48 protein-coding genes (2 of these 48 running past the window's edge) are annotated in these 57671 nt (G+C 62.3%); 30 read left to right on the top strand and 18 right to left on the bottom strand.

Annotated elements, in window-relative coordinates:
* From C7A17_RS04220 to C7A17_RS04200, 5 genes are all read left to right on the top strand, one after another.
* A protein-coding gene (locus C7A17_RS04220) for a flotillin family protein (RefSeq protein WP_199796389.1) crosses the window boundary here: on the top strand, positions 1-114 show its 3' end. Its footprint begins 1935 nt before the window's first position; only the last 114 of its 2049 coding nucleotides appear in the window; the start codon falls outside the window, past its left edge; it ends in the stop codon at positions 112-114.
* Positions 115-327: 213 nt separating this feature from the next.
* Complete coding sequence (locus C7A17_RS04215; RefSeq protein WP_106736839.1) at positions 328-5565, top strand: DNA repair ATPase; 5238 nt, start codon at positions 328-330, stop codon at positions 5563-5565.
* Complete coding sequence (locus C7A17_RS04210) at positions 5562-6110, top strand: rhomboid family intramembrane serine protease (protein ID WP_106736838.1); 549 nt, start codon at positions 5562-5564, stop codon at positions 6108-6110. The genes C7A17_RS04215 and C7A17_RS04210 overlap by 4 nt, the downstream gene beginning before the upstream one ends.
* A gap of 15 nt (positions 6111-6125) precedes the next feature.
* Entirely contained in the window at positions 6126-6812 is a 687-nt protein-coding gene (locus C7A17_RS04205; RefSeq protein WP_106736837.1) for a phospholipase D-like domain-containing protein, read from the top strand.
* On the top strand, positions 6812-9523 hold the full coding sequence (locus tag C7A17_RS04200; RefSeq protein ID WP_106736836.1) for a DEAD/DEAH box helicase: 2712 nt from the start codon (positions 6812-6814) through the stop codon (positions 9521-9523). The genes C7A17_RS04205 and C7A17_RS04200 overlap by 1 nt, the downstream gene beginning before the upstream one ends.
* On the opposite strand, the gene C7A17_RS04195 is transcribed toward C7A17_RS04200, so the two are convergent.
* Positions 9520-11274 (bottom strand): hypothetical protein, encoded by a 1755-nt coding sequence (locus C7A17_RS04195; protein WP_106736835.1) that lies wholly within the window; start codon positions 11272-11274, stop codon positions 9520-9522. The genes C7A17_RS04200 and C7A17_RS04195 overlap by 4 nt on opposite strands.
* 191 nt (positions 11275-11465) lie before the next feature.
* Here C7A17_RS04195 and C7A17_RS04190 point away from each other — a divergent pair, with 191 nt between their 5' ends.
* Both C7A17_RS04190 and recJ read left to right on the top strand, forming a co-directional pair.
* The gene (locus C7A17_RS04190; RefSeq protein ID WP_106736834.1) at positions 11466-12005 is read left to right on the top strand and encodes a YaeQ family protein; all 540 of its coding nucleotides are present in this window, start codon (positions 11466-11468) and stop codon (positions 12003-12005) included.
* A gap of 72 nt (positions 12006-12077) precedes the next feature.
* A complete protein-coding gene (gene recJ, locus C7A17_RS04185; RefSeq protein WP_106736833.1) occupies positions 12078-13787 on the top strand; it encodes a single-stranded-DNA-specific exonuclease RecJ in 1710 nt (569 codons plus the stop codon).
* Here the strand turns inward: recJ and dapA are convergent.
* From dapA to C7A17_RS04150, 8 genes are all read right to left on the bottom strand, one after another.
* On the bottom strand, positions 13784-14650 hold the full coding sequence (dapA, locus tag C7A17_RS04180; protein ID WP_106736832.1) for a 4-hydroxy-tetrahydrodipicolinate synthase: 867 nt from the start codon (positions 14648-14650) through the stop codon (positions 13784-13786). The two genes, recJ and dapA, sit on opposite strands and share 4 nt — an antisense overlap.
* A 119-nt stretch (positions 14651-14769) precedes the next feature.
* Positions 14770-14937 carry a hypothetical protein gene (locus C7A17_RS26715; protein WP_158704640.1) on the bottom strand — a complete coding sequence of 56 codons (168 nt, stop codon included), beginning with the start codon at positions 14935-14937 and terminating at the stop codon, positions 14770-14772.
* Positions 14938-14969: 32 nt separating this feature from the next.
* Entirely contained in the window at positions 14970-16394 is a 1425-nt protein-coding gene (locus C7A17_RS04175) for a gamma-aminobutyraldehyde dehydrogenase (RefSeq protein ID WP_106736831.1), read from the bottom strand.
* A gap of 81 nt (positions 16395-16475) precedes the next feature.
* The gene (locus tag C7A17_RS04170; protein ID WP_106736830.1) at positions 16476-16976 is read right to left on the bottom strand and encodes a DUF3156 family protein; all 501 of its coding nucleotides are present in this window, start codon (positions 16974-16976) and stop codon (positions 16476-16478) included.
* Between the two features lies 1 nt (position 16977).
* Positions 16978-18399 carry an APC family permease gene (locus C7A17_RS04165; protein WP_106736829.1) on the bottom strand — a complete coding sequence of 474 codons (1422 nt, stop codon included), beginning with the start codon at positions 18397-18399 and terminating at the stop codon, positions 16978-16980.
* 14 nt (positions 18400-18413) lie between these two features.
* Positions 18414-19565 carry an iron-containing alcohol dehydrogenase gene (locus C7A17_RS04160; protein WP_106736828.1) on the bottom strand — a complete coding sequence of 384 codons (1152 nt, stop codon included), beginning with the start codon at positions 19563-19565 and terminating at the stop codon, positions 18414-18416.
* Positions 19566-19683: 118 nt separating this feature from the next.
* A complete protein-coding gene (locus C7A17_RS04155; RefSeq protein ID WP_106736827.1) occupies positions 19684-21138 on the bottom strand; it encodes a gamma-aminobutyraldehyde dehydrogenase in 1455 nt (484 codons plus the stop codon).
* A 134-nt stretch (positions 21139-21272) separates the two neighbouring features.
* Positions 21273-22184 (bottom strand): LysR family transcriptional regulator, encoded by a 912-nt coding sequence (locus C7A17_RS04150; RefSeq protein ID WP_106736826.1) that lies wholly within the window; start codon positions 22182-22184, stop codon positions 21273-21275.
* 186 nt (positions 22185-22370) lie between these two features.
* On the opposite strand from C7A17_RS04150, the gene C7A17_RS04145 reads away from it, so the two are divergent.
* Positions 22371-23105 (top strand): tellurite resistance TerB family protein, encoded by a 735-nt coding sequence (locus C7A17_RS04145; RefSeq protein ID WP_106736825.1) that lies wholly within the window; start codon positions 22371-22373, stop codon positions 23103-23105.
* 15 nt (positions 23106-23120) lie between these two features.
* On the opposite strand, the gene C7A17_RS04140 is transcribed toward C7A17_RS04145, so the two are convergent.
* Entirely contained in the window at positions 23121-24893 is a 1773-nt protein-coding gene (locus C7A17_RS04140) for a SulP family inorganic anion transporter (RefSeq protein ID WP_106736824.1), read from the bottom strand.
* A gap of 178 nt (positions 24894-25071) precedes the next feature.
* On the opposite strand from C7A17_RS04140, the gene C7A17_RS04135 reads away from it, so the two are divergent.
* A complete protein-coding gene (locus C7A17_RS04135; protein ID WP_394337063.1) occupies positions 25072-26724 on the top strand; it encodes a GMC family oxidoreductase in 1653 nt (550 codons plus the stop codon).
* Here the strand turns inward: C7A17_RS04135 and C7A17_RS04130 are convergent.
* Entirely contained in the window at positions 26717-28363 is a 1647-nt protein-coding gene (locus tag C7A17_RS04130) for a sensor domain-containing diguanylate cyclase (protein ID WP_106736823.1), read from the bottom strand. The two genes, C7A17_RS04135 and C7A17_RS04130, sit on opposite strands and share 8 nt — an antisense overlap.
* Before the next feature lie 163 nt (positions 28364-28526).
* Here C7A17_RS04130 and prfB point away from each other — a divergent pair.
* The 8 genes from prfB to C7A17_RS04090 all read left to right on the top strand — a co-directional run bounded on the left by prfB (position 28527) and on the right by C7A17_RS04090 (position 36033).
* Positions 28527-29622, top strand: a protein-coding gene (gene prfB, locus C7A17_RS04125) for a peptide chain release factor 2 (protein WP_106736822.1) whose coding sequence is annotated in 2 segments (ribosomal slippage) — positions 28527-28598 and positions 28600-29622 — 1095 coding nt in all. Because the reading frame shifts where the segments join, the coding sequence is not laid out codon by codon here.
* 119 nt (positions 29623-29741) lie between these two features.
* Positions 29742-31244, top strand: a complete 1503-nt coding sequence (gene lysS / locus C7A17_RS04120) for a lysine--tRNA ligase (RefSeq protein ID WP_106736821.1) — start codon at positions 29742-29744, stop codon at positions 31242-31244.
* A gap of 142 nt (positions 31245-31386) precedes the next feature.
* Positions 31387-32100, top strand: a complete 714-nt coding sequence (locus C7A17_RS04115; RefSeq protein WP_106736820.1) for a TetR/AcrR family transcriptional regulator — start codon at positions 31387-31389, stop codon at positions 32098-32100.
* A 37-nt stretch (positions 32101-32137) separates the two neighbouring features.
* On the top strand, positions 32138-32689 hold the full coding sequence (locus tag C7A17_RS04110; RefSeq protein ID WP_106736819.1) for a hypothetical protein: 552 nt from the start codon (positions 32138-32140) through the stop codon (positions 32687-32689).
* An 8-nt stretch (positions 32690-32697) separates the two neighbouring features.
* Positions 32698-33987, top strand: coding sequence for a flavohemoglobin expression-modulating QEGLA motif protein (locus C7A17_RS04105; protein ID WP_106736818.1), 1290 nt, complete (start codon positions 32698-32700; stop codon positions 33985-33987).
* 96 nt (positions 33988-34083) lie between these two features.
* A complete protein-coding gene (locus C7A17_RS04100; protein ID WP_106736817.1) occupies positions 34084-34830 on the top strand; it encodes a TIGR00266 family protein in 747 nt (248 codons plus the stop codon).
* Positions 34820-35713, top strand: coding sequence for an alpha/beta hydrolase (locus C7A17_RS04095; protein WP_234035883.1), 894 nt, complete (start codon positions 34820-34822; stop codon positions 35711-35713). The genes C7A17_RS04100 and C7A17_RS04095 overlap by 11 nt, the downstream gene beginning before the upstream one ends.
* A complete protein-coding gene (locus C7A17_RS04090; protein ID WP_106736815.1) occupies positions 35710-36033 on the top strand; it encodes a hypothetical protein in 324 nt (107 codons plus the stop codon). The genes C7A17_RS04095 and C7A17_RS04090 overlap by 4 nt, the downstream gene beginning before the upstream one ends.
* A gap of 75 nt (positions 36034-36108) precedes the next feature.
* Here the strand turns inward: C7A17_RS04090 and C7A17_RS04085 are convergent, their stop codons facing one another.
* Together C7A17_RS04085 and C7A17_RS04080 are read right to left on the bottom strand one after the other, a co-directional pair.
* Positions 36109-36894, bottom strand: coding sequence for a lipotoxin F family OmpA-related protein LptF (locus tag C7A17_RS04085; RefSeq protein ID WP_106736814.1), 786 nt, complete (start codon positions 36892-36894; stop codon positions 36109-36111).
* Between the two features lie 47 nt (positions 36895-36941).
* Entirely contained in the window at positions 36942-37355 is a 414-nt protein-coding gene (locus C7A17_RS04080) for a DUF4398 domain-containing protein (RefSeq protein WP_179622345.1), read from the bottom strand.
* A 463-nt stretch (positions 37356-37818) separates the two neighbouring features.
* Here C7A17_RS04080 and ppc point away from each other — a divergent pair, with 463 nt between their 5' ends.
* The 7 genes from ppc (at position 37819) to C7A17_RS04040 (ending at position 45295) form a co-directional block, all read left to right on the top strand.
* The gene (gene ppc, locus C7A17_RS04075; RefSeq protein ID WP_106736812.1) at positions 37819-40455 is read left to right on the top strand and encodes a phosphoenolpyruvate carboxylase; all 2637 of its coding nucleotides are present in this window, start codon (positions 37819-37821) and stop codon (positions 40453-40455) included.
* A gap of 223 nt (positions 40456-40678) precedes the next feature.
* Entirely contained in the window at positions 40679-41326 is a 648-nt protein-coding gene (gene adk, locus C7A17_RS04070; RefSeq protein ID WP_106736811.1) for an adenylate kinase, read from the top strand.
* 187 nt (positions 41327-41513) lie between these two features.
* Entirely contained in the window at positions 41514-42287 is a 774-nt protein-coding gene (locus C7A17_RS04065; protein WP_106736810.1) for a 5'-nucleotidase, lipoprotein e(P4) family, read from the top strand.
* Positions 42288-42402: 115 nt separating this feature from the next.
* Positions 42403-43086: a tRNA (adenosine(37)-N6)-threonylcarbamoyltransferase complex dimerization subunit type 1 TsaB gene (gene tsaB / locus C7A17_RS04060; RefSeq protein ID WP_106736809.1), complete on the top strand. Its 684-nt coding sequence runs from the start codon at positions 42403-42405 to the stop codon at positions 43084-43086.
* A gap of 113 nt (positions 43087-43199) precedes the next feature.
* Positions 43200-43544 carry a hypothetical protein gene (locus tag C7A17_RS04055; protein ID WP_106736808.1) on the top strand — a complete coding sequence of 115 codons (345 nt, stop codon included), beginning with the start codon at positions 43200-43202 and terminating at the stop codon, positions 43542-43544.
* A 167-nt stretch (positions 43545-43711) separates the two neighbouring features.
* Positions 43712-44581 carry a DUF72 domain-containing protein gene (locus C7A17_RS04045; protein ID WP_106736807.1) on the top strand — a complete coding sequence of 290 codons (870 nt, stop codon included), beginning with the start codon at positions 43712-43714 and terminating at the stop codon, positions 44579-44581.
* Between the two features lie 12 nt (positions 44582-44593).
* The gene (locus tag C7A17_RS04040) at positions 44594-45295 is read left to right on the top strand and encodes an extensin-like domain-containing protein (protein WP_106736806.1); all 702 of its coding nucleotides are present in this window, start codon (positions 44594-44596) and stop codon (positions 45293-45295) included.
* Positions 45296-45409: 114 nt separating this feature from the next.
* On the opposite strand, the gene C7A17_RS04035 is transcribed toward C7A17_RS04040, so the two are convergent.
* On the bottom strand, positions 45410-46177 hold the full coding sequence (locus tag C7A17_RS04035; protein ID WP_234035882.1) for a hypothetical protein: 768 nt from the start codon (positions 46175-46177) through the stop codon (positions 45410-45412).
* Between the two features lie 106 nt (positions 46178-46283).
* On the opposite strand from C7A17_RS04035, the gene C7A17_RS04030 reads away from it, so the two are divergent.
* On the top strand, positions 46284-47069 hold the full coding sequence (locus tag C7A17_RS04030; protein ID WP_106736804.1) for a class I SAM-dependent methyltransferase: 786 nt from the start codon (positions 46284-46286) through the stop codon (positions 47067-47069).
* An 11-nt stretch (positions 47070-47080) separates the two neighbouring features.
* Here C7A17_RS04030 and C7A17_RS04025 read toward each other — a convergent pair whose 3' ends face one another.
* The gene (locus C7A17_RS04025; RefSeq protein WP_106736803.1) at positions 47081-47716 is read right to left on the bottom strand and encodes a TetR/AcrR family transcriptional regulator; all 636 of its coding nucleotides are present in this window, start codon (positions 47714-47716) and stop codon (positions 47081-47083) included.
* 144 nt (positions 47717-47860) lie between these two features.
* On the opposite strand from C7A17_RS04025, the gene C7A17_RS04020 reads away from it, so the two are divergent.
* The 3 genes from C7A17_RS04020 (at position 47861) to C7A17_RS04010 (ending at position 53317) form a co-directional block, all read left to right on the top strand.
* Positions 47861-48964: an efflux RND transporter periplasmic adaptor subunit gene (locus tag C7A17_RS04020; protein WP_106736802.1), complete on the top strand. Its 1104-nt coding sequence runs from the start codon at positions 47861-47863 to the stop codon at positions 48962-48964.
* Between the two features lie 6 nt (positions 48965-48970).
* Positions 48971-52057: an efflux RND transporter permease subunit gene (locus C7A17_RS04015; protein ID WP_106736801.1), complete on the top strand. Its 3087-nt coding sequence runs from the start codon at positions 48971-48973 to the stop codon at positions 52055-52057.
* Between the two features lie 117 nt (positions 52058-52174).
* Positions 52175-53317: an IS481 family transposase gene (locus C7A17_RS04010; RefSeq protein ID WP_106742723.1), complete on the top strand. Its 1143-nt coding sequence runs from the start codon at positions 52175-52177 to the stop codon at positions 53315-53317.
* Between the two features lie 252 nt (positions 53318-53569).
* Here the strand turns inward: C7A17_RS04010 and bfr are convergent, their stop codons facing one another.
* The 3 genes from bfr to C7A17_RS03995 all read right to left on the bottom strand — a co-directional run bounded on the left by bfr (position 53570) and on the right by C7A17_RS03995 (position 56804).
* Complete coding sequence (bfr, locus tag C7A17_RS04005; protein ID WP_106736800.1) at positions 53570-54040, bottom strand: bacterioferritin; 471 nt, start codon at positions 54038-54040, stop codon at positions 53570-53572.
* A 269-nt stretch (positions 54041-54309) separates the two neighbouring features.
* Positions 54310-55839 carry a glycerol-3-phosphate dehydrogenase gene (gene glpD, locus C7A17_RS04000; RefSeq protein ID WP_106736799.1) on the bottom strand — a complete coding sequence of 510 codons (1530 nt, stop codon included), beginning with the start codon at positions 55837-55839 and terminating at the stop codon, positions 54310-54312.
* Between the two features lie 206 nt (positions 55840-56045).
* Positions 56046-56804, bottom strand: a complete 759-nt coding sequence (locus C7A17_RS03995) for a DeoR/GlpR family DNA-binding transcription regulator (RefSeq protein ID WP_106736798.1) — start codon at positions 56802-56804, stop codon at positions 56046-56048.
* Between the two features lie 98 nt (positions 56805-56902).
* On the opposite strand from C7A17_RS03995, the gene ybaK reads away from it, so the two are divergent.
* Both ybaK and glpK read left to right on the top strand, forming a co-directional pair.
* Positions 56903-57373, top strand: a complete 471-nt coding sequence (gene ybaK / locus C7A17_RS03990) for a Cys-tRNA(Pro) deacylase (RefSeq protein WP_106736797.1) — start codon at positions 56903-56905, stop codon at positions 57371-57373.
* An 82-nt stretch (positions 57374-57455) separates the two neighbouring features.
* On the top strand, positions 57456-57671 hold the 5' portion of the coding sequence (gene glpK / locus C7A17_RS03985; protein ID WP_106736796.1) for a glycerol kinase GlpK. The gene runs 1272 nt beyond the window's last position; the window shows 216 of its 1488 coding nt (coding positions 1-216); it begins with the start codon at positions 57456-57458; the stop codon falls past the right edge of the window.

The raw sequence follows: 57671 nt of genomic DNA, 5'->3' as shown, positions 1-57671 counted from the left end.
GGCGTGGTCGGCAAGAGCCCGGTGGTGCAGGACGTGATCTCCCGTCTGCTGGCTGGCAAGGCGGCACCGGCCGCGCCGGTGGTCGCACCGAGCGCCGGTTCGGAGCAGGCCTGAGCCACCTGCCTGTAGGGTGGGCTTCAGCCTAGCAAGTGGACAACGCACTTTTTGCCCACCACTGGCGACACGAGCGGTGGACAAAAAAAGAGCGTTGTCCACCCTACCGGCTGTGGGAGGGGCTTTAGCCGCGAACCTCCCACGCATTTTCCAGACCCCTTGCCCTGCTGATTGGGCGAGGGTGCTCGATGCCGAATATCCAGGAAGAACACGATGTCGGACGCACAAACACAGGACGTATTGGACAAGGCCGTCGCCGAGGGCGGCGCCTACGAGGTGCTGCACAAGCGCCTGCAGGAGCAGGGCCAGCGCCTGCGCGGGTTGACCGAAACGCTCAATGGCCAGCGCCTGGCTGAGTTCGGCAGTAGTCATATGGAAGCCATCGGCCGGGTACGTATCCGCACCGAGAACAACTGCATCGCTCGCGATATCGTTCAGGTCGGCGAGTGCCTGTTGTTCGGCTACAACGTGTTCATCGGCCTGAAGAAGGAAACCCACGTCGCCGACGTGTTCTCCCTCTACCGCCTGGTGGAGAACGCCGAGGGATACGAGGCCGAGCCAGTGCCGCTGGAGGGCAGCTTTCTGGCCCAGGCCAGCTTCGTCGCCGACTTCAACGAGCTGTACACCTACTACAAGAACACCCGTTTGCTGCAGTTGGCCATCCGTGACGGCAAGCTGCTGGCGAGTTTCCAGATCGGCGAGCGAATCACCGATATCCGCGTGTTCCGCTGGTCGATCTCCACCGACGGCAAGGATGTCCGCTACATCGACAACCGCGGCGAGCGCGATATCGCGTTGCCGGCGCCGTTCGATTTCGAGTGGCAGAAGACCACCCGCGAGATGGTGGTCATGGGCCGCCATCCGCACGTGAACATTCTCGACACCGTGTTCGTCGAGACCGTCGGCGGCGACCTGACGATCAAGGTCGAGAACAACACCCAGGACGGCCAGGGTATCTACCGCGAAGCAGTGGTGGACAAGACCCAGTCGCTGGACGACGCACAGATCGAATATGCCCGCCTGGGCAGCCTGATCCTGCTCAAGGTGCTGCCGTACCGCGAAGAACAGTGGCGCTATCTGGTATTCAACAGCCTGACCCGCCAGGTCGAGCGCATCGACGCCATCGGCCTGGCTTGCGTGCAGCTGCCGGAAGACCACGGCATCATCTTCCCCGGTGGCTACTACCTGCAGAACGGCGAGCACAAGACCTTCGAGCAATCGATGGTCGGCATGCGCTTCAAGCGCTCGGTGCGTTCACCCAACGGCGAAGACGTGCAGTACATCTTCTACCATCCGGAAGAAGGCCGCGCGGCGCTGTTCACCTACAACATGATCAACCGCCAGCTGCACAACCCGATCTTCGGCCACGGCTACGCGCGCCTGGAAGACGGGCGCATGGTGATCTTCTCTGCCGAGGGTAGCGAGCCGACCCGCATCCACCCGATGCAGATCTGGCAGACGCCGTTCGAGAGCGAGGACTACGCCGCCCGCCAGCCGGCGCGCAGCGGTTTCTTCGGGCGCATCGGCAACGCCGAGCTGGTGCGTGGCGTATCCGACCTGCTCAACCTCAGCCGCGAGATCGACAGCCGCGAAGTGTCGGTGGCGCGCTATACCCAGCTGTGCCAGAACACCCGCCGCCTATTTGACATCTACCACTGGCTGGGCGACGCCCAGTGCGCCGAGCTGGCACCGCTGCTGCGTGAAGTGGCCGCCACTTCCGAACTGGTGCTCGACGAGTTCGAGAAGGTGGAGAGCATTCGCCAGCAGTCCAGCCGGGCCATGGCCGAGGCCGAGTCGCGGCAGAAGAGCCTGCTCTCGGGCCTGCTGGTCGACAGTTGGGACGAGGTGCAGCACTTCGTCGAGGCGCTCAACGCCATCACCGCGCAGCGCGGCCAGTTGCTGAGCATACGCGACTACCGCTATATCGACGTGGCGCGCATCGACGCCATGGAGACCGAGCTGCTCGACGCGCAGGAGCGCGTGGCCACTGCCACCTCGGCTTTCCTGGCCAGCGATGCGGCGCTGCAACCCTACGTGCAGCGCCTGGGCGAGCTGGATGGCCTGGCGCAGAAGGCTGAGACCGTCACCCAGCTGAACGAGCCGCTGCTCGAGATGCAGGAGATGGCCGGCAACCTCGACATGCTGTCGAGTCTGATGGCCTCGCTGAAGATCGACGACGCCACCCAGCGCACGCGCATCGTCGAGTCGATTTCCGAGGTCTACGCCCGTCTCAACCAGGCCAAGGCGCGCGCCGAGCAGCGGCGCAAGGGCCTGGGTTCGGCCGAGACCGTGGCGCAGTTCGGCGCCCAGTTCAAACTCTTCGGCCAGGGCATCACCAACGCCCTGGCGCTGGCCCAGGATCCGGAGAAGTGCGACGAGCAGCTGTCGCGCCTGCTGGTACAACTGGAAGAACTGGAAAGCCAGTTCGGCGATCAGGAGCAGTTCCTCAGCGATATCCTCGGCAAGCGCGAGGAGCTGCTGGAAACCTTCGAGGCGCACAAGCAGAGCCTGCTCGACGAGCGTCAGCGCCGTGCCCAGGGTGTGCTCGACGCCGCCCAGCGCATCCTCGACAGTCTTGGCCGGCGTACCGCACGCCTGACCCAGATGGACGAGCTCAACGCCTTCTTCGCCGCCGACCCTTTGATCCTCAAGCTGCGCGAGATGGCCGAGCGCCTGCGCGAGCTCAAGGACAGCGTCAAGGCCGATGACGTGGAGGCGCGCCTGAAGGCCGCCCGCGACCAGGCTGTACGAGCGCTGCGCGACAAGAGCGAGCTGTTCGAGGAAGGCGGCAACGTCATCAAGCTCGGCCCGCGCCACCGCTTCAGCGTCAACACCCAGGAACTCGACCTGACCCTGATGCCGCGCGGCGATGCGCTGTATCTGCACCTGACCGGTACCGACTTTCTCGAGCCGCTGCGCGACGAGACCCTGGAGGGCTTGCGCGACTACTGGCAGGTTTCCCTGGAGTCCGAATCGCCATCGTTGTACCGCGCCGAATACCTCGCCGGGCTGGTGCTGGACGCCGCCTTGGGCGGGCGTGAAGGCCTCAGCCTGGATCTGCTCAAGACCCACCTGGCGCAGCCGGATGACCTGACCCGGCTGATTCGTGATTTTGCCGCGCCGCGCTACAAGGATGCCTACGAGAAAGGCATCCACGACCATGATGCTGCGCTGATCCTGATCCAGCTGCTGCCGCTGCGCGAAAGCGCCGGGCTGCTGCGTTATGCGCCGGCCGCTCGTGGCTTCGCCGCGCTGTTCTGGAACCGTTGGGGGCAGGATATCGAGGCTGAACTGTGGCCCGAGCGAGCACGTAGCAGCCTGCACTTGCGGCAGATGTTCGGCAGTGAAGACGGCGTGCTGCGCCTGCGAGAAGAGATCGATGCGGCGATGCAGCGTTTCCTCGCCCAGCACCCGCTGGCCGTGACCGCGGCGCAGCGCCAGGCGGCTGCAGCCTATCTGGTCGAAGAACTGGCGGCCAAGCCCATTGAGTTCACCTTTAGCAAGTACGCTCGGCAACTGCTCGACACCCTGCAGCAGCGCATGCAGACCAGCCATGTCTGGGACGACTACCGTGAGGCGCTGGACAACCTGCGCGGTCGCCCCGTGCAGCGTTGGTCGCTGTCGCAGACCTGGTTCGATGGTCTCTGTGCGCAGGACGAGGCGCTGGCCGAGCTGGTCGAATACATTCCCGAAGCCGTGGCCATCAGCCTGCTGGACGAGGAGTTCGCGCGACGTTTCACCGAGGTCGATCTGCGCTTTTCCGTCAGCGGACTGCTCGGCGACCATCCGCGTGTGCAGGATGGCACCCTGGTGCTGGCCATCGACGACTACTTCGCCCGCCTCGAGCAGCATCGTGGTCACTTCGTGCCGCAGCTGCAGCGCTACCAGGCACTGCGCCAGGAAGTGATCAACCGCGAGCGCGCGGCGCTGCGCCTGAGCGAGTTCAAGCCGCGGCCGCTGTCGTCGTTCGTGCGTAACAAGCTGATCAATGACGTGTATCTGGGCTTTATCGGCGACAACCTGGCCAAGCAGATGGGCACCGCCGGCGAGAACAAGCGCACTGACCTGATGGGCCTGCTGATGCTGATCTCGCCGCCCGGCTACGGCAAGACCACGTTGATGGAGTACGTGGCGCACCGCCTCGGTCTGATCTTCATGAAGATCAACGGCCCGGCATTGGGCCACGAGGTGCGTTCCATCGACCCGGCCCAGGCCCCGGACGCCACTTCGCGCCAGGAGCTGGAAAAGCTCAATCTGGCGCTGGAGATGGGCAACAACGTGATGCTGTATGTCGACGACATCCAGCACACCCATCCCGAGTTCCTGCAGAAGTTCATCTCGCTGTGCGACGGCACGCGGCGCATCGAAGGCGTGTGGAAGGGCAAGACCAAGACCTACGACATGCGCGGCAAGAAGTTCTGCGTGGTGATGAGCGGCAACCCGTACACCGAGTCCGGCGACGTGTTCAAGATTCCCGACATGCTCGCCAACCGCGCCGACATCTACAACCTCGGCGATACCCTGGGTGGCATGCAGGAAGCCTTCGCGCTGTCCTACATCGAGAACAGCCTGACCTCCAACCCGGTGCTGGCGCCGCTGGCCACTCGCGACATGGCCGACGTCTATCGTTTCGTCGCCAAGGCCGAGGGAAAGCCGTTCTCCGCCAACGAGCTGAGTCACACCTACAGCGCCGCCGAGATCAACGAGATCACTTCGACCCTGCAGCGCCTGATGCAGGTGCGCGACGTGGTCGGCCGGGTCAACCAGCAGTACATCGTCAGCGCTGCGCAGGCCGACACCTACCGCACCGAGCCGCCGTTCAAGCTGCAGGGCAGCTACCGCAACATGAACAAGATGGCTGAGAAGATCAGCTCGGTGATGAACGACTCCGAGTTGCTGCAACTGATCGCCGACCACTACCAGGGCGAGTCGCAGCTGCTCACCACCGGCGCCGAGGAGAACCTGCTCAAGCTCGCTGAGTTGCGCGGTAACCAGACGCCCGAGCAGATCGAGCGCTGGGCGCAGATCAAGCGCGACTTCATGCGCAACAAGGCCATGGGGGGCAGCGACAGTGATGTCGGTGGCCGCGTGGTGGCGCAACTGGTCGACCTGGTCGAAGGTGTACGCGGTCTGGGCGCCGGCAAGCCGGCCAGCGAGACGCCGAGCATTCCCTGGGAGCAACTGCTGGCTGGTCTGGACAATCTGGGCAAGCTGCGTCCGCAGGTTGAGGTGGTCGCGCCGCCGCAGCCGGGCACGCAGAAGTTGCTGGAGAACCTGGCCGACAGCTTGCAGAACAGCTTCCTGCCGCTGATCAAGGCGATGGACAAGAAGATCGATATCGATCTGCGCACCCACAACCGCATGCTGGAAATCTCCACCCAACTGCGTGACCTGGGGACGCTGCTCGGACAGGAGCAGCGTAGCGACATCGTGGATGACGAGGCGCCGTGAGGCGAGGTTGGCTGACCGAGCTTCGCCCGCTGTTGCTGATCAGCGGCGCGATGCTGCTGGTGCAAGTGGTCAATGGCGCCCTTGGCGGCGCCTTGAACGTCTGGGGCTTGCTGCCCCGGCATATCGAGGCGCTACCCGGCATTCTTCTCGCGCCCTGGCTGCATGGCAGCTGGGCGCATCTGCTCAGCAACCTCAGCGGGCTGCTGGTGCTCGGCAGCTTGGTGTTGCTGCGCTCGCGCCGTGACTTCTTCCGTTCCAGTGCCTTTATCATCCTGCTCAGCGGTGCGCTGGTCTGGCTATTCGGCCGTACCGGCTTGCATGTCGGCGCCAGTGGCTGGCTGTTCGGCTTCTGGGGGCTGCTGCTGGCACGGGCCTGGTTCGAGCGCAGCTTGCTCGATCTGCTGCTGGCCGTGTTGGTGTTCTTCCTCTACGGCGGCTGGTTTTTCGGTCTGCTGCCACGTGCTGGCGTGTCCTTCGAGTACCATCTGGCCGGTGCCTTCAGCGGCGTGCTCTACGCCGCATTGAGTCGCCGCCGCAATCAATGACGAAAGGGAATTTGCATGGATTTCAACCGACTCGACCAACACCTGCGCGAGAGCCTGGCCGACCTGCGCCTGAGTAACGAGGAACGTGACGAGCTGCGCGAGCTGGGTAATGACCTGAGCCCCGATCAGGTGCGCTACATGCGTAACCGCGCCTTCGCCCTGGTGCGTGAGCTGATCCAGAATCCCGAGGACGCGATGCCCGCCCTGAAGTGGCTGGAGCAGGTGATCAAGACCCTGGAAGTACGTTGCTCGCCGATTCGCGGCCATAGCAGCGCGCACTTCAGTCCTGGCGAGAGCTGCCGCCAGCGCATCCGCGACCTCTGCCGCCAGGCCAGGGAGTCGGTGGACGTCTGTGTCTACACCATCTCCGACAACCAGCTCAGCGACGAGCTGATTGCCGTGCACCGTCGCGGTATCGCCGTGCGCATCATCAGCGACAGCGAAAAGCGCTTCGATGCCGGCAGTGACATCCAGCACCTGGTCGAGCAGGGTGTTCCGCTGCGCATCGACAACAGCCCGTTCCACATGCACCACAAGTTCGCCCTGTTCGATGGCCGCCTGCTGCTCAGCGGCAGTTTCAACTGGACCCGCAGCGCCAGCACCAGCAACGAGGAAAACCTGCTGGTGACCGATGACCCGCATCTGGTGGCCGAGTACCGTCGCGAGTTCGACAAGCTCTGGGCGCGTTACGCAGGTAACTGATGAGCGACCAACACGCCCGCCAGCTGATCGGCTTCTACCGCAGTTGCTACCTGGCCGACAGCCGCGACCTGGATCTGGACAACCTGGGCAAGCTGCCTGCCCAGCGCTGGACCTGGCTCGACGGGCGTGAAGAACTGGCCAGCGGCAGCCTGTCGCTGCTGCCCCTGTCGGCGGATGTGGGCCGTACCCTGGCTGAGGCCCAGGCCCTGTATCAGCGCGAACTGCAACTGGTCTATGGCGTGCTGCCGGTGTGCGGTCGCCTGCAGCTGGAGCAGGGCGGCTCGCAGGCCATCTGCGGCCCGCTGTTCTACTACGAGGCCAGCCTGCAACCCACCGAGGATGGCAACGGCCATCTGCTCGGCATCGACGTGCAGCGTGCCCACGGCAACTGGCGTCTGCTGCGCCGCCTGTTCGACGACAGTCAGGGCGGCGAGATCGACGGCCTGCCGCTGCCGGTGGAGGCACTGGATATTGCCGGGCTCGGCGAGCTGCTGGCCTGGGTCGAGCGTCATACTTTGGTGCGGGAGGTAGCCGCTGCGGCCGGCTTTCCGGCGCTGGCCAGCGCCGACGAACTGGCCCAGGCTCAGCGCCGGCGCAGCCTGAGCCTGCTGCCCGGCGCCTTCGTTGCGCTGGTGCCGCGTGGCAGCGGCAGCCGTGGTATCGCCCACGAGCTGCAACTGCTGCACGAGGCGCCGCATCTATCTCCTGCGTTGTTGCAACTGCTCGGTGAGACGCCGCCGGTTCAGCTCGCCGGTTCAAGCAGCACGCCGCAACGCTTGCCGGCGCAGCTCAGCACTGCCCAGTGCCGGGCGTTGGACAATGCCGCGCGCTATCCCCTCAGCCAGATTTCCGGGCCGCCAGGCACCGGCAAGAGCTACAGCCTGGCGGCGCTGGCGCTGGATCGTTACCTGCAGGGCGAGAGCGTGCTGCTGGTCAGCCGCAGCGCCCAGGCGGTACGGGTTATCGCGCAGAAGCTGCGCGAGGACTTCGGCCTGCGTGACGGTGTGCTCGAAGGCGATGGTCAGAGCCTGCGTCAGGCCCTGCGCGAGCGCCTGGAACGCCTGCTGCAGGGCGAGTTCGAGAACGTTTCCGAGCAGGCCGAGGAGCGTCAGCGCAGCGAGTTGCAGGTGCTTACCCAGGCCGAACGACGGCTGTCGGCGGATTTTCGTGAGCGCTGCGAACAGGCGGTGCGCTGGAGTCGCCTGCTGTTGCGCGCCGAGCGCGGTAGCCTGGTGTTCTGGCGTCGCTGGCTGCAGGTGCCCTGGGTGCGCAAGCGCATTGGCAGCAGCGTGCGCCCCTGGGTGCTGCTCGATGAGCTGCGCGATTGTCAGCAACGCCGCCAGCGCCTCAGCCGCGAGCACCTCAACAGCCATCGGGCGTTGAACCTCAAGCGCCTGCTGCTCAGCGACCGGGCGCTGTTCGTGCGGTACAACCAGGCCATCCGCGCGCGCAACTCGCAGCGCCAGTTGGCCCTGTTCGAGGATATCGACCCGGCACGCCTGCTGGCTGCCTTCCCGATCTGGGTGGTGACGCTGGACGAGCTGCACCGCCTGCTGCCGCTGCGCCCCGAGCTGTTCGACGTGATGGTGATGGACGAGGCGACCCAGTGCGATATCGCCTCGGCGCTGCCGGCCTTCCAGCGCTGCAAGCGCGCCGTGGTCACCGGTGACATACGCCAGCTGCGACATATCTCCTTCCTTTCCCGTGCGCGCGAGGTGCAGCTGTTGCAGCGCGCCAGTCTGCAGGCCAAGGAGCGCGAGGCCTGGAGCTACCGCGACAACAGCGTGCTCGATCTGGTCGGCCAGCAGTTGGCCAGCCAGGAAGCGGTGGTGTTTCTCGACGAACACTTCCGCAGCCGCCCGGCGCTGATCCGTTTCAGCAACGAGATGTTCTACGACCGCCGCCTGCGGGTGATGAAGGAGCGCCCCGGCAGCCAGGGTTGCGACAGCCTGCAGTTGCAGCGGCTGGATGGCCAACGCGGGCGCAATGGCGCCAACGAGGTGGAAGTGGCTCGGGTAATGGCGCTGCTCGAGGCGCACCTGGCCGAGTACCGTGGCAGCCCACTCAAGCCCAGCGTCGGCGTGTTGTCGCCGTTTCGTGATCAGGTCGAGCTGATCCGCAAGCGCGTCGGTGAAACGCTGCCGTTGGAGCAGCTGCGTGAATTTCGCCTGCTGGTGGACACGCCCTATGGCTTCCAGGGTGAAGAGCGCGACCTGATGATCCTCAGTTTCGCCATCGACCGCGAATCGAGCCAGGCTGCGGCCTACCTCAATCGCGCCGACCTGTTCAACGTCGCCATCACCCGCGCTCGCGAACGCCAGGTGCTGCTGTTCAGTGGCGACGAACGCCAGTTGCCTGCCACGCACCTGCTACGTCGCTATCTGGAGTCGCTGGAGATACCGGGCGCCGCCTGGCAACCCGGCGCTACTGATGCGGCGCGGAGCCAATTGTGCGAGGCGTTGCAGGCCAAAGGGGTGACCACCTGGAATCACTACCCGCTGGCCGGGCTGGTGCTGGATATCTTCTGCCGGCGCGGCGACAAGTGCCTGGCCATCGACCTGATCGGCTTTCCGGGGGAGGGCGAGGGCTTTCTCGAACTGGAGCGCTACCTGGTGCTGGCGCGGGCAGGGTTGGAAACCCTGCCGCTGAGTTACGGCCTATGGCGCGAGGCGCCGGAGCAGGCGCTGGAGGCGCTACTGGCGCGCCTCTAGGTCGAGGCCTCGGTTTCGTTGCGCTGACCTTGGCTAAGCATGCCCCAGGATTTCCAGGTGGTGTCGTCATTCAGGCGCTCGAACAAGCGCTGCTGCAGGTGTTGGCTGCGTTGTTTGTCTTGCTCGGCCAGGTGCACGATACGTTGATGTAGCGCGTTTATGGGGGCGTCAGCGTGCCCGATAAGCGTTTTGAAGCTGATCTGCTCCACGGCTTCTTCCAGTCGATCTGCTTCGACATAAGCCTGTAGCAACGGCTCCTCCTGCCAGTCGCTGGTCAGGCCCTCCTCAAACAGTTTCCTGGCAGTGTCCAGCTCGCCAAGCTTGATCAGGACTGTGACGAATTCATCGCAGTAGAAACTTCTATCGTCCTCTTCCTGGAACTGCGCATCGCGCAGTTGTCGTTCGATCTCTTTCGCCAGTGTCCGAGCCTGCTCCGGCTCGCCGAGTGTCTGCAGTAATTCACAGTGATGAATGCGCTCGGATAGTGCGTCGTCGAATTCGAGTTGGGCGTGCAGTTTGGCGATTTCTTCCAGATGATTGCGGATCGTCCAGCTATCGCGCTGGCTCAAGGGGCGCTTGGCTTGCTCTTTTAGCAGGTGTTGCAGGTAGAGCAGGCGCATGAATGGCCACTCCGGCTGTCCTCTGCGACTGCTCACCAGGCGATCCGACTGGCGTAGCAGATCTCCCGTCCAATAGTGCTGGCTTTCGCAATGGCGCTGCGCCAGGTTGAGCATGAGCCAGTTGAGCGTGGCGGGCTCCAGACGCGATGCTTCATCGTCCAGCAGTTTTTGCGCTTGCCGGGTATCGCCTTGCCGGACATACCAGTCCAGATAGTGCTCCAGCAGGATCGAGTGGGTGCTTCCGGTCGAGTTGAGCAACAGCTGTTGTGCCAGATCATGGCGCTGGTCATGCAGCAATTGAGCGAGCAGCTTTTCGTAATCCAGCAGGTAAGCGGCGGCGGAGTCGACGGAGCCCAGCAAGGTCAAGGTGTGCTCGTACTGCCCTTTGTCCAATAGCAACTGCGCGATGTAGCGCTTGTCTTCCTCGCTCCGTTCGGCGAGTTGAAGCAGTTCCGGATAGCGCTGAAATTCGGCCAGCGCCTGCATGAAGGGGCGCCACTCGATAAGCGAGCGCTGTTCTTCGGTATTTAATGCAGCCTCAGCCTTGGCAAGGCTCGCCTGCGCTGCATCGGGCATATCGCTGCATTGCTGCAGGCGCGCGAGAGCGATCAGTTGGTCGGCATCGAGCTGATCATCCTGGGTCAGGGCAGCCAATACGCTACGTGCCCCATCTGCTTTTCCCTCGGCCAGCAGCAGTTCGGCATGCAGCAGCGGTAGGCTGGAGAGATCTGCACCCAGGCGATTCTTTATCTCGAGCGCCTTGTCCCTCTGCCCGTTCTCCAGCAGGTACTGCAGCATCTCTACCAGGGCGTTCTGGGCGTAGGGCGCTTCGAGATGTGAGAGCAGTTTTAGCGCGTCCTCCTCCCTATCCAGCTTCAGCAGTACGCTGCAGAGCGAAACATGAGCGATTTGCCAGGCATCTCCCCACAGGCGGGAGGCGACCTGCAAGGCCAGCTCCGGTGCGCTGAGGCTCAGTATGCTGATGCGATTGATTTGTGCGGCGTCTGTGGGCGTGATGCGCGCATGGCGGCCTGAGACATCCACGTGAAGTTCTTCTTCCGTGCCGCTGACCGAGTTAAGGAGCCTGACGATGATGAAAAATACCATCGCCGCAATGATGAGCGCCTCCATGAAACCTCCTTGTGGCAGTGCTTTCCCTTGGGCATTCATCATGAATGCTCCGGCGTTGCGGTTTATACGGATCACCGGTCAGGCTGACAACCGCGTATCGGGACATTTGCCAACCTGTTCATTGGCGCGTCGGCATCGAGGTGGCGATTCGCGTTAGACTTGCCGTCTTTCGACCAGCCAAGAAGCCCGCCATGGCCCTGCCATCGACCACCTACAAGATCGAACTGAACCTCACCGACATGGATCGCAGCGTTTACGAAAACCTGCGTTTCACCGTCGCGCGTCATCCCTCGGAGACCGAAGAGCGCCTGGCTGCGCGGCTTATCGCTTATGCATTGTTCTATCACGAGCAACTGGCCTTCGGCCGTGGCCTGTCGGATGTCGACGAGCCGGCGCTGTGGGAGAAGAGCCTGGATGACCGTGTGCTGCACTGGATCGAAGTGGGTCAGCCGGACAGCGAGCGCATCACTTGGTGTTCGCGACGTACCGAGAAATTCAGCCTGGTGGCCTATGGCAACCTGCGCGTGTGGCAGACCAAGTGCCTCGACCCGGTGCGCAGCCTGAAGAACATCAACGTGGTTGGCCTGGGCCAGGAGGCGCTGGCCGACCTGGCGCTGGACATGCCGCGTTCGCTGTCCTGGAGCGTGATGATTAGCGATGGCGAGCTGTTCGTGACTGACGAGCGCGGTCAGCACGAGATTCCGCTGGAATGGTTGGCTGGCCAGCGTTGAAGCCGTAGGGCGGGTGCAACCCGCCGGATCACCTGTGGCGGGTTGCACCCGCCCTACACGAAAAGACTCAAGATGCGTATCGAAGCCCGTCCCCTACCTGCACAACTGCCCGACCTGGGTAACCTGCCGCCACTGCTCACCCGTCTCTACGCCGCGCGTGGCGTGCAGTCCGCCGAGGAACTGGACAAGGGCCTGGCGCGGTTGATCCCGTACCAGCAGCTCAAGGGCATCGATGCGGCGGTGGAGTTGTTGGTGCAGGCGCTTGAACAGCGTCAGCGCATCCTCATTGTTGGTGACTTCGATGCCGACGGTGCCACCGCCAGCTCGGTCGGCGTGCTTGGCCTGCGTCTGCTCGGCGCGGCGCATGTGGATTACCTGGTGCCGAACCGCTTCGAGTACGGTTACGGCCTGACGCCGGAGATCGTCGCCGTGGCGCTGGAGCGCCAGCCCGATTTGTTGCTGACTGTGGATAACGGTATTTCCAGCGTTGATGGCGTAGCAGCAGCCAAGGCGGCGGGGTTGACGGTGCTGGTCACCGACCACCACCTACCTGGGCCGGAGTTGCCGGCTGCCGATGCCATCGTCAACCCGAACCAGCCCGACTGCACCTTCCCCAGCAAGGCTTTGGCAGGCGTTGGTGTGATGTTCTACGTGTTGCTGGCGCTGCGTGCGCGTCTGCGTGAGACCGGTTGGTTCGCCAATCGCCAGGAGCCGAACCTGGGCGAGTTGCTCGATCTGGTCGCGCTCGGTAGCGTCGCCGACGTGGTGCCGCTGGACGCCAATAACCGCATTCTGGTGCATCAGGGCCTGGCGCGAATTCGCGCCGGCCGGGCGCGACCGGGCCTGCGCGCGATTCTCGAAGTCGCCGGTCGCGACCATCGGCGTATCACTTCCACTGATCTCGGTTTCATCCTCGGCCCGCGCTTGAACGCGGCCGGGCGCCTGGACGACATGAGCCTGGGCATCGAATGCCTGCTTTGCGACGACGAGGCGCTGGCCCGCGATATGGCGGTACAGCTCGATCAGCTCAATCAGGATCGCAAGGCCATCGAGCAGGGCATGCAGCGCGAGGCGCTGGCCCAGCTCAAGGATCTGTCCCTTGAGGACATGCCGTTCGGCCTGTGTCTGTTCGAGCCGGACTGGCACCAGGGCGTGATCGGCATCCTCGCTTCGCGTCTGAAGGAGCGTTACCACCGCCCGGCCATCGCTTTCGCCGATGCAGGCGAGGGGATGCTCAAGGGCTCGGCGCGCTCGGTGCCGGGGCTGCATATTCGCGATGCGCTGGACGCCGTGGCGGCGCGCCATCCTGGGCTGATCAGCAAGTTCGGCGGACACGCGATGGCGGCCGGCCTGTCGCTGCCGCAGGCCAACTTCGGGGCCTTCGCCCAGGCTTTCGATGCCGAAGTGCGTCGTCAGCTGTGCGAGGACGATCTGACTGGCCGTTTGCTATCCGACGGTCAGCTCGACGTGACCGAATTCCATCTCGAACTGGCGCGCGCGTTGCGCAATGCCGGCCCCTGGGGACAGCATTTCCCCGAGCCGTTGTTCCATGGCGTATTCCAGATTGTGGGCCAGCGTATCGTGGGTGAGCGCCATCTGAAACTGGTGCTCAAGACCGAGTGCGGCAGCGTGCAGCTCGACGGCATCGCCTTCAACATCGACCGTGACGTCTGGCCCAACCCGACGTTGCGCTGGGCCGAGCTGGCGTACAAGCTCGACCTCAACGAGTTCCGCGGTAACGAGACCGTGCAACTGATGGTGGCGCATATCGCTCCGCGCTAGCACTTAAGCCTGGCCAGCACCTCCCGCAGTCTTTCGCGTGTTGCCTCTGTGCAGGGCAGCAGTGGTGCCCTCGGTTCCTCGCCAATCAGGCCCTGAAGCGCCAGCGCCGCCTTGATCGCCGATGGGTTGGCTTCGGCAAAGGCGGCCTGCATCCAGGGCAGCAACTGGTAGTGCAACTGACGGGCGCCCTGTAGATCACCGCCCGCTACGCACTGCTGCATACGCACGTACAGATCGGCGCGGATATGTGCCGACGCCGAGATGGCTCCGGCGCCGCCCAGGCACAGGGTGTTGAAGATCTGCGTGTCCTCGCCGGCCAGCACCTGCACCTGGCCTTCGGCGATCAGCGTCATGGTGGTTTCGGGATCCCCCGCGCAATCCTTGATGGCCTGGATATTGGGATGGCTGACGATGCGGCGCAGCGTTTCGCGCTCGATGCGTATTCCGGTGCGATAGGGAATGTCGTAGAGCACCAGCGGCACCTCGGCTGCATCTGCCAGCGTGGTGAAGAAATGCTCCAGCCCGGCCTGGGATGGACGGATGTAGTAAGGCGCCGGCACCAGCAGGCCGGCCAGCGGGCGCCGCTGGATTTCCCGTTGCAGGTCGAGCAGGGCGCTCAACTGGTTACCGGCCAGGCCCATGATCACGCGCTCTGCGGGGACGCGCTGGAGTACGGCATCCAGCACCGCCAGTTGCTCAGCCTGGCTTAGCGCGGCGGCTTCGCCAGTGGTGCCGCAGACCACAAAGCCGGCGACGCCATCCTCCAGCAGCTTGGCCAGCAGACGGTCGAGGCTGGTGAAATCGATCTCACCGTTACGAAAAGGGGTGACCAGCGCCACCCAGATACCCTGAAAATTGGACATGCAAAACTCCTTGCGACTGACCGTCTGGTCGCCGTCAGGGAGGGTGCGGGAATCGAGCGGGAGGGGAGATACAACCTGGCGCTTGTCCTGTCAGCCCATCTGACGGGACAGCGCCCCGGTCAAATGAGCGACTGTTTCTTGGATTTCTTGGCAACGACGACGCACGCGCACTGGCAGGCAGTGAAGCCTGGGATCAGCGGCAGTTGGTCGAAGGTGGCGTACATAGAGAGCCCGTTGCGTAAATCGTTCGGCGATGGTGCGGGGTCGAGCGCGATGCTGTCAAGCACGGGGTGGTTTCCCCGTGCCGGACAATTGCTGATCAGTGCTTGAACATGACGTGGCGAATGACGGTGTAGTCCTCCAGGCCATACATCGACATGTCCTTGCCATAACCCGAGAGCTTCACGCCTCCGTGAGGCATTTCGCTGACCAGCATGAAGTGGGTGTTGACCCAGGTGCAGCCGTACTGCAACCGGGCAGCCAGGCGATGGGCACGACCCACATCACGCGTCCAGACCGATGAGGCGAGGCCGTAGCTGGAGTCGTTGGCCCAGGACAGCACCTGGGCTTCGTCATCGAAGCGGGTGACCGATACCACCGGGCCGAACACTTCTCGCTGGACGATCTCGTCATTCTGGCGGGCTCCGGCCAGTACGGTGGGCTCGAAGAAGTAACCTGCACGATCGGCTCGCTTACCCCCGGTGATGACCTCGATGTGTGGCTGGGCCTTGGCGCGCTCGACGAAACCTTCGACGCGCTGCAGATGCTGCTCGGTGATCAGCGGGCCGAGTTCGACACCTTCTTCGTCCTGCAGACCAATCTTGAGCGTACTTACCGCCTCGCCGAGTTTGCTGACGAAGCGCTCGTAGATGTCGCGGTGGGCATAGATACGGCAGGCCGCGGTGCAATCCTGGCCGGCATTGTAGAAACCGAAGCTGCGGATACCTTCTACTGCGGCGTCTATATCGGCATCGTCGAAGATGATGACCGGTGCCTTGCCGCCCAGCTCCATGTGCATCCGCTTCACGCTGTCTGCGGTGCCGGCGATGATGCGGCTGCCAGTATTCACCGAGCCGGTCAGGGAAACCATGCGCACCTTGGGGTGGCAGGTCAGCGGCTCACCGACACTGGAGCCGCGGCCGAATACGATATTGACGACGCCTGCGGGGAAGATCTCTGCCAGCAATTGGCCCAGGTGCAGAGCGGTCAAGGGCGTCTGCTCCGAAGGCTTGAGCACGACGGTGTTGCCGGCTGCCAGCGCTGGGGCGAGCTTCCAGGCGAGCATCATCAGCGGGTAGTTCCAGGGGGCGATGGAGGCGACCACGCCAACCGGATCGCGGCGGATCATCGATGTGTGCCCCGGCAGGTACTCGCCGGCGGCCGACCCTTGCAGGCAACGCGCCGCACCAGCGAAGAAGCGGAATACATCGGCGACTGCGGGAAGCTCATCGTTGAGTGCAGCGTTATAAGGTTTACCGCAGTTCTGCGACTCCAGGCGGGCCAGTTGCTCGGCATTGGCATCGATGGCATCGGCCAGTGCCAGCAGCAGCGCCGAGCGCTGCCCGGGAGTGGTTTGCGACCAGTCTTCGAACGCCGCGTCCGCGGCGAGTACGGCAGCATCAACCTGGGTGATGCTGGCCTCTGGAATTTCCATCAGGGCGCTACCCAGCGAGGGGTTGAAGATGGTTTGAACCTCACCTTCTCCAGCGACCAGTTGGCCGTTGATCAAGAGCTTGGTTTGCATGTTTTTGGCCTCGTTGCAGGGCCGGCACTATCAGTACTGATTGCCGGCCGGATGTTCTTCGTTAAGTCGCTCTGGGAACGGTCAGCGCCTGGCTTGTAGCAGCGCAGGCAGCCCGGAGATCAGAGCCACTTCGTTTTCCTTCATGCGCACGAAGTAGTGCATCGGCGGCAGTAGCGTCCATACGAAGCAGCCGGGCAACGGGCGTACGCGCAGGTTCACCTGGCCCTGTTCACAGGTCAGCTCGACCTGCTCGGTATCCAGGCTGCGCAAGCTTTCGGTCAGCTCGGGAGACTGGTTCAACCAGGCCTCCAGAGCTGCCTGGTCGCTCTTCCAGTGGCGGCCCTTTACCCACTTGGCCCGGCCTTCTGGCGCCGTGTTCATGTTCAGTGCGTAACGCACATCCAGCTTGTAGATACGGCTGAAGAACTGGCGGCGGACGTAGTAGTCCAGGCGCCGCTCGATACCGGTTTGTTCGTCCAGTGCCTGCAAAGGATCTTCTGCAGACGGTGCGTGCCCGAACTGCGTGCACAGATGCCGGAAGGCCTGCTGTGCACGGCGCTCTACGTTGCCGAAGATGTTCATCTCAGACCTGTTCCAGCGCTTTTGCAGAAGACGGGATGGTGCGTGCCTGATCGTCTTCCGTAGTGCTCAGCCCATAGAGCTGTTCCAGAGGTACCGGGCGGAACAGTGGGATGCGTTTGTAACGCAGCCAGCAGATGGCATAGGTCACGATCAACAGCATGAAGCCGCCGGAGATCGCATAGATGCGCAGCTTCATGTCCGTCTCGGGGTGGATGGTCAGAATCATGTACAGGCAGGCTGCGATCCCGATGATCTGAGGGATTGGAAACAGCGGGGTATGGAACGGCCGTTTGATGTTGGGGTAGCGGCGACGCAGGATGATCACGTTGATCTGGGCAATCACGTAGGACAGCAGCCAGGTGACGCAGGACGCCAGGATCAGGGTGGCGATCAGATCCATGTCGATGCTCAGCAGGAAGGGAATGCACAGCAGTGCGAACACCGCGATGATGCCGACCCAGGGCGTGCGGAACTGTGGGTGTACATAGGTGAAGGCCTTGGGCAGCAGACCTTCGCGAGCCAGACCGTAGAGCATGCGCGGAACGGCAGCGAGGTGGGAACTGACCGAGCTGGCGCTGGCCAGTACCGTGATCAGTACGATGAAGACCGCGCCGATATGGCCGAACATCGCCCGGGCGCCTTCAACCTGTGGTGCTGTGGAGCTTTCGAGAATATTCAGCGGCACATAATGGGCAATCGCCTGACCAAACAGCATGTCTGCCACGAAGATGGTCAGCAGGCCGAAAATCATGGCTTTGGGGATGGTCTTCTCGGGCTCGACCACTTCCTCGGCCATGGGGGCGACGTACTCGATGCCGACGAATAGCCAGATGCCCAGGGCCAGAGATTGGAATACCACCTCCCAGCCCTTGGGATTGAAGGGCACGCTCTGGATTTCGCCCACGGTGCCGATGCTCAGCAGGCCGAGCAGGCCCATGATCGAGGTACCGATGATCATCGAGCCGGTGATCAGCACTTGAACCGAGCCGAATACGCCAACGCCAACCAGGTTGACCACCAGGAACAGCACCAGCATGGTGATGGCAACGATGGTGGCACTGATCGATGGGAACAGGCTCTGCACAGCAAGCCCGGCTGTGATCGACTCCATCGCACCGGCCGCGGAGACCAGCACGATGTAGCCACCCAGCACACTGACGATGGCCATGAATGGGCCCATGGCAATCAATGTGTAGTCACCGATCATGCCGGCGCCGGGCATGAATGACGACAGCTCGGCATAGGAGAAGGAAACCAGGATGCTGACGAACATCGCGATCAGCGCGCTGACCATGAAGGCCGGGCCGACCAGGCCCATGCTGTAGCCGAGGGACACCATGGTGGTGCCGGCAACGACAAGCCCGGTGCAGGTGGCGAAGGCCCGCCAGAAACCGAGGGTTCTGTTCAATGAAGTGGATGTCATGTCCGTGCCTCGATTCAGTATTGGTAAGCCTGGTGGATGATTGCCAGGTAGCTCTCGACGCTCATCGGCTTGGCGTTGCTGCTGTCGGAAAAATTGCTCTTGGACTTCTCGGCGATGGCCAGGAAATCCTCTTCACGTACGCCGGCAACTTCCTTGAAACGAGGTATCTTCAGCTCACGACTCATGGCGAACAGATGTTCTACCGCCGCCTCGGCGGCAGCCTCCAGGGGCAGCGTCGGATCGATGCCAAGCGCATAGGCGACATCGGCATGGCGGCGCAGATCGGCATCGCGGTTGTGGGCAAAGACGAACGGCAGGAAGATGGCATTGCCTACGCCATGCGGTGTGTCGTACATGCCGCCGATCGCCTCGGAAATGCAGTGCACGCTGGCGATGTCGGCGTTACCGAAAGCCATGCCGGCGATCAGGCTGGCGATCAGCATCTGCTCGCGGGCTTCGAGATTGTCCGGCTCCTGGACGGCGGGTTTGAGGTAGCGTGCGATCAGGCGGATCGCATGCAAGGCCAGCCCGTCGCTGATGGGGTTCGCCGGCTTGCCGGTATAGGCTTCGATGGCGTGAGTCAGGGCATCCATGCCGGTAGCCGCGGCGATGGCAGGTGGCAGCGTGGTAGTGATGTCCGAGTCGAGCAAGGCCAGCACTGGGCCGATACGGTAGTCCAGCAGACTCATCTTGAACTGGCGTTTGGTATCGGTGATGACCGAGAAGAAGGTGACTTCGCTGCCCGTTCCGGCTGTGGTCGGAATGGCCACCACAGGCAGGGCAGGGCCTTGCAGTTTGAACGCACCTTCATAGTCTTCGACCTTGCCGGGATGGGTCAGCAGCACTGCGATGGCCTTGGCGGCATCCATGGCGCTGCCACCACCGACTGCCAGCAGGCCATCGATACCCTGGCCGCGGAACTGTTCGGCTACCAGATTGACATCCTCGGCCCGGGGGTTGGGCTTGACGTCGGCAACTTCGGCATAGCGAATGCCGGATGCGTCCAGGCTCTGGTAAATGCTTTCCAGCAGGCCGGCTCGTTTGACCCCCGGATCGGTGATCAGTAGAACATGGCGCAGGCCAAGCTCGGCCAGATACTCACCGGTGCGTGCACGCAGGCCGGGCTCCATGACTATTCGGGTGGGTAACAAAAACTGGAACTGCATGATGGATACCTCTTTCTCGCAGGTGCGCTGACGATTTTTGTTGGTGGCAGGTATGTCAGTGGCCGGCTAATGTCGGCTGGCCCTTATTGTGTTTTTCGGATTGGCCGATCCTTGAGCCTCAGAGTGGTTTGTGGCGCGCCATGATGTGGCGCACCACGCTGTAGTCCTGCAATGAGTCAGTGGACAGATCCTTGCCATAGCCGGAGCGCTTGAACCCGCCATGGGGCATCTCGCTGGCCAGCATGAAATGAGTGTTGATCCAGGTGCAGCCGTACTGCAGGCGATTGGCCAACTGGAAAGCCTTGTCCAGATCCTGGGTCCAGACCGAGCTGGCCAGTGCGTATTCGGAATCGTTGGCCCATTCCAGGGCCTGGCTCGCATCCTCTACGCGGGTGATGGTCACGACTGGGCCGAACACTTCGCGCTGGACGATCTCGTCCTGTTGGCGGCAACCAGCCAGCAGCGTCGGCTGGTAGTAGAAACCAGGGCCGGAATGCATGGCGGCGCCGGTAACGCGTTCGATGTGCGGCAGGCCAAGGGCGCGCTCAACGAAGCTGGCCACCCGGTCGCGTTGGCGAGTGCTGATCAGGGGGCCCATCTCGTTGTCGCTGTCCTTCTTGCGGGCGAAGCGAATATTGCCTATCGCATCGCCCAGCGCCGCGGTCAGGCGGTCGTGTATGCCTTTCTCGGCATAGATGCGGCAGGCCGAGGTGCAGTCCTGCCCGGCGTTGTAGAAACCATGGGTGCGGATACCCTCAACCACGGCATCGAGATCGGCGTCATTGCAGACGATGACGGGGGCTTTGCCGCCCAGTTCCAGGTGGGTTCGCTTGAGTGTGCGTGATGCGCTCTGGAGGATCTTCTGTCCGGTGATGATGTCACCGGTCAATGACACCATGCGTACCTTCGGGTGGCTGACCAACTGGCTGCCGACACCTTCGCCGCTGCCACAGACGATGTTCAGTACACCTGCCGGAAGAATCTGAGCCAGTACCGGCGCCAGCGCGAGAATGGACAGCGGAGTGTGTTCGGACGGCTTGAAAACCAGGGTATTGCCGGCCGCGAGAGCGGGGGCGATTTTCCAGGCGGCCATCATCAGCGGGTAGTTCCATGGTGCTATGGAGGCGATCACGCCGACCGGGTCACGCCTGACCATGCTGGTATGGCCGGGAATGTATTCGCCTGCCAGTTGACCTTGCTGGCAGCGCACTGCGCCTGCGAAAAAGCGAAACACATCAGCCGCGGCAGGGATATCGTCCCGACGAGCGAGATGCAGCGGCTTGCCACAGTTGAGCGATTCCAGGCGTGCGAGCAGTTCGCCATTGCTCTCGATTGCCTCGGCAATCGCCAGCAAGAGTCCAGAACGCTGCGCTGGTGTGGTGCGTGACCAGGTCGGAAAGGCGTTGTGAGCAGCGATGACAGCCAGTTCAAGTTGCTCTAGCGAGGCCTCTGCAATGCTGATCAGAACGTCGCCTGTGGCTGGGTTGATGATCGGCTCGACAAAGCCCACGCCGTTGACCAGTTGGCCATCGATCAGTTGAGCTCTGTGCAGGGGCGGGAGGCTCGCGGGCATTCTCGGACTTCTTCTTTTTCTCGTGTCGTTCTGCATGACGTCTCCTCGTGTGTCGGAGCGCCTGTATTCACGGAAGCGAGACTAGAGTCCGACAGTTGGCTTCACAAATTCTAAATATTGAAAGTGGCGTTCGATTAAATCGAAACCTTGCGGTTTGTCGGCTGGGCCCGTGCCAGCGTCAGGAATGGATCGACCAGTGCCGGTCGGGCGGTGCCTCTGCGCCAGGCCAGCCCGACTTCGAGCGGCTCGTTCAGATCCGCCAGTGGCCGGGCCTCGATGATGTCGCCCTCCAATGACCAGGGGCGATAGGTCATGTCGGGTTGAATGGACAGGCCGAGCCCCGCCGCAACCAGGCTACGTACGGCCTCCACCGAGGCTGTGCGCAGGCTGACGCGAGGCGTGAGACAGGCGCGATGCCAGATGCGCTGGGTGTGCAGGCCCATTTCATCGGCGTTGAGCTGGATCAGTGGCTCGCTGGCTACGTCGGCCAGGGTGATACTGTCGCGATCCAGTAGCGGGTGACGCGGTGGTAGCCAAAGGCGGTGCGGAGAGTGCGTCAGCACTTCGGTCTGCAACGCATGACGATCTTCGAGGTTGGAAAGGATCAGTACGCCGACATCAATCTCCCCGGCGACCAGCAGATGTTCGATATAGGGTCGCTCGTCTTCGATAACGCGGGTCTGCACATTGGGGTAGGCGTGCTGGAATCGCGTGATCAGATCAGCAAGGTAGTAGCCTGCGACCAGGCTCGTCACACCAATGGTGAGTTGGCCGTTCACTTGCGATGTACTTTGCTGCAGGCTGCGCTTGGCGTTTTCCACCGTGGCGAGAATCAGGTGCGCCTGCCGCAGGAACTGGTGGCCCTGGTGAGTGAGGCTCATACCCTTGGCATGACGGTTGAACAGAGTAACGCTGATTTCTTCCTCCAACTGCTGAATCGCCTGGGTCAGTGTCGACTGGGAAATGAACACAGCTTGAGCCGCCGCAGATATCGAGCCTGTCTCGGCAACGGCGATGAAATGGCGAATCTGGCGCAGGGTCATCATGGCATGAGAGGTTCTGGCAGTTTTGCCCATTATGGTTTATCGAATGTGTTCTTCCTCGTTCTTTTTCATCGAAAGCTTGGCCGTGTCGAAGGGGGAATATAAGCAACATCTGGAATTGATCTGCTTACCGACGCTCTATTAGGGCAGGCATAGAATCGACGGCATTTGCGCAAGAGGAATTCCTTCATGAACACACGTGGCTTGCTCGACCAACTGCTCAAATCCGGGCAGGACTTGCTACAACAGAAGGGCGCTGGCGGCGCCTCTTCCGGGCTTGGTGGGGCGCTGGGCGGTCTGCTCGGCGGTGGCGCAGGCAAGTCTGGCGGTAGCGATTTGGGGGCAATGCTCAAGGGCGCCGGTGGCGGTGCAGCGCTGGCCATGCTGCTGGGCAACAAGCGTGTGCGCAAGGTCGGTGGCAAGGTGGCCGTTTATGGTGGTTTGGCCGCGCTTGGGGTGATGGCCTACAAGGCCTATGGCAACTGGCAGGCGCAACAGGCTCAGCAAGGTCAGGCGCAGCCGGCCGAGCCGCAGACACTGGATCGCTTGCCGGCGCCGCAGGTCGAGCAGCACAGCCACGCGATTCTCAAGGCACTGGTGGCCGCGGCCAAGGCCGACGGTCATGTCGATGATCGTGAGCGTCAGCTGATCGAGGAAGAGCTGGGCAAGCTGGCCAACGATGCCGAGCTGAAGCAATGGCTGCACACCGAGTTGAACAAGCCGCTCGATCCGGCCGATGTCGCGCGTGCTGCTACCACTCCGGAAATGGCCGCCGAGATGTACCTGGCCAGCGTGCTGATGGTCGACGAGGAGCACTTCATGGAGCGTGCCTACCTCGAAGAGCTAGCGCGCCAGTTGCAGCTCCCGCCCGCACTCAAGTCCGAACTGGAAGCTCAGGTACGAGCTCTGCCAGCCGGCGTCTGAACGACCCTTCGCATTTCAATCCGCATGCCAGGCTTTGTCTGGCATCGCGTCCCCGCCATGATCGTTCAGGTAGGCGTCGACAGCGGCGCTTACCGTAGGTTGATGATGGTGCTCCTGCCTCTCGTTGAGCAGACCAAAGCGTCGTAGCTTGTCCATCACCGGGCCCTTTACCTCGGCAAAGTGCAGCTCGATGCCGGCATCTTCCAGCATCTGCTCCAGTTCACCGAGCATGTCGGCGGACGTCACGTCGATACTGGTTACCGGTTCGGCAGCGACCACCACGCGGCGTACGACCGTGGGAGCTTGCGCGATCGCCTGCAGCAGGCATTGCTGGAACAGTTCGGCGTTGGCGAAGAACAGTGGCGCGTCCCAGCGAAACAGCAGCAGACCGGGTATTTGCCGTGCTTCGGGATAGCGCTCTATGTCATGGAAGCCACGGATACCATCGACCTTGCCGAGAATGGCGTAGTACGGCCGCCAGGCATCCCATAAAAACTCGATCACTGCCAGCACCACGGCAATGCCGATGCCGGGGATGACGCCGAAGGTCACCACGCCGACGAAGCAGGCCATCGATAGCCAGAACTCCCATTTCTGCACGCGGAAGATACGCTGCAGGTCGGTAATGACGAACAGACCAATGACGGCGGCGATCACGACTGCGGCAAGTGCGCTGGTGGGCAGGTACTGCATCAGATTGGGCGCCACGACCAGCAGCAGGGCGACGCACAGGGCACCGATCACGCCAGCGATCTGAGTCTTGGCCCCTGCGGCCTCGGCGACGGGGGTGCGTGATGAGCTGCTGCTGATGGGAAAACCCTGAAAGAGGCCGCCAATCAGGTTGGCGGCGCCGAGGCCGACCAGCTCCTGATTGGGATCGACCTGATGCCCTGTGCGCGCCGCGTAAGTGCGTGACAGCACGCTGGTGTCGGCGAATGCGACCACGGCGATGGCGATGCCACCAATCACCACACTGGCGATATCGACACCGCTGAGCCAGGGCAGGACGAAGCTCGGCAGGCCTTGTGGCAGTTCACCGAGTACCTGAACGCCTTGAGCATCGAGATCCAGCAGAGCGACCGCGAGCGTCGCCAGCGTCACGGCGATCAGGATGCCGGGAAGCTGTTTGAAACGCTTCAACAACAGGATCAAGGCCAGCGTACCCGCGCCGACTGCCAGGCTGTAGAGGTTGGCCTGACCATCCAGCAGTGCGGCGCCGACTGCGCGGATATCGCTGATCGGGCCCTGGCTGTCGATGGAAAAACCCAACAACTTGGGTGTTTGGCTGATCAGTACACTCAGGGCGATGCCGTTCATATAGCCGTAGCGAATCGGCTTGGACAGTAGTTCGGTGATGAAACCCAGGCGCAGAAAACCGGCGATGATGCAGGTCAGCCCGGCAACCACCGCCATCATGCTGGCCAGCGTGACCGCGCGCATTGGGTCGCCACCTGAGAGCGGCAGCACCACGGCCAGAATCAGCGCAGCCAGCGCCGAGTCCGGGCCGAGCACGAAGATTCGGCTTGGGCCGAACAGCGCGTAGGCCAGCAGCGGCACGATGGTCGCGTACAGGCCATAGATGCCGGGCACGCCGGAAGCTTCGGCGTAAGCGATCCCCACCGGCACCAGCATGGTGGTCAGCACCAGGCCGGCGGCAATGTCCTTGGGTAGCCAGGCCAACTGGTATTGCCTGAGCATCAGCAGACCGGGTAGCCAGCGCAGCCAGCCGCTCTGTTGCTGAGCAGTGGGAAGCGGCTTGTGCGTGTTGCTCGGTGACGCTGGCGGCATCGCAATGGCTCAGGCAGGAAAAGTTACAAGTAAAGTGCAAGGCGCAGTCGTTTAACCATAGGTGTCGTCCGTAGATGGACAAACATTCATTCGTTGCATCAGACCAAAAGATCATTCTGCGCAGCTTGTTCGACAGCTAGTCTCAGGGTTTCGATTGGCTGCCCTTGCGAGGATGCTCATGGCGCAACTGCCCCTGGAACGTTACGACTACCTGATCGTCGGGGCTGGCCCGGCCGGTTGCCTGCTGGCCAACCGGCTCTCCGCCGATCCTGGGGTCAGCGTGCTGTTGATCGAAGCCGGCGGGCGCGATAACTATCCGTGGATCCACATTCCGGTTGGCTATCTCTATTGCATCGGTAACCCGCGCACCGACTGGTGCTACAGCACCGAGAGCGACCCTGGCCTGCATGGTCGCTCGCTGAAATATCCGCGCGGCCGTGTGCTTGGTGGCAGCTCTTCGATCAACGGCATGATCTACATGCGTGGCCAGGCGGCCGACTACGATGGCTGGGCGGCGGCTGGTAATCCGGGCTGGGCCTGGCGTGACGTGCTGCCGCTGTTCAAGCGTTCGGAGAATCATTTTGCCGGCGATAGCGAACTGCACGGCAGCGCAGGCGAATGGCGGGTCGAGCGTCAGCGATTGTCCTGGGAAATTCTTGAAGCCTTTCGCCAGGCCGCGGCGCAGACTGGCATCGCCAGCATCGATGACTTCAATGGTGGAAATAACGAAGGCTGCAGCTACTTTCAGGTCAACCAGAAGCGTGGGGTGCGCTGGAACGCCTCCAAGGCGTTTTTGCGCGATATTCGCCAGCGCCCCAATCTGCAGGTGCTGACAGGTGCCGAGGCTGAGCGCATTGAACTCGATGGTGGTCGCGCCAATGCGCTGCATTTGCGCTGGCAGGGGCAGGCGCTGCGGGTCAGTGCCCGCCGTGAGGTTATCCTGTGTGCCGGTGCCATTGGTTCGCCGGCGCTGCTGCAGCGCTCCGGCATCGGCCCTCGACCCGTGCTCGAAGGCTTGGGCATTGGCGTGAAGCACGAGCTGCCCGGCGTTGGCGAGAACCTGCAGGATCACCTGCAACTACGCCTGATTTACCGGGTCAGCGGGGTGAAAACCCTCAATCGCATTGCCGCCAGCGCCTGGGGCAAACTGGGCATGGGCCTGGAGTACCTGTTCAATCGCAGCGGGCCGCTGGCCATGGCGCCCAGTCAGCTCGGCGCCTTTGCCAGGTCGAGTGCCGAGCAGTTGCGCGCCAACCTGCAATACCACGTGCAGCCCCTGTCGCTGGAGCGCTTTGGCGAGCCGTTGCACGACTTCCCGGCATTCACCGCCTCGGTTTGTAACCTGCGCCCGCACAGTCGTGGACGTGTCGCGATCACATCGCTGGACGCCAGCGTTGCGCCGTCGATCATGCCGAACTACCTGAGCGATCCACGCGATCTACAGGTGGCGGCCGACGCCATTCGGTTGACCCGGCGCATCGTCGCCGCGCCTGCCTTGGCGAGTTATCGGCCTGAGGAATACAAACCTGGGTCGGAATACCGCAATGAGGAAGATCTGCAGCGGGCGGCCGGTGAGATCGGCACCACCATCTTCCATCCGGTGGGAACCTGTGCGATGGGGCAGGGGCGCGAGGCAGTGGTCGATGCTCGTCTGCGCGTGCATGGCATTGGTGGCCTGCGAGTGGTCGATGCCTCGATCATGCCGAGCATCACCTCGGGCAACACCTGCTCGCCAGTGCTGATGATCGCGGAGAAGGCCGCACAGATGATCGTCGAGGACGCACTGCGCCAGGGGCAGGCGGCCCCGGTGCGCAAGATCCTGGTCAGTTGAGGTGGTTTTCGAGTTCGTTCTGGAAGATCGCCCGGTTACGTCCGCCTTGTTTGGCGCGATACAGCGCCTGGTCGGCCAATTGCAGCACCTCGCCCAGCTCGCTGTGATCCAGTGGCCACAGAGCGCCGCCTACGCTGCAGCCGATGGCGACCGCACCCACCTCCAGCAGCACCGGCTGGCCGAGCGTGGCGATGGCCCGCTCAGCCACCTGGCGCGCATGCTGTCGTGCGTCCTGCCCCGGTACTTGCAGCACCATGAGAAATTCGTCACCGCCCAGACGCGCGACCATATCGCCATCGCGCAGGCAACTGCGCAGACGCTGGGCGATCTCCCGGAGCAAGTGATCGCCGGCGGCATGGCCATGGGTGTCGTTGATCGGTTTGAAACCATCGAGGTCAAGATAGAGCAGGGCCAGGCAGCCATGTTGCAGGCGACTGCGCTGCTGCGCCTGGGGCAGGAATTTCTCCAGCGCCATGCGGTTGGGCAGCCCGGTCAGGGCATCGTGATGGGCGAGGCTCTCCATGACGCCAAGCGCCGTCTGTTGCAGGGTCAGGCTTTCCACCAAATGCCGGATCGACTGGCTCAGTTGGTGAACCTCACGGCTGCCGCGCAGTTCGGGAATCTCGTTGATCTCACCCGCGCTGAGGCGATCCGCGGCGGTAGCGATTTCCTGCAGTGGACGGGTGAAATAGCCACTGATCAGCCAGCCGAGTATGGCGAAGATCAATGCCAGAACGCAGCCCCAGAGCAGGATGGTGAGCAGCAGTCTGTGCGCTGGCGCGTAGGCCAGATCCAGTGATTGCCGCGCGATGACGGTCCATCCCAGGCCGGGATAATCCTTATAGCCCTGGCTCAGGGTCAGGCCGGTAAGGTATTCGTTGCCATCCGGCCATTGCTGTACCGCCCAGCGGCTCTCCCCTGGGCGCAGGCCGTCGAGTGCCGGCAGGTGCAAGGGCTGCCCGATCATCTCGCGGGGGCCAAGCAGGATGCTTTGATCGCGCCCGATCACGAAGAACTCGACCAGACGTCGATCCTGGATCGGGGCGAGAATCGATTGGCCTACTTCATTGGCCCAGCCCCACGACAGATGGCTGGCCAGTACGCCGGCCAGGCTGCCATCGTTCGCCGTTATCGGCAGGCTGATGTCGACGAACTTCATCGCCTCGCCACTGGGGTTGGGAAGCAGCTTGGCCAGCAGCACGGCCTCGTGCACGTCGCCGATGAACAGATCCTCACGCCCTTTCAGGTAGACCGGCCGCTGGGCAATGCTGGCGCCTTCCAGCACGCCATTGCTGGAGGCCAGCACCTGGCCTGCCGGGTCGGTGAAGCCGATCCAGGCGATGCTGGGGATTTCCTTCTGCAGGCTGTCGAGCAGGCGCCGTATCTCGGCCGGATCACCTGGCTGCCTTAGCGTTTGCAGGTTGCCGAGCACGCGCAGCACTGCCGCGCGCGAATCCATATCGCGATCCAGGCGGTCGACCATCGCATAGGACACCTCGGCCATGTTTCGGCCTATGTCCTCGCGGATCTGTTGGCTGGTGTGCTGGCCGATCAAGGTGCCCAGTAACCAGGTGAGTGCGCCTACCAATAGGGCGATGAAAAGGGCGATATGGCTACGCAGGCTATGCGATGGGGGCATGCTGGGGTTCCGAGAGAGGGCGCTGTTATCGGTTTTGTGACCAGTATAGTGCGCCGTTGATCCATTGAGCCGCGTTCACCTGTCAAGAGTGGGCTGCCAGCCAGTGTCGGCTCGGGTATAATCGCCGGCTTTCCGTCCGATTTGCCCGTGAGAGCCGCCTACCATGGAAATCAATCCGATCCTCAACAGCATCAAGGATCTCTCCGAACGCACCCAGACCATTCGGGGGTATCTTTGACTACGATCAGAAGCATGATCGTCTGGTCGAAGTAAACCGCGAGCTGGAAGACGCCAGCGTCTGGAACAAGCCTGAGTACGCGCAGAGCCTGGGCCGCGAGCGCGCCATGCTGGCGCAGATCGTCGAAACCATCGATGACCTCACCGGCAGCCTGGCCGATTCCAAGGATCTGCTGGAAATGGCCGCCGAAGAAAACGACGAAGGCGCGGTGAACGACGTCGCCGCCGAAGTCGAGCGCCTGCGCGAGATCCTCGAGAAGCTCGAGTTCCGCCGCATGTTCAGCCACGAGATGGATCCGAACAACTGCTACCTGGACATCCAGGCCGGTTCCGGCGGCACCGAAGCCCAGGACTGGGCCAACATCCTGCTGCGCATGTACCTGCGCTGGGCTGACAAGCGCGGCTTCAATGCCGAGATCGTCGAGCTGTCCGAGGGTGAAGTCGCCGGCATCAAGGGCGCCACCGTGCACATCAAGGGCGAGTACGCCTTTGGCTGGCTGCGCACCGAAATCGGCGTGCACCGCCTGGTGCGCAAGAGCCCGTTCGACTCCGGCGCCCGTCGCCACACCTCGTTCTCGGCGGTGTTCGTCTCGCCCGAGATCGACGACAAGGTCGAGATCGAGATCAACCCGGCCGACCTGCGCATCGACACCTACCGCTCCTCCGGCGCTGGTGGTCAGCACGTCAACACCACCGACTCGGCGGTGCGTATCACCCACGTGCCGACCAACACCGTGGTGGCCTGCCAGAACGAACGCTCGCAGCACGCCAACAAGGACACCGCCATGAAAATGCTGCGGGCCAAGTTGTACGAGCTGGAGATGCAGAAGCGCAACGCCGCCTCGCAGGCGCTGGAAGACAGCAAGTCGGACATCGGCTGGGGTCACCAGATTCGTTCCTACGTGCTCGATGACTCGCGCATCAAGGATCTGCGTACCGGCATCGAGCGTAGCGACTGCCAGAAGGTTCTCGATGGCGACCTTGACCAGTACCTCGAAGCCAGTTTGAAGCAGGGGCTGTAAGGCAGCACCAACCCGGTAGGTGCGAGCCTGCTCGCGATGCTCTGTAACGGGCTCGCGAGCAGGTGTCAGATGGCCTACAACGAATTCAATTGAAAGATACGCCAGGCAGACAAGCGACCATGAGCGACCAACAACTCGACCACAACGAACTGCAACAGGAAGAAAACAAGCTGATTGCCCAGCGCAAGGAAAAGCTTGCTGTCGTCCGTGAGCAGGGCATTGCTTTCCCCAATGATTTCCGCCGCGACAGCCTGTGCGCTGACCTGCAGAAACAGTACGAGGGCAAGAGCAAGGAAGAGCTGGAGGCGGCTGCCATCCCGGTGAAGATCGCCGGGCGCATCATGCTCAACCGTGGCGCCTTCATGGTGCTGCAGGACACCTCCGGCCGCCTGCAGGTCTATGTCGACCGCAAGGGGCTGCCGGCCGAAACCCTGGAGGCGATCAAGACCTGGGATCTGGGCGACATCATCGCCGCTGAGGGCACCCTGGCGCGATCCGGCAAGGGCGACCTGTATGTGCACATGACCAACGTGCGCCTGCTGACCAAGTCGCTGCGTCCGCTGCCGGACAAGCACCACGGCCTGACCGACACCGAGCAGCGTTATCGCCAGCGCTACGTTGATCTGATCGTCAACGAGGAAACCCGCCACACCTTCCGCGTGCGCTCGCAGGTCATCGCCCACATCCGCCGCTTCCTCAACGACCGCGGTTTCCTCGAAGTGGAAACCCCGATGCTGCAGACCATCCCCGGTGGTGCAGCGGCCAAGCCGTTCGAGACCCATCACAACGCGCTGGACATGGCCATGTTCCTGCGTATCGCCCCGGAGCTGTACCTCAAGCGTCTGGTGGTTGGTGGCTTCGAGAAGGTCTTCGAGATCAACCGCAACTTCCGTAACGAAGGCGTTTCGACCCGGCACAACCCCGAGTTCACCATGCTCGAGTTCTACCAGGCCTACGCTGACTACCGCGACAACATGGACCTGACCGAGGAGCTGTTCCGCGAGCTGGCCCTGGCTGTGCTCGGTACCACCGATGTGCCGTATGGCGACAAGGTGTTCCACTTCGGTGAGCCGTTCGTGCGTCTGTCGGTGTACGACTCCATCCTCAAGTACAACCCGGACATCACGGCGGCTGACCTCAATGATGTCGAGAAGGCCCGTGCCATCGCCAAGAAGGCCGGCGCCAAGGTGCTCGGCCACGAAGGCCTGGGCAAGCTGCAGGTGATGATTTTCGAGGAGTTGGTGGAGAGCAAGCTGGAGCAGCCGCACTTCATCACCGAATACCCCTTCGAAGTCTCGCCGCTGGCGCGTCGCAACGACGACAACCCCAGCGTCACCGACCGCTTCGAGTTGTTCATCGGTGGCCGCGAGATCGCCAACGCCTACTCCGAGCTCAATGATGCCGAAGACCAGGCCGAGCGCTTCCTCGCCCAGGTGGCGGAGAAGGACGCCGGCGACGACGAAGCCATGCACTACGACGCCGATTTCGTTCGTGCGCTCGAGTACGGCATGCCGCCCACCGCTGGCGAAGGCATCGGCATCGACCGCCTGGTGATGCTGCTGACCAACTCGCCGTCGATCCGCGATGTCATCCTGTTCCCGCATATGCGTCCACAGGCCTGATGCCTCACATAAAGCCGCCTTCGGGCGGCTTTTTGCTACCTGTCGTTCCACTTTGTAGGCCTTGCCAACGTAGATGGTTTTTCAACGGCCTGTTAACCATTACTCTGAATGTCATAACCAGAACGTAGAGGGTCGAGCCATAGTGAGTTCCGTTTCTGCGTCCCCCAATGCCACCGAGGCTGCCAACGCCGTTGCCGAAAGTGTCCAGTACCAGGGCCGCAAGGCCAGTCGACACGGCAGCGAGCAACGCCGCCAGGCGATTCTCGATGCCGCCATGCGCATTATCGTGCGTGACGGTGTGCGCGCCGTGCGTCATCGCGCGGTCGCTGCCGAGGCGCAGGTGCCGCTGTCGGCCACGACTTACTACTTCAAGGATATCGATGACCTGATCACCGATACCTTCGCCTTGTTCGTCGAGCGCAGCGCTGCGCAGATGGCGGCTTTCTGGGCCAGTACCCAGGGCGCGCTGCAGGAGATGGTCGGTCGCCTCGACGGCAGTGAGGCCGCGCGTCGGCAACTGGCTGACGAGATCGCCGAGCTGGCCGTGCAGTACGTGCAGCGTCAATTACGCGAACGTCGCGAGCACCTGATCGCCGAGCAGGCATTCCAGCAGGAGGCGCTGCTCAATCCGCGCCTGAGTGACCTGGTTCGCGCCCATCGCCAGATCCTGCAGCAGGGTGTGACGCACTTCTTCGAAGTGCTCGGTTCGCGCCAGCCAGAGCAGGATGCCGTGCTGTTGACGGCTACCATCGTGCGGATGGAGTATCAGGGCCTGCTCGACGGCGTCGAGAATCTGGACAGCCAGGGAATGCTGGCCATCCTTAAACGCTACATGAATCTGGTTCTCGGGCTTTGATGCCCAACCGGCTGGTGGTTTTCACAAGGAGAGCGAAATGAAAGCCTGGCGCGTACTGGTCGCCTTGTCCTTCCTGATGTTGAGTGGTTGCCTGGTCACTTTCAAGGATCCGATCCCGGCCAACGAGGCGGCACCTATTCCGCTACTGGGTGAATGGACCCGGCAGGACGAATGGGGCGATCAGCTCTTTCTGGAAATCACCCGTGCCGGTGCCAACCTGTACGAGGCACGTATCTATGAAGGCAGTGCGGACAACCTCGACAGTCTCGAGGAGTTTGGTTTCACCGTCGCCCATCATGGTCGCCGCTGGTATCTCTCGGCTGGATTGCCCAAAAGCCTCGGTGCCAACTTCGCCATCGCCGGTTTCGAGCTGACTCGGGACAACGAACTGGTGGTGTACAACCTCGATAGCGACCGCATTCTCCAGGACATGGACAAAGGCCTGCTGGAAGGGCAGACCGTCTCCATGCCCGAAGCTGATGGCGCCTTGATCACCAGCCCGCTGGAGAAGGTACTCGCATACCTCGACGATCCGGCCAACGCCGACCTGTTCGTCGAGGTGGCGCGCTATCAGCGGGTTGCCGACTAGGAAAAGCAATGAACAGCCAGCAAAAACTGGACGATTACCAACTCTGCATTCGTGCCCTCAGCGACCGTATCGTCGAGGCGCAGACCCCGATTCGCGTGCTCGATGCAGTGAAGTGGGACGATGGCATCCGTGACGGTTTCCTCAAGGCCAAGGGCAAGCAGCCTCCAGCGGTGGATCGCGACTATTACCTGAGTCGGCCGCTGGCCTTCGATGCGCAAGCGAAGAAACTGGAGTTTCAGAACATCGAGCGTGACATCACTCGTCAGCTCGGCCAGTTCAACCCAGTCGGGCAGATCATGCGGCGCATGTGCAAGGAATACCGCATGGTGATCCGTATGCTCGAAGCGCGCGGTACCGAGGATTTCGGGTTGATCAGCCAGGAGCTCTACGGCGCCGCCTCCGACGCTTTCCATGCTGGTGATCCGACCCTCGCCGATCTCGGCCTGATGCTCTCGGACTACCTCAACAACATCGCCGCGCGTGGCGACCTGGAAGACGAGCCCAAGGTGCTCGGCGCCGCCGATGCGGTGGGCATCCTGCAGCAGCGCCTGGCCGGTGTGTTCGGCGACGACACCATTCGCGTGTTCGAGTCCGACGGCATCCTCGCCGACGCCGCAGCTGGCGCCGACTACATCAAGATTCGCAGCGACGCGCGTTTCAACGAGCGTGACGTCAAGGCACTTGAGGTACATGAGGGGTTGGTGCATGTCGGCACCACGCTCAATGGCCTGAACCAGCCGATCTGCACCTTCCTGGCCAAGGGCCCGCCCTCGTCGACCGTGACCCAGGAAGGCCTGGCAATCCTGATGGAAGTGATCGCCTTCGCCTCCTACCCGACGCGCCTGCGCAAGCTGACCAACCGCACCCGCGCCATCCACATGGCCGAAGAGGGGGCGGATTTCCTCGAGGTGTTCGAGTTCTTCCGCGAGCAGGGGTACGGCCTGGAAGGCGGCTACAGCAACGCCAGCCGGGTGTTCCGCGGCTCATTACCGAACGGCCTGCCGTTCACCAAGGATCTGTCGTATCTCAAGGGCTTCATCCTGATCTACAACTACATCCAGTTGGCGGTGCGCAAGGGCAAGCTGGAGCAGATTCCGCTGCTGTTCTGCGGCAAGACCACCCTTGAAGACATGCGCACCCTGCGCAAGCTGGTGGACGAAGGCCTGGTACTGCCACCCAAGTACCTGCCGCCGCAGTTCCAGGACATGAACGCGCTGTCGGCCTGGATGTGCTTCTCCAACTTCCTCAACCATTTGAGCCTGGATCGGATCGAAGCGGACTACGCCAATATCCTCTAGCGACTGTAGGGTGCGCCCCGCGCACCACGGCGCCAGCATGCAGTCTGATCGACGAGGCATGTCTAACCCTGTCGTAGGCCCCCAGGAGATCAACAAGTGCCCAGCCATCAACTCGAATACGAAATCCTCGGTGCTTCGGCGCAATCGGTTGAGATCATCCTCGACCCCGGCGAGACGGTAATCGCCGAGGCCGGTGCGATGAACTACATGACTGACGGCGTGCGCTTCGAAACGCGCATGGGCGATGGCTCGTCCAGCGGCCTGTTGGGCAAGCTGTGGAGTGTCGGCAAACGCATGCTGACCGGCGAGTCGCTGTTCATGACCCACTTCAGCAATGCCGGCAAGAGTCAGGCGCGGGTCGCCTTTGCCGCGCCTTATCCGGGAACCGTGGTGCCCATCGATCTGGCCAAGATCGGCGGCCGGTTGATCTGCCAGAAAGATGCCTTTCTCTGTGCGGCGCATGGCACCAGCATTGGTATCAGCTTTGCCAAGCGTCTGGGTGCGGGGTTCTTTGGTGGTGAGGGCTTTATCCTGCAGAAGCTCGAAGGTGATGGCCTGGCCTTCGTGCATGCCGGCGGCACGGTGATTCGCAAGGAGCTGAACAACGAAACCCTGCGTCTGGACACCGGCTGCCTGGTGGCCTTCAGCAGTGGTATCGATTACGACATCGCCCTTGCTGGCGGCCTGAAGAGCATGCTTTTCGGTGGTGAAGGCATTCTGCTGACCACGCTCAAGGGCACCGGCACGGTGTGGATTCAAAGCCTGCCGTTCTCGCGCTTGGCCGAGCGCGTGTATGCCGCGACCGTGCAGGCACGCGAAGAGGTTCGCGCTGGTGGCAAGTAGCCTGCGAGCGCTGGCGTTGCTGCTGGCCAGCCTGTGGCTGGCCGGTTGCAGTGGCCTGCTGTTCTACCCCGAGCCAGGGCTGCCGATCACCCCGGAGCGTGCCGGGCTGGAATACCGCGACATCGAACTGCGTACCGCTGACGGCACGCGCCTGCACGCCTGGTGGCTGCCGGCCAAAGCCGGGGTGAAGGTCAAGGGTACGGTGCTGCACCTGCACGGCAATGGCGGCAACCTGGCCTGGCACCTGGGCGGCGTTCACTGGCTGCCGGAGCAGGGCTATCAGGTGTTGATGCTGGATTACCGCGGTTATGGCCTGTCCGCCGGCAAACCGCGGTTGCCTGAGGTGTACCAGGATATCGATGCGGCCTTCGCCTGGCTCGAACAGGCGCCGCAGGTGCAGGGCACGCCGCTTTTCATGCTGGGGCAGAGCCTTGGCGGCGCTCTGGCCGTGCATTACCTGGCCGAACATCCCGAGCGGCGCTCAGCCCTGCAGGGCATGGCCCTGGATGGTGTACCGGCGAGTTACCGTGATGTCGCCCGCTACGCACTGAGCACGTCCTGGCTGACCTGGCCGTTGCAGGTGCCATTGTCCTGGCTGGTGCCGGATGCCGACAGTGCGATCAACAGCATCGATCAGCTCCAGGGTTTGCCGCTGATGATCTATCACAGTGTTGACGATACGATCGTGCCGCTTTCCAATGGCCGCCGTTTGTATCAAGCTGCGCGCCCGCCACGCGCCTTTCAGGCGACCCGTGGGCCGCACGTGCAAACCTTTGCCGAGCCCGCCTGGCGCCAATCGTTGCTGGCGTTTTTCAGTGCGCCGCAGGCTTTTGTCGAACGCCAGGTGCCGGCTACCGAATCCGCAACAGAGAATCTGCAATGACCGAACGCAATCCCATCCCTCTGATCCTCACTGGTGTCGCCAGCATCGTCGGTACCGTTGGCGTGCTCTGGTATTACGGTTATGTGCACTTCGCCAAGCCGGAAGATGCGCTGCTGCTGTCCGATTTCACCATGCTCAAGACCATTCCCGGCGAGGACTACAAGGTTTCGCTGAAGCCTGCTGACCAGGTGGCGCAGTGCATCGACGGCGTGCTGGTACTGTTCGACCTGCAACAGAAGGGCCTGACCGGCGTGCTGGTGGACAACAAGAAGCAAGCCGTGCGCTGCATGGGTCAGGACACTCCGGCGCTGGAGCAGTAAGGCAAAAACACCCTACGGGCGCATAGCCAAAAAGAAACCCGCCATCAGGCGGGTTTCTTCATTGCGGTGGCGCTATCAGGCGCCGCTAGCCGAACGCGGTACGACCGGCTGATTATCGTTGGAGATGGTCACTTCCACACGACGGTTCTGCGCACGGCCGGAGTCGCTGGAGTTATCCGCAACCGGATACTCCTTGCCGTAACCCTGGGCAACGATACGCGCCGGCTCGACGCCAGCGCGAATCAGCGCGCGACGTACGGATTCGGCGCGACGCTCGGACAGGCCCTGGTTGTAGCTGGCCGAGCCGACGCTGTCGGTGTAGCCCTCTACGATCACCTGGCGCTCCGGGTTTTCCTGGAGGAAGCGCGCCAGTTGCGTGACGTTGGGCAGCGCGCTGCTCTTGAGTTCGGCCTTGTTGAAGTCGAACAGCACATCACCGAAGGTCACCAGGGTGCCGCGCTCGGTCTGCTTGGCGTTGAGGCTGTCCTGCAGCTTGCGAATCTGTGCATCGCGCGCATCGAGCAGGGCCTGGGCACGTTGCGCCGAGGTGTTCTTCAGCTCGGCTTCGGCGGTACGCAGGGCGATGGTCTGCTTGGCCACCTCGACGCGCTGATTGGTCAGGTAGGCCAACTGGTCGACCTTCTTCTCGTCTTCCTTCTCCATGTAGGCCTTGTCGGCCTTGTTCAGCCATTCCTGGGCTTCCTTGGTTTCCAGTGCGGCAACCTTGCTTGCCTGCGGGTCGCTCTGCAGCGTGGAGAAGTTGCTGCGCGCCGACTCCAGGTTGGCATTGGGCTGGTGCGAGCAGGCGGCCAGGCCGACGCTCAGGGCCAGAAGGGCGGGGATCATTACGTGTTTACGCATGGCGTTCATCCTTTGATCTGTCAGCGAATGGGTGGGGTGCATGCGGCTCACTGAGCGCTACGCATGCCTTCCTCACGCAGTTCCTGCACACCCTGGCGGGCGTCCTGCAGTGCTTGTTCGGCCTTGGCGGCCTGGGCCTTGCGCTCGGCGAGACGAGCATCCCACTCGGCCTGTTCGGCCAGGCGGCGGGCTTTCTCGTACTCTTTCTCATGCATGGCCAGCTCGGCTTCTTTGAGCTTGTCCTGCGCCGACTTCATTTCCACGGCGGCAAACTCGGTACCGCCAGCGCTGATTGCCGAATTCACGGCAGACTGCGTCACGGCGTACTGCTCACTGGGCGGATTACCGGCGCAGCCCGCGAGTACCAGGCTGCTGCCCAGTACCAGTGCAGCCAGCTTGATCCCATGCAGACGAGTGCGCTGGGCTTTTTCGGTATGGGTCTTCATGGCGGCTAACTCCATTTGAAACACTCCTATGAATGACGATATCCGTGACATCTGGCGCATCGTGACGGCGTTTTACCCAGAGGGTTGCTGATGCCGGCATTACTGGATGGCCTATCGAATGGACAGGCGTTTTTTTTGGATAGTTCAGAAAAAAAGACAGTGAGCTTATGTTTTATGGTATGACCGGTTGGTCAGCTTGAAGCTCGCGATCATGCTTTCAATTAGCCCTGAACTAGTGTTTTGAACAGTCTGCTCAACGGGCTTGACGAGATGATGGCGGCGTCTGGCATGCACTGAAGAGTCCTATGCCAAACGGACTTATGAGCATTCCATGACGGTTTCTTGAACAGAATAACGAACAGGCAGTGGCACCCAATGCAGCACTGTTTGCATGTGCATCGGGGAGAGGCGACCCAGCCTTGTAAGTAACGGAAGGGCTGTGCACTCTGTTGACCTTGGTTAGCAGAAGGAGTGCGACATGGCGGAAATCGATGCGCGTCTACGTGAGGAAGTTCACCTGCTCGGCGAGTTGCTTGGGCAAACCATCAGTACTCAGTTGGGCGACGACTTCCTCGACAAGATCGAACGCATTCGCAAGAGCGCCAAGGCCGGTCGGCGTGGCTCTGCGGCAGGTGCCGAGCAACTGAGCAGCACCCTGGGCGATCTTGGTGACGACGAGCTGCTGCCCGTGGCGCGCGCCTTCAATCAGTTTCTCAACCTGGCCAATATTGCCGAGCAACAGCATCGGGTACGTCGCCGCCGGCCGAATGAGCCCGAACCTTTCGAGTTGCGTGTGCTCGACGAGTTGCTCGAACGTCTGCTTGCCGCAGGCCAGGGTGGCGATGAGCTGGCGCGTCAGTTGGGGCGCCTGGATATTCAACTGGTGCTGACAGCGCACCCTACCGAAGTGGCGCGGCGCACCCTGATCCAGAAATACGATGCCATCGCCGCGCAACTGACGGCGCTGGATCACAGCGACCTGTTGCCGGTCGAGCGCGAGCGCATCATCGAACGGCTGCAGCGGTTGATCGCCGAGGCCTGGCATACCGAGGAGATCCGCCGCAGCCGACCCAGCCCGGTGGATGAGGCCAAGTGGGGCTTCGCGGTCATCGAACATTCGCTGTGGCTAGCTGTGCCGCGTTTCCTGCGCAAGGCCGACCAGAGTCTGCATGCCGCCACCGGGTTGCGCCTGCCGCTGGAAGCCGCGCCGATCCGCTTCGCTTCGTGGATGGGCGGGGATCGTGACGGTAACCCCAATGTCACCGCCAAGGTCACCCGTGAAGTGCTGTTGTTGGCGCGCTGGATGGCGGCGGATCTGTACCTGCGCGACATCGATCAGCTGGCTGCCGAACTCTCCATGCAGCAGGCCAGCGATGCGCTGCTTGCACAGGTCGGCGACAGTGCCGAACCCTATCGGGCGCTACTCAAGCAATTGCGTGAGCGCCTGCGTGAAACCCGCAGCTGGGCGCAACAGGCGCTCACGGCTGCCGTGGCTCCCAGCGCTGCGGTGCTGCAGGACAACCGCGACCTGCTGGCGCCGCTGCAACTGTGCTACCAGTCGCTGCACGAGTGCGGCATGGGCGTGATCGCCGATGGCCGGCTGCTCGACTGCCTGCGTCGGGCGGCGACGTTTGGCCTGTTCCTGGTGCGTCTCGACGTCCGCCAGGACGCCACACGGCATGCCGCCGCGCTGTCGGAGATCACCGATTATCTTGGCCTGGGGCGCTACGCCGACTGGGACGAAGAAGCGCGCCTGAGCTTCCTGCAGCGCGAACTGGATAACCGCAGACCGTTGCTGCCAAGCGACTACCGGCCCTCTGCCGATACGGCCGAAGTGCTCGCCACCTGCCGTGAAGTGGCCGCTGCGCCAGCGGCCTCGCTGGGTTCCTATGTGATCTCCATGGCTGGCGCCGCCTCCGATGTACTGGCGGTGCAACTGCTGCTCAAAGAGGCCGGGTTGCGCCGGCCGATGCGCGTGGTGCCACTGTTCGAAACCCTGGCTGATCTGGATAACGCCGGCCCGGTCATCGACCGTCTGCTCGGCCTGCCAGGCTATCGCGCCCGTCTGCACGGCCCGCAGGAGGTGATGATCGGCTATTCGGATTCGGCCAAGGATGCCGGCACCACTGCTGCAGCCTGGGCGCAGTACCGCGCGCAGGAAGAGCTGGTGCGCCTGTGCCGTGAACATCAGGTCGAGTTGCTTCTGTTTCATGGTCGTGGTGGCACCGTCGGCCGTGGCGGTGGCCCGGCGCACGCGGCAATCCTGTCGCAACCGCCTGGTTCGGTTGCGGGACGTTTCCGCACCACCGAGCAGGGGGAAATGATTCGTTTCAAATTTGGTCTGCCGGATATCGCCGAGCAAAACCTCAATCTCTACCTGGCAGCCGTGCTGGAAGCCACGCTGCTGCCGCCGCCCGCACCGGAGTCGAGCTGGCGAGCCATGATGGATCGTCTGGCCAGTGCTGGCGTAACGGCCTATCGCGCCGTTGTGCGTGAGCATCCGCAGTTCGTCGAGTACTTCCGCCAGGCTACGCCGGAGCAGGAACTGGGCCGCCTGCCATTGGGCAGCCGGCCAGCCAAGCGGCGCGAGGGCGGCGTGGAGAGCCTGCGGGCGATTCCCTGGATCTTCGCCTGGACGCAGACGCGGCTGATGCTGCCGGCCTGGCTCGGGTGGGAGCAGGCGCTGGGCCAGGCCTTGGCCGATGGCGACGGCGAACTGCTCAAGCAGATGCGCGAGCACTGGCCGTTCTTCCGCACCCGTATCGACATGCTGGAGATGGTGCTGGCCAAGGCTGACGCCAGCATTGCCGCGCTTTATGACGAGCGCCTGGTCGAGCCGGCGCTGCGTCCACTGGGTGCGCAGTTACGCGACCTATTGTCGCAGGCGTGCGCTGCGGTACTGGAATTGACTGGGCAGTCACAGTTGCTCGCGCACAGTGTCGAAACTCTCGAGTCGATCAGCGTGCGTAATACCTACCTCGATCCGTTGCACTTGCTGCAGGCTGAGCTTCTGGCCCGCTGCCGGCTGCGTGAACAGGCGCCGGAGAGCCCTCTGGAGCAAGCGCTATTGGTCAGCGTGGCGGGGATCGCGGCGGGTTTGCGCAACACCGGCTGAGGTGGGTGAACGCGTCGCTAACTGCAGGCTCAGTTGCTGCCCAAAGCACCGTACGAGTCGCCGGAAGAAGGTTTTTTATCCGACTTTTGGCGGCTTGTGCCGCTGGGGTGCGCTGTGTATCTTGAGCAGCCTTTTGGCCGCTACAGCTGCCGTAAACACTTAAGAGATTGGCCCCACGAGGCGAGTCCGACCGATTACTACATAACTCTTGAGGAGCACATCGATGCGCGTGATTCTGCTGGGGGCGCCCGGTGCCGGCAAAGGTACCCAGGCTCGCTACATCACCGAGAAATTCGGTATTCCGCAAATCTCCACTGGCGACATGCTGCGTGCTGCGGTCAAGGCCGGCACCGAACTCGGCCTGAAGGCCAAGAGCGTAATGGATGCTGGTGGCCTGGTTTCCGATGACCTGATCATCAATCTGGTCAAGGAGCGCATCGCTCAAGCCGATTGTGCCAACGGTTTCCTGTTCGACGGTTTCCCGCGCACCATTCCGCAGGCCGAAGCCCTGCGTGACGCTGGCGTGACCCTCGACCATGTCGTGGAAATCGCCGTCGACGACGAAGAAATCGTCAAGCGTCTGTCCGGCCGTCGCGTACACCCGGCCTCCGGCCGCGTCTACCACACCGTATACAACCCGCCGAAGGTCGCCGGTCAGGACGACGTCAGCGGTGAAGAACTGGTGCAGCGCGAAGACGACAAGGAAGAAACCGTGCGTCATCGTCTGTCCGTCTACCACTCGCAGACCAAACCGCTGGTGGACTTCTACCAGAAGCTCTCCGCCGAGACCGGTACGCCGAAGTACACCCACATTCCGGGTGTCGGCAGCGTCGAAGACATCACCGCGAAGACCCTGGCTGCTCTGGACTGAGTCCACTGAGCCTGCTGTCCTCCCACCAAGGCCCCGAAAGGGGCCTTGGTCGTTTATGGAACACGGATACGTTCTGGTCGCTCTCAAGCATGGCCGTGCAACGCCGGCCGACTAGTATCGACGATGCGAGCCTCCGGCCGGCGCTGGAGGGAGTTGATACGTGAACCAATAAGGAAGAGGGCATTCAATGACCGAGAAACGCATCTGGCTGGGCCTTGCGGTATCGCTGCTGGCCACTCCGCTGGCATTCGCCGACTCCACCGCACAGGGCAAGGCCGACTGTTCCGTCGCCGAGTTCACCATGGGGTTGCGCTTTCAGCAGCAGTCGGCGGAAGTTCAGGCACTGCAGCTGCAGGCCTACAACATCGCCACGGAGAAACTCGACAAGGCCGTGGCTGCGGCGAAAGATCCGTCGAAGCTGGCCATCGTCACCGACCTCGATGAAACCGTGATCGACAACAGTGCCCTGCTCGCGCGTGACCTGGCCAACTGTCACCAGTACGACGCCTGGGACACCTGGCTGCCCTGGGAGCGCGATGGCACGCCGGAGTTGATCCCTGGCGCGAAGAAATTCCTCGAGCATGCCGACAAGCTCGGTGTGACCATCCGCTACATTTCCGATCGGGCCGATGAACAGAAGAAGTACACTCTGGCCACCCTGAGCAAGCTGGGCCTGCCGCAGGTGTCGGAGGAGAGCGTGCTGCTGCTGGGGCCGCCCAAGGTCGAGCGTCGCGCCATCGTCAGTGCCGATCATCAGGTCATCATGTTGCTGGGTGACACGCTGCATGACTTCGATGCCCGTTTCCGCAAGACGCCGCTCGACGCTCAGCGCAAGACCGTCGCCGAGGAATCCGGCAAGTGGGGCGTCGAGTGGATCGTCTTCCCCAACGCCGGTTACGGCACGTGGTCCAAGGCGCCGCTGAAAGGCTGGGATGCCGAGCCGGTGGTCGAGCCCTGGTAACGTCAGGCTGACTTGCGCTGGTCACTCTGTGGAAGTATGGCGTTGTCGTGGCGCTGGAAAAAAAATCCCCGAGCCGGTCTAATGCCGGCTCTTTTTCTTCAGCTGTCCGAATGCAATGACCACTCTCCTGGCCCTGGATACCGCCACCGAAGCCTGTTCCGTCGCACTGCTGCATGACGGTCGCGTGCTCAGTCACTACGAAGTGGCGCCGCGCCTGCATGCTCAGCGCCTGCTGCCGATGATTCAGCAACTGCTGGGCGAGGCGGGTATCGCCGCGGCGCAACTGGATGCGATCGCCTTCGGTCGCGGTCCTGGCGCCTTCACCGGCGTGCGCATCGCCATTGGTGTAGTGCAGGGCCTGGCCTTCGCACTGGATCGCCCCGTGCTGCCGGTGTCGAACCTGGCCGTGCTTGCTCAGCGTGCGCTGCGTGAGCAGGGCGCGAGTCAGGTGGCAGCGGCCATCGATGCGCGCATGGACGAAGTCTACTGGGGTTGCTACCGCTGTAATGCTGGTGAGATGCGCTTGCTCGGGCAGGAAGCGGTGCTGCCGCCGGAGCAGGCCGAAGCGCCGCGCGGCAGCAGCGGCGAATGGTTTGGTGCCGGTACCGGCTGGGGCACCTTCGCGTCACGTATCGCTCTCAAGCCGACGGCTATGGATGGCAGCCTGCTGCCGCATGCCGAAGACCTGCTGAGCCTGGCCCGTTTCGCCTGGGCTCGTGGCGAAGCGCTGCCGGCCGACCAGGCACAGCCGGTATACCTGCGTGATCAGGTCGCCACGCCCAAGGCGCCTCCCGCATGACAACTGGTCGGATGCTGATCGCCAACCGGCCCACGGTATTTGCCAACACCCGTGCTCGCCGCTACATTGCCAGCACTGTCACTTGTTCAGCCGAGCCTACCGAGCAGTCCTAAATGCGGATCGACGGTTACCTACCTCCTTACTCGCCAGATCGCGGCCCCCGTTCGGGGACTGCGGTCACGCCTTATCGTGAGGCGCAGCGGGAGGTCGAGGCACAGCGTGAGCAGCCGGCAGCGCCAGCCAGTAGCCAAGGGCTGGAGCAGGCGCCGCAGATTCGTCGGGTACAAGCCAGCAGCGCTGGTAACGACAGCTTGCCGACGCGTGCGCAGGATGCGACCTATGCCCAACCCGCACCGGGTAGCCGCGCTGCGCAGGCACTGGCCAGTTACAGCACCACGGCTGCCTACGCCAATGATTACGACGCCCAGGAAGTGCTCGGGCTCGACCTCTACGCCTAGCAGGTCGTTGAAAAACGTTGGCGAGGCAGGCAAGACGAGGCAAAAACAGCCGAAGAAGCGCAGTTTAGGTGTTCTAAATGAGCATTCTGAGGCTGTTTTTAACGATGTATTGCCAACGCAGATAGTTTTGCAGCGGCCTGCTAACGGTGTAACGCCGCCCCCATTCGATGACGTCAGCCTTTCCCTATCATCTTGGTTGCCCCTCTTGGAGCGAGGCTGCCTGGCGCTCCACGCTCTATCCGGATGACACCCGCTCTGGTGATTTTCTCGCCTGCTATGCACAGGTGTTCAATGCCGTGGAAGGCAATACCACCTTCTACGCGCGGCCTTCCAAGCAGACCGTTGCGCGCTGGGCCGAGCAGATGCCGGAGAGCTTTCGCTTTTGCGCCAAACTGCCCCGCGACATCAGCCATGGTGGCGACCTTTGTCAGCAACTGGATGAGGTCGCGCAGTTTCGTCAGTTGCTGGCGCCGCTTGGGACGCGAGTAGCGCCTTATTGGCTGCAACTGCCGGCCAGCTTCGGCCCTTCACGACTGGCCGAGCTCGCTGCATTCATCGAGCAATGGGGCAATTGGCCGCTGGCCGTCGAAGTTCGTCACCCGGAGTTCTTCGCCAAGGGCGATGCCGAGCGCCTGCTCAATCGCCTGTTGCATGAGCGGGGCGTCGAGCGCATCTGCCTGGATTCGCGCGCGCTGTTCAGTTGCGACTCGCAGGCGCCTGCGGTGCTGCACGCGCAGGCCAAGAAGCCGCGTCTGCCGACCCGGCCCACGGCATTCAGCCAGAACCCGCAGCTGCGTTTCATCGGTCACCCGGAGGTGCTCGCCAACGATCCCTTCATGACCCCCTGGCTGGACAAGGTCGCTGGCTGGATCGAGCAGGGGCTACGCCCTTACGTGTTTGCCCATACCTCGGACAATCGCCTGGCCCCCGAGCTGGCGCGGCGCTTCCACGAGCAATTGATCCAGCGGCTGCCAGGTTTGCCTGAGTTGCCGGTACTGAAGACGGAGCCGGAACTGGAGCAGCTCGACCTGCTCTGATAAGGGATGAATATGCTGATACGGATAATCGGCCGTTTGCTGTTTCTCTCCGTGCTACTGGGCGCGGCACTGCTGTTGGCGCTGTGGCGTGGTTGGCTGGATGTCGCGCCGCGTTTCAACCCCTGGGCGCCGCTGGATGTAAGAGAGACGCCGAACCTGCTGACGCCTTTCAAGCTCTGGCGCCTGAGCGAAGATCGCGAGTTGTGCGACCTGGCCCTGGCGAGTTCCGAATTGCGTGTCACGCGCCTGCCTGACAGTACGCCGCACCCTGGTTGCCCGGTGGAGAATGCCGTGCGCATCCAGGGCGCCAGGGTTGGCCTCAGCAGCAGCTTCATGGCCACCTGCCCACTGGCGGTGAGCTTCGCCCTGTTCGAGCGGCATGGGCTGCAACCTGCGGCGCAGGCCGTTTTCGGTCAGCCGGTGACCCGTGTCGAACACGTTGGCAGCTTCGCCTGCCGCAGCATTGCCGGCAGTCAGCGGCCCAGCCAGCACTCCTATGCCAATGCGCTGGATATGGTCGGCTTCCGTCTGCGCGACGGTCAGCACATCAGCGTGCTGCGGGACTGGCCGCGAGAAGACGACAAGGCGCGCTTCCTGCGGCTGGTGCAGGAGGCAGCTTGCGACAGCTTCAATGTCACCCTCGGCCCTGAATACAACGCTGCGCACCGTGACCACTTTCACGTGGATATGGGAATGTGGCGGATGTGCCGCTGAGGCGCTTGTGATTCGTAGGGCGGTTTTACGTAGGGTGCGCCATGCGCACCTAGCAAGCACTGCGTGATTCCCGGTGCGCATGGCGCACCCTACCCGAATGTCAACGCGGCGCGACTAGCGCTTGGCCAACAGCAGATCGGCCGCCTGACCGCTGCGCCCATCGGCGAATTCGAACTGCCCCAGTTGCGCGATCTGGTCGTAGGCGCCGAGAGCGATGCTGACATCGCGGGCGCGCAGGTCGATGGCGCTGACGCCGGCTTCACCGAGCGCTTGCAGATGCTGGCGGCCCTGGCTGTCGAAACGCAGCAGACGTAGCTGGTCGAATACCGCATCGGCAGCATCGATGCGTCCGTCACCGTTGTCGTCGAAGCGCGCCAGCTCGGCGAAACCGTTGGCGGCGCCGTGCTGATCGCCGAACAGCTCGTGGCCATCGTCGATACGCCCGTTGCCGTTACGATCGAGCGCCAGTAGCGCGTCATCGCCGGTGGGCACGCTGATCGAATCCATACGCCCATCGGCATCCAGATCGAAACGCACCGCACGGCCAAGGCCGCTGGTGGAGAATCCGTTGCCAGCCAAGTCCAGCGCCAATGGGTCGACCTGCTGGGGCGCCTGGCCCACGCTGACATTCAGCTCCAGGCCGCGCTGCTCGAGAACCGTCTGGCTGACGGCGGCTACGTTGCTGGATACGGCAGGTGGTTCGGTGGTTTCCCGCAGCTCGCGAGCAATTTCCCCCGGTTTCTGCCCGTCTTCGATACCCAGGGTGCGGCGCAGGATCTGATAATTGATCGACTCATGTGCCGCGCTGTCGAGTTCCTCGTTCAGTGGGCGAGGGCTGGCAGGGCTGCTGCTTGGGCGTGGAACGGATAGGGCGTCGAACATGTTTGCACTCGATGCGGCTGTCGGCGGCCGGGTCTGGCAGAATGCCGCTTCTTCGATATCGGCCGAAGGGCGGATGATTTGAGTGATTTTTGAGCAGAACGAGCCAATGACCGACGAGCGGCATAACGCCAGCATCCGCATCCAAGCCTTGCATCCTCAGTACGCCGAAGCAGCCTCCCAATGGGCGTTACGCCTGGGGTTGCCGCAAGACGGGGAAACCGAGTTCGCCCTGCAATTGGGTGACGACGGATTGCAGTTGGTGGAGCTGGGCGACAAGGCGCCTGGCCCGGTGCGGGTGGATTTCGTCGAGGGTGCAGCGGCGCACCGGCGTCAGTTCGGCGGTGGCAGTGGGCAAATGATCGCCAAGGCAGTAGGCGTGCAATCGGGTGTTCGGCCGAACATTCTCGATGCAACGGCAGGCCTGGGGCGTGATGCGTTCGTGCTGGCCAGCCTGGGCTGTGAGATGACCCTGATCGAGCGTCAGCCGCTGGTCGCTGCACTGCTCGAGGACGGTCTGCAGCGTGCAGCGCTTGACCTCGAAGTGGCACCTATCGCAGAGCGTATGCGCCTGTTCACCGGCAATGCCATCGAGCTGATGCGCAACTGGCAGGGCGAGGCGCCGCAGGTGATCTATCTCGATCCGATGTTTCCGCATCGCGACAAGAGCGCGCTGGTGAAGAAGGAAATGCGCCTGTTCCGTCCCTTCGTGGGTGACGATCTGGATGCGCCAGCACTACTCGAGGCGGCACTGGCGCTGGCTACTCATCGTGTAGTGGTCAAGCGCCCGCGCAAGGCGCCGGCAATCGAAGGAGGCAAGCCGGGGTACGTACTGGAAGGTAAATCCAGCCGTTACGACATCTACCCGAAGAAGAAGCTGGGGCCTGGCGCGTAGGGTGTCAGCACTCAGGCTTTGTAGGCTCGCAGAAACAGTTGCACCGCATCCTGCACATGATGCTCTGCGGCTTCACCCTCCAGTGGTTCGCCACAACCGATCAGCAAGCGGAAATGCGCGCCACCCTTGAGCAGGCTGAAGAAGTGATCGGCGGCCAGGTGTGGGTTATCCAGATTCAGCAGACCACGCTTGGCGGCCTTGTGCAGTAGCACTTCCATTTCCTCCTGCACCCGCTTCGGGCCGGCTTCGTAGAACATCTGCGACAGCTTCGAGCCTTGGCTGGCCAGATTCACCATCATGCGGTGCATTTCTACTGATTCACGGCTGTTGACCAGCGCCAGGAAGCCACGCGCGATGCCCATTAGCTGGCTTTCCAGGGGCACGTTATCCGGCAGTTCGAAGAGCAGTTCGGGGAGCTGCTCTTCGCACTTGGCCTTGATCGCTGCGGAGAACAGCGTCTCCTTGTCGGTGAAGTGGCTGTAGACCGTGAGCTTGGAAACACCAGCTTCGGCGGCGATGGCATCCATACTGCTGCCATCGTAACCATTGCGCAGAAACAGGCTCTTGGCCGCTTCGAGAATGGCGAAGCGTTTGGCGGGATCCTTCGGACGGCCGGGGCCGGAAGGTTGTAACAACTTGTCAGGCATTGGCGGATTTTAATACTGGACTGGCGAGTTTGCTATTTTTACTATACCCGGCAGTACAAATATTCCAAAGGGCATCTCCAAAAGCGTTGGCTTGGTCGTCAGCTTTGGGAGGCAGCCCGAAACCTTCTCCGAAAGGTCTTACACATGTCCCGCCACGTTCTCCCGCTTGTTGCGTCTCTGGGTCTCGTATTTCTGTTATCTGCCTGCGGCAATAGCGAGCAGATGGAGCAGCCGATCCGCCCTGCCATGGTGGTGCAGCCGCAGCCGGCTACCGCTCTGGTCGACAGTTATCCGGGAGAGGTGCGGGCACGTTACGAGCCGGAGCTGGCATTCCGTATCGCCGGCAAGGTGAGCAAGCGCATGGTGGATGTCGGTGATCGGGTGAAGAAGGATCAGGCGCTGGCCGAACTGGATCCGCAGGATGTACGCCTGCAGTTGGAAGCCACTCGTGCGCAGATGGCGGCAGCCGATGCCAACCTGCAGACCGTTCGTGCCGAGCGTGAGCGCTACAAGACCCTGCTCGAGCGCAATCTGGTCAGCCGCTCGCAATTCGACAATATCGAAAACCAATACCGCGCCGGCGAAGCTCGTCTGAAGCAGGTCAAGGCCGAGTACGACGTGGCCCGCAACCAGACTGACTATGCCGTGCTGCGTGCCTCGCAGGACGGTGTGATCGCGCGTCGTGCGGTCGAGGTGGGGCAGGTGGTGGCCGCGGGCCAGACCGTGTTCACCCTGGCGACCGACGGTGAGCGTGAGGTGTCGATCAGCCTGCCGGAGCAGAACTTCGGGCGCTTCGAGATTGGTCAGGCAGTCGAGGTGGAGCTGTGGTCGCAGCCTGATCAGCGCTTCCCGGGTCGCATTCGCGAGATGGCGCCAGCGGCCGACCCGCAATCGCGTACCTTCGCCGCCCGTGTCGCCTTTACCGAGGGCAAGGTGCCGGCCGAACTGGGACAGAGCGCACGGGTTTTCATCGCCAGCAATGGCGAGGTGCCGCTGGCCGTACCGCTGTCGGCACTCAGTGCCGAGCAGGATCAGCCGTTCGTCTGGGTCGTCGACCCCAAGGCGCACACCGTACAGCGTCGTCTGGTTCGTGTTGGCGCCTACGGTGATGACCGGGTACCGGTACTGGAGGGACTTTCCGCCTCCGATTGGGTCGTGTCAGCGGGTGTGCAAATTCTGCGTGAGGGCCAGCAGGTTCGTCCGGTCGATCGCGACAACCGCAATGTCGAACTGGCAGTCAAGGAGTAAGCCCGCATGAGCTTCAACCTGTCTGCCTGGGCGCTGCGCCATCGCCAGATCGTCCTTTACATCATGCTGTTGTTCGCCGTGGTCGGTGCGCTGTCCTACACCAAACTGGGACAGAGCGAAGACCCGCCGTTCACCTTCAAGGCCATGGTGATTCGCACCAACTGGCCGGGCGCCAGTGCCGAAGAGGTGTCGCGCCAGGTCACCGAGCGTATCGAGAAGAAGCTGATGGAGACCGGCGAGTACGACCGTATCACCAGCTTCTCCCGCCCCGGCGAATCGCAGGTCACTTTCATGGCGCGCGATTCCATGCGCAGCTCGCAGATTCCCGAGCTGTGGTATCAGGTACGCAAGAAGATCAGCGATATCCGTCACACGTTGCCGCCCGGCATCCAGGGGCCGTTCTTCAACGACGAATTCGGCACCACCTTCGGCAATATCTATGCATTGACCGGCAGTGGCTTCGATTACGCCGTGCTCAAGGACTACGCCGACCGTCTGCAACTGCAACTGCAACGGGTCAAGGACGTCGGCAAGGTCGAACTGGTCGGCCTGCAGGACGAGAAAATCTGGATCGAGCTGTCCAACACCAAGCTGGCGACCCTCGGCCTGCCGCTGTCGGCGGTACAGCAGGCGCTGGAGGCGCAGAACGCGGTGGCGGCCGCCGGTTTCTTCGAGACGCCCAGTGAGCGTATTCAACTGCGCGTGACCGGGCGTTTCGAGTCGGTGGAGGAAATTCGCGATTTCCCCATTCGCGTCGGCGACCGCACCTTCCGTATAGCGGACGTGGCCGAGGTCAAGCGTGGTTTCAACGACCCACCCGCGCCGCGCATGCGCTTCATGGGCGAGGACGCCCTTGGTATTGCCGTGTCGATGAAGGACGGCGGCGACATTCTGGTGCTGGGCAAGGCACTGGAAGGCGAGTTCGCCCGTCTACAACAGACGCTGCCGTTGGGCATGGAGCTGCGCAAGGTGTCGGATCAGCCAGCGGCGGTGAAAACCGGTGTGGGCGAGTTCGTCAAGGTGCTGGTGGAGGCACTGGTGATCGTGCTCGCGGTCAGCTTCTTCTCCCTCGGGGTGCGCACCGGCCTGGTCGTGGCACTGGTGATTCCGCTGGTATTGGCGATGACTTTCGCCGCCATGTACTACCTCGGCATCGGTCTGCACAAGATTTCCCTTGGCGCGCTGGTGCTCGGGCTCGGCCTGCTGGTGGATGACGCGATCATCGCGGTGGAGATGATGGCGATCAAGATGGAGCAGGGCTATGACCGCTTCAAAGCGGCCAGTTTCGCCTGGACCAGCACCGCCTTCCCCATGCTTACCGGCACTTTGATCACCGCTGCCGGCTTCCTGCCCATCGCCACGGCGCAGTCGGGAACCGGCGAATACACACGATCGATCTTCCAGGTGGTGGCCATTTCGCTGATCGCCTCGTGGATCGCGGCAGTGATGTTCGTACCCTATCTGGGCGACAAGCTTCTGCCGGATCTGGCCAAGTTGCACGCGGCCAAGCACGGCGGCAGCGCCAGTGGTCACGATCCCTATTCGACCCCGTTCTACCGCCGCGTGCGCGCCACGGTGGAATGGTGCGTGCGCCGCAGGGGCATCGTGATCCTGCTGACCATTGCGCTGTTCATCGCTTCGGTACTGCTGTTTCGTTTCGTGCCGCAACAGTTCTTCCCGGCCTCCGGGCGACTGGAGCTGATGGTCGACATCAAGCTGGAAGAGGGCGCTTCGCTGAGCGCGACCGAGGCCGAAGTGCATCGTCTGGAAAAACTGCTCAAGGAGCAGACCGGTATCGATAACTACGTGGCCTATGTTGGCACTGGTTCGCCGCGTTTCTACCTGCCTTTGGATCAACAGTTGCCAGCGGCCAGCTTTGCCCAGTTCGTGGTGCTGGCTTCGAGCATCGAGGAGCGTGAACGCCTGCGTGGCTGGCTGATCCAGATCATGAACGATGAGTTCCCGAGCCTGCGCAGTCGCGTCAGCCGCCTGGAGAACGGGCCGCCCGTGGGTTATCCGATCCAGTTCCGCGTCAGTGGTGAACATATCGACGAGGTGCGTGCGCTGGCCCGCCAGGTGGCGGACAAGGTGCGTGAGAATCCGCATGTGGTGAACGTGCACCTGGATTGGGAGGAGCCGAGCAAGGTGGTGATCCTCAATATCGATCAGGATCGTGCCCGTGCCCTGGGCGTCAACACCGCCGAGCTATCGCGCTTCCTGCAGGGCTCGCTGTCCGGTACCAGCGTCAGTCAGTACCGCGAGGGCAACGAGCTGATCGAGATTCTCCAGCGTGGTACGCCGCAGGAGCGCAAGGCACTGAGCCTGCTGCCGAGCCTGGCTGTACCGACCGACAGTGGTCGCAGCGTGGCCCTTTCACAGGTGGCGACGCTGGAGTACGGCTTCGAGGAAGGCATCATCTGGCATCGCAATCGCCTGCCCAACGTTACCGTGCGGGCCGATGTCTATGGCAAGGAACAGCCGGCCAGCCTGACGCAGCAGATTCTGCCGACCCTGGAGCCGATTCGCGCCGAACTGCCGGACGGCTATCTGCTGGAAGTGGGTGGCACTGTGGAAGACTCGCAGCGTGGCCAGAAGTCGGTGAACGCCGGTATCCCGCTATTCATCGTGGTGGTACTGACGCTGCTGATGCTGCAGCTCAAGAGCTTCTCGCGTTCGGCGATGGTGTTTCTCACGGCGCCGCTGGGGCTGATTGGTGTGACGCTGTTCCTGCTGATCTTCCGACAACCGTTCGGTTTCGTCGCCATGCTCGGCACGATTGCCCTGGCCGGGATGATCATGCGCAACTCGGTGATTCTGGTGGATCAGATCGAGCAGGACATCAGCCACGGCCTGGATCGCTGGCACGCGATCATCGAAGCTACGGTGCGGCGCTTCCGGCCAATCGTGCTGACGGCCCTGGCGGCCGTGCTGGCGATGATTCCGCTGTCGCGCAGCGTGTTCTTCGGGCCGATGGCGGTGGCCATCATGGGAGGCCTGGTGGTGGCTACGGCGCTGACCCTGTTGTTCCTGCCGGCGCTGTATGCGGCGTGGTTCCGGGTCAAGGAAAACGAGGTGCGGCAGGACGCGCATTGATCCAGGGTTCCGTGGCGGTGCGCATAGTGTTCAGCCGGGGGACATAGGTAACGGGTGTCGGGAGACATAGGTAACGCATTTAGGCTTACGGTGTTCATCGGATCGGGAGATCGAATGATGCCGTGGCTGGAGCGCAGCACTATGTCGATAAGGCGAGAGTTTGTTCTGCTGGCAGGGCAGCCCCAAAGTAATGTGCGGGAGCTCTGTCGGCGGTATGGCATCAGTCCCAGAACTGGCTACAAATGGCTGGATCGGTACCGTGAGCAAGGCGATGCAGGCTTACAGGATCGATCCCGCCGTCCCCTGAGCAGTCCAGGGCGCAGCGATCCGACGTTGGAACAAACGGTTGTGCAATTGCACCACCGCTATCCCTATTGGGGCGCTCGCAAACTGCGAAGCTTGTTGATGACTGCGGCTGTTGATCCGCCTCACCACAGCACTATCGACGCCATCCTCAAGCGCCACGATTGTCATGTCCTTTACCACAATGAGCAGGCGCAAGCGCCGGCTAACCATCGTTTCGAGCATCCCAATCCGAACGACCTCTGGCAGATCGACTTCAAGGGTAGCGTCCCCCTAAACGATCGCCGTTCGCCTCGTTGTCATCCCTTGACCCTGCTGGACGATCACTCACGCTTTTCGCTCTGCCTGCAAGCCTGTGAGGGGGAGCGGCTGGAGCTGGTCAAACCGCATCTGATCGAGGTTTTCCGTCAGTACGGTTTGCCGCTGCGTATCACCGCCGACAACGGGCCGCCTTGGGGTTCTAATATTGCCGGTGGACTATCAAAATTGGAGGTTTGGCTGATGCGGCTGGGGATCGAGGTCAGCCATAGTCGGCCTCATCATCCACAGACTCAGGGCAAGCTGGAGCGCTTCCACCAGACACTCAAACGCGAAGTGCTGCATCGCGCGTTCAGCGACTTGCAGCATTGTCAGCAAGTGATGAGCCGCTGGCGAGACGAGTACAACCATTACCGTCCGCACGAAGCACTTGATCAACGGCCCCCTATAGAGCGCTATAGGCCCAGTCCACGAAGCTACCCGGAGCAACTGCCAGCCATCGAATATGAACCGGGTGATCACGTGGTGAATGTACGTCAGACCGGGCAGGTGTATTTCAAAGGGCTCAACGTCTTCGTAAGTGGAGGTCTATATGGGGAGAAGGTCGCCATCCGACCAACTGCCGAAGAGGGTGTCTACGATGTGGTATTCATCCGCAAAACGCTGCGTCAGATAGACCTGAGGCAACGGGCAACATGATCATCAACCTGTTACCCATGTCTCCCGACAGGTGTTTACCATGTCCCCCGGCTGAACACATAGTGCACCCTACGGAGCTTTCAGGCGGTGCTTGAGCGGCAACCTCGTCGCTGCTGCGACAGCATGGATGCAGGTGGCAAAGCGAAGCAGGCGCGTCGGAGCCGAGAGTCCCCTGCGAAATGCCTGAAGCAGTGGCGGGTGGCAACGAAAAACGGGAGCCATTGGCTCCCGTTTTCGTTCAGTGCAGTCGGATCATTCGTCCATCTGCGACTGCAGGTAGTTCTGCAAGCCGACGGCTTCGATCAGGCTGAGCTGGGTTTCCAGCCAGTCGATGTGCTCTTCTTCGGACTCCAGAATGTCTTCCAGCAGTTCACGGCTGGCGTAGTCGCCGACGCTCTCGCAGTAGGCAATGGCGGCCTTGAGGTCGCCGTGAGCCTTGTGCTCGATCTTCAGGTCGCATTCGAGCATTTCCTTGGTGTTTTCACCAATCAGGATCTTGCCCAGATCCTGCAGGTTGGGAATGCCTTCGAGGAAGAGAATGCGCTTGATCAGTTTGTCGGCATGCTTCATCTCGTCGATGGACTCGTGGTACTCGTGCTCGCCGAGTTTCTTCAAGCCCCAGTCTTCGTACATGCGCGCATGCAGGAAGTACTGGTTGATGGCGACCAGTTCGTTACCAAGAATCTTGTTCAGGTGTTGAATGACCTTCTTGTCGCCTTTCATGTTCGCTCCTGCAGCTTCAATGACCGTGATGGCCTTGAATTTTCGGCTCCGTTTTTCTTTATGTCAAACCTAAGTATTTGAAACATAAGTAAAAATAAAACCGAATAAGAATGTTTTTATTCCGCATCAAGGTGCCAAGTTATTGAATTGCCGTAATAAAAAAGTTGCTGAAAGTTCCTGCGTGACTCAAACGGTTAATTGGCGGGCGTAATTTATTTTTTGCCGCCCATAAAAAAGCCCCGCAGAGCGGGGCATGGGGCACGCAGAATTCAGGCGGCGTGAGCCGAATGCGGGTCGCGGCTGCGTAGATAATCTTGCAGGCGGGACTGCTGCGCCGGAGTCATGAACAGGCCCAGCTTGCTGCGTCGCCAGAGGATATCGGTGCTGCTGCGTGCCCACTCTTCGCGGCGCAGGTAATCCACTTCACGGGTGTAGAGCCCAGCGCCGAGGTGTTCGCCGAGGTCAGTGAGGTTGTGCACGCCATCGAGCAGACGCCAGGTGCGGCTGCCATAACTGGTGGCCCAGCGTCTGGCCAGGCTGGTGGGCAGCCAGCCATAGCGCTCGCAGAGGGCTTCGACCAATGCGCCCTGGCTTTGCAGATCCTCACCGCCTGGTAGTGGGGCGCTGGCTGTCCAGCTTGGGCCCAGTTCAGTGAAGTACGGCGCCAATTGCTGCATGGCGGACTCGGCCAGTTTGCGATAGGTGGTCAGCTTGCCACCGAACACCGACAGCAGGGGCGCTTCGCCCGGTGCACCGGAGAGCGACAGGGTGTAGTCGCGAGTGATGGCCGAGGGGTCATCGGATTCGTCATCGCACAGTGGGCGCACGCCGGCGAAGCTGTGCAGCACATCGGCGCGGCTGAGCTGTTGCTTGAAGTGGTCATTGACCACCTTGAGCAGATAATCGGTTTCCTCTGCCGTGATCGCCACCTGAGCGGGGTCGCCCTGATACTCGCGGTCGGTGGTGCCGATCAGAGTGAAGCGTTCCAGATAGGGAATGGCGAAGACGATGCGGCGGTCTTCGTTTTGCAGGATGTAGGCCTGCTCGCCGTCGTACAGCCGTGGCACGACGATATGGCTGCCCTGGATCAGGCGAATGCCATAAGGCGATTGCTGCTTGAGATCCTCGCGGATGAAGCGTGCGACCCAGGGGCCTGCGGCATTGACCAGGGCACGTGCGCGAATCGACAGCAGGCTGCCGTCGCTGCGCTCCAGGTGGATATGCCACAACCCTTTGCTGCGCCGGGCGCTGACGCAACGCGTGCGCGGATGAATGTGCGCGCCTTTTTCCCGCGCTGCCATGGCGTTGAGTACGACCAGGCGCGCGTCGTCCACCCAGCAGTCGGAATATTCGAAGCCGCGGCTGATCTCCGCCTTCAACGGGCTACCGGCGCCGAAACGCAGACTGCGCGAAGCTGGCAGGCGCTCGCGCTTGCCCAGGTGGTCATAGAGGAACAGGCCGGCGCGAATCATCCAGGCCGGGCGCAGGTGTGGGCGATGCGGCAGGATGAAGCGCATCGGTTTGACGATATGCGGAGCCTTGGCCAGCAGCACTTCACGCTCGGCCAGTGCTTCGCGTACCAGACGAAATTCATGATGTTCCAGATAGCGCAGGCCGCCATGGATCAGCTTGCTGCTGGCCGAAGAGGTGTGGCTGGCCAGGTCGTCCTTTTCGCAAAGGAACACAGACAGGCCGCGACCGGCTGCATCGGCTGCAATGCCTACACCGTTGATACCGCCGCCAACGACGGCGAGGTCATAGACTTCCGCAACGGGGCTGGCGAACTGGTCGTGGGGCATGTGGCACGCTCGGCTATTTGGATTCGAATGTGTTTATGTTCACTTTCGAAAATATGCTAGACGAAGATGCGCAGCTCCGCTACCCCGACACGCGATTGCGCGTCGAGCGGTAGTGCAGGATCGGGTTTGCAGTAGGGGGCAACCCGCAGTCAGGTCAATGGCGGGTTGCACCTGCCCTACTTGAGTAGATGCCGAGCCTGCGTCAATCAGACCAGATCGAGCTGAACCTTGTGGCTGTGGAGCAGGCGGGTGATGGCGGTAGAAGGTGCGCTATCGGTGAAGACGCGGTCGACCAGGGAAATGGAGCCCAGGCGTACCACGGCATTACGGCCGAACTTGCTGGAGTCGACGGCGAGAAAGACCTGGCGGGCATTGTCGATGATGGCCTGGGAAACCCTCACTTCCTGGTAATCGAAGTCGAGCAGGCTGCCGTCGTCGTCGATGCCGCTGATGCCGACGATGGCGTAGTCGACCTTGAACTGCTGGATGAAGTCCACCGCGGCCTGGCCGACGATACCGCCGTCGCTGCGCACCGTGCCGCCGGCCACCAGCACCTCGAAGTCGGCCTTGGCGCTGAGTTGTGCGGCGACGTGCAGGTTGTTGGTGATGATCTTCAAGCCCTTGTGGTTCTGCAGTTCGCGGGCGATGGCTTCGGTGGTGGTACCGATGTTGATGAACAGCGAGGCGTGATCCGGAATCTGCGCTGCCACGGCTTCGGCGATGCGTTGTTTTTCATCGCGCATCTGCCCGGCGCGCATGCCATAGGCGGTGTTCTGAATGCTCGACGATTCGCAGGCCGCACCACCATGCGTGCGGCGCAATAGACCATGTTCGGCCAGTTGGTTGATATCGCGGCGAATGGTTTGCGGAGTTACGGCGAACGCCTGAGCCAGTTCGTCGATACTGACGTAGCCGCGTTCGCGGGCGAGGTTGAGAATGTCGTGCTGGCGCGGAGCGAGGTTCATGAGCGCTTCCTGTGATGGTCACTCATTATAGGGTGTGGCGGTGGTGGATTTGGGCCTGCTACTGTAAGGCATCTTTCATCGCGTTTTCACATTCGAACATGACCCCAGCAATCGATCTGTTGAAGAAGGCCAAGGCCGAACACCGTGTGCACAGCTACCAGCACGATCCCAAGGCGCCATCCTACGGGCTGGAGGCGGCGGAGAAGCTGGGGCTGGCCCCCGAATGCGTGTTCAAGACCCTCCTCGCGGCGACCGAGAAAGGTGAACTGCTGGTAGCCGTGGTACCGGTCGCCGGCAGTCTCGATCTCAAGGCGCTGGCCGCGGCGGCTGGCGCGAAGAAGGCCGACATGGCCGATCCGATTGCTGCGCAGCGCGCCACCGGTTATCTGGTCGGCGGCATCAGCCCGCTGGGGCAGAAGAAACGCCTGCGCACTTTCATTGACGAATCGGCGCGTCAGCACCCGACCATTCATGTCAGTGGTGGCCGGCGTGGGCTGGAACTGGAACTCTCGGCCGAGACCCTGGCGCAGCATACTCAGGGCAGTTTCGCCGCTATCGGCAAGCCCTGAACCGCGCAATGTGCTGCAAGCAAAATAAGCCACTCTGCGGTCAAAAGCAGCGAACATTACCGATAACAACAAGGAATCTTGCATGACCCAATACCTGCTAGCCATCGACCAGGGCACCACCAGCTCCCGCGCCATCATCTTCAGTGCGCAGGGATTGCCGGTTGCGCGTGCCCAGCAGGAGTTCAAGCAGTACTTCCCGCAGGATGGCTGGGTCGAGCACGACGGTCAGGAGATCTGGCTGTCCACGCTCAAGGTTTGCCGCGATGCCATTGCCAGCAGTGGTCTGCAGCCCGAGGCG

The organism is Pseudomonas mendocina, assembly GCF_003008615.1.
Classification (GTDB): domain Bacteria; phylum Pseudomonadota; class Gammaproteobacteria; order Pseudomonadales; family Pseudomonadaceae; genus Aquipseudomonas; species Aquipseudomonas mendocina_C.
Note: the sequence above shows the minus strand (reverse complement) of the source record. Positions and strands in the feature narration are given on the sequence as shown.

Coding starts and splice junctions, on each gene's coding strand:
- C7A17_RS04215 (WP_106736839.1), top strand. CDS start 328: ATGTCGGACGCACAAACACAGGACGTATTGGACAAGGCCGTCGCCGAG.
- C7A17_RS04205 (WP_106736837.1), top strand. CDS start 6,126: ATGGATTTCAACCGACTCGACCAACACCTGCGCGAGAGCCTGGCCGAC.
- C7A17_RS04200 (WP_106736836.1), top strand. CDS start 6,812: ATGAGCGACCAACACGCCCGCCAGCTGATCGGCTTCTACCGCAGTTGC.
- C7A17_RS04195 (WP_106736835.1), bottom strand. CDS start 11,274: ATGGAGGCGCTCATCATTGCGGCGATGGTATTTTTCATCATCGTCAGG.
- C7A17_RS04190 (WP_106736834.1), top strand. CDS start 11,466: ATGGCCCTGCCATCGACCACCTACAAGATCGAACTGAACCTCACCGAC.
- recJ (WP_106736833.1), top strand. CDS start 12,078: ATGCGTATCGAAGCCCGTCCCCTACCTGCACAACTGCCCGACCTGGGT.
- dapA (WP_106736832.1), bottom strand. CDS start 14,650: ATGTCCAATTTTCAGGGTATCTGGGTGGCGCTGGTCACCCCTTTTCGT.
- C7A17_RS04175 (WP_106736831.1), bottom strand. CDS start 16,394: ATGCAAACCAAGCTCTTGATCAACGGCCAACTGGTCGCTGGAGAAGGT.
- C7A17_RS04170 (WP_106736830.1), bottom strand. CDS start 16,976: ATGAACATCTTCGGCAACGTAGAGCGCCGTGCACAGCAGGCCTTCCGG.
- C7A17_RS04165 (WP_106736829.1), bottom strand. CDS start 18,399: ATGACATCCACTTCATTGAACAGAACCCTCGGTTTCTGGCGGGCCTTC.
- C7A17_RS04160 (WP_106736828.1), bottom strand. CDS start 19,565: ATGCAGTTCCAGTTTTTGTTACCCACCCGAATAGTCATGGAGCCCGGC.
- C7A17_RS04155 (WP_106736827.1), bottom strand. CDS start 21,138: ATGCCCGCGAGCCTCCCGCCCCTGCACAGAGCTCAACTGATCGATGGC.
- C7A17_RS04150 (WP_106736826.1), bottom strand. CDS start 22,184: ATGATGACCCTGCGCCAGATTCGCCATTTCATCGCCGTTGCCGAGACA.
- C7A17_RS04145 (WP_106736825.1), top strand. CDS start 22,371: ATGAACACACGTGGCTTGCTCGACCAACTGCTCAAATCCGGGCAGGAC.
- C7A17_RS04140 (WP_106736824.1), bottom strand. CDS start 24,893: ATGCCGCCAGCGTCACCGAGCAACACGCACAAGCCGCTTCCCACTGCT.
- C7A17_RS04135 (WP_394337063.1), top strand. CDS start 25,072: ATGGCGCAACTGCCCCTGGAACGTTACGACTACCTGATCGTCGGGGCT.
- C7A17_RS04130 (WP_106736823.1), bottom strand. CDS start 28,363: ATGCCCCCATCGCATAGCCTGCGTAGCCATATCGCCCTTTTCATCGCC.
- lysS (WP_106736821.1), top strand. CDS start 29,742: ATGAGCGACCAACAACTCGACCACAACGAACTGCAACAGGAAGAAAAC.
- C7A17_RS04110 (WP_106736819.1), top strand. CDS start 32,138: ATGAAAGCCTGGCGCGTACTGGTCGCCTTGTCCTTCCTGATGTTGAGT.
- C7A17_RS04105 (WP_106736818.1), top strand. CDS start 32,698: ATGAACAGCCAGCAAAAACTGGACGATTACCAACTCTGCATTCGTGCC.
- C7A17_RS04090 (WP_106736815.1), top strand. CDS start 35,710: ATGACCGAACGCAATCCCATCCCTCTGATCCTCACTGGTGTCGCCAGC.
- C7A17_RS04085 (WP_106736814.1), bottom strand. CDS start 36,894: ATGCGTAAACACGTAATGATCCCCGCCCTTCTGGCCCTGAGCGTCGGC.
- C7A17_RS04080 (WP_179622345.1), bottom strand. CDS start 37,355: ATGGAGTTAGCCGCCATGAAGACCCATACCGAAAAAGCCCAGCGCACT.
- ppc (WP_106736812.1), top strand. CDS start 37,819: ATGGCGGAAATCGATGCGCGTCTACGTGAGGAAGTTCACCTGCTCGGC.
- adk (WP_106736811.1), top strand. CDS start 40,679: ATGCGCGTGATTCTGCTGGGGGCGCCCGGTGCCGGCAAAGGTACCCAG.
- C7A17_RS04065 (WP_106736810.1), top strand. CDS start 41,514: ATGACCGAGAAACGCATCTGGCTGGGCCTTGCGGTATCGCTGCTGGCC.
- tsaB (WP_106736809.1), top strand. CDS start 42,403: ATGACCACTCTCCTGGCCCTGGATACCGCCACCGAAGCCTGTTCCGTC.
- C7A17_RS04055 (WP_106736808.1), top strand. CDS start 43,200: ATGCGGATCGACGGTTACCTACCTCCTTACTCGCCAGATCGCGGCCCC.
- C7A17_RS04045 (WP_106736807.1), top strand. CDS start 43,712: ATGACGTCAGCCTTTCCCTATCATCTTGGTTGCCCCTCTTGGAGCGAG.
- C7A17_RS04040 (WP_106736806.1), top strand. CDS start 44,594: ATGCTGATACGGATAATCGGCCGTTTGCTGTTTCTCTCCGTGCTACTG.
- C7A17_RS04035 (WP_234035882.1), bottom strand. CDS start 46,177: ATGTTCGACGCCCTATCCGTTCCACGCCCAAGCAGCAGCCCTGCCAGC.
- C7A17_RS04030 (WP_106736804.1), top strand. CDS start 46,284: ATGACCGACGAGCGGCATAACGCCAGCATCCGCATCCAAGCCTTGCAT.
- C7A17_RS04025 (WP_106736803.1), bottom strand. CDS start 47,716: ATGCCTGACAAGTTGTTACAACCTTCCGGCCCCGGCCGTCCGAAGGAT.
- C7A17_RS04020 (WP_106736802.1), top strand. CDS start 47,861: ATGTCCCGCCACGTTCTCCCGCTTGTTGCGTCTCTGGGTCTCGTATTT.
- C7A17_RS04015 (WP_106736801.1), top strand. CDS start 48,971: ATGAGCTTCAACCTGTCTGCCTGGGCGCTGCGCCATCGCCAGATCGTC.
- C7A17_RS04010 (WP_106742723.1), top strand. CDS start 52,175: ATGCCGTGGCTGGAGCGCAGCACTATGTCGATAAGGCGAGAGTTTGTT.
- bfr (WP_106736800.1), bottom strand. CDS start 54,040: ATGAAAGGCGACAAGAAGGTCATTCAACACCTGAACAAGATTCTTGGT.
- glpD (WP_106736799.1), bottom strand. CDS start 55,839: ATGCCCCACGACCAGTTCGCCAGCCCCGTTGCGGAAGTCTATGACCTC.
- C7A17_RS03995 (WP_106736798.1), bottom strand. CDS start 56,804: ATGAACCTCGCTCCGCGCCAGCACGACATTCTCAACCTCGCCCGCGAA.
- ybaK (WP_106736797.1), top strand. CDS start 56,903: ATGACCCCAGCAATCGATCTGTTGAAGAAGGCCAAGGCCGAACACCGT.